The 56,573-nt window shown below is 63.8% G+C and carries 54 protein-coding genes and 1 tRNA gene (1 of these 55 running past the window's edge); 16 read left to right on the top strand and 39 right to left on the bottom strand.

The genetic code is table 11. The features are described 5' to 3' along the window. Positions 1-529 precede the first annotated feature (529 nt). The 4 genes from AWB83_RS00005 (at position 530) to AWB83_RS00020 (ending at position 4,199) form a co-directional block, all read left to right on the top strand. Complete coding sequence (locus AWB83_RS00005) at positions 530-1,744, top strand: DUF2863 family protein (RefSeq protein ID WP_087042216.1); 1,215 nt, start codon at positions 530-532, stop codon at positions 1,742-1,744. Between the two features lie 193 nt (positions 1,745-1,937). Next, positions 1,938-2,747, top strand: coding sequence for a helix-turn-helix transcriptional regulator (locus AWB83_RS00010; protein WP_087042217.1), 810 nt, complete (start codon positions 1,938-1,940; stop codon positions 2,745-2,747). Between the two features lie 68 nt (positions 2,748-2,815). Continuing rightward, positions 2,816-3,490, top strand: coding sequence for an energy-coupling factor ABC transporter permease (locus AWB83_RS00015; protein WP_087042547.1), 675 nt, complete (start codon positions 2,816-2,818; stop codon positions 3,488-3,490). A 145-nt stretch (positions 3,491-3,635) separates the two neighbouring features. Continuing rightward, positions 3,636-4,199, top strand: coding sequence for a BspC domain-containing protein (locus tag AWB83_RS00020; protein ID WP_087042218.1), 564 nt, complete (start codon positions 3,636-3,638; stop codon positions 4,197-4,199). Positions 4,200-4,304: 105 nt separating this feature from the next. On the opposite strand, the gene AWB83_RS00025 is transcribed toward AWB83_RS00020, so the two are convergent. Next, a complete protein-coding gene (locus tag AWB83_RS00025) occupies positions 4,305-5,465 on the bottom strand; it encodes a M14 family metallopeptidase (RefSeq protein WP_087042219.1) in 1,161 nt (386 codons plus the stop codon). A gap of 36 nt (positions 5,466-5,501) precedes the next feature. Beyond that, entirely contained in the window at positions 5,502-6,281 is a 780-nt protein-coding gene (gene yaaA, locus AWB83_RS00030) for a peroxide stress protein YaaA (protein WP_087042220.1), read from the bottom strand. A 56-nt stretch (positions 6,282-6,337) separates the two neighbouring features. On the opposite strand from yaaA, the gene AWB83_RS00035 reads away from it, so the two are divergent. The 7 genes from AWB83_RS00035 (at position 6,338) to AWB83_RS00065 (ending at position 13,574) form a co-directional block, all read left to right on the top strand. Continuing rightward, positions 6,338-6,817 carry a putative toxin-antitoxin system toxin component, PIN family gene (locus AWB83_RS00035; protein WP_087042221.1) on the top strand — a complete coding sequence of 160 codons (480 nt, stop codon included), beginning with the start codon at positions 6,338-6,340 and terminating at the stop codon, positions 6,815-6,817. A gap of 58 nt (positions 6,818-6,875) precedes the next feature. Beyond that, positions 6,876-8,057 (top strand): pyridoxal phosphate-dependent aminotransferase, encoded by a 1,182-nt coding sequence (locus AWB83_RS00040; protein WP_087042548.1) that lies wholly within the window; start codon positions 6,876-6,878, stop codon positions 8,055-8,057. An 87-nt stretch (positions 8,058-8,144) separates the two neighbouring features. Next, positions 8,145-9,686: a 3-hydroxyacyl-CoA dehydrogenase gene (locus AWB83_RS00045; RefSeq protein ID WP_087042222.1), complete on the top strand. Its 1,542-nt coding sequence runs from the start codon at positions 8,145-8,147 to the stop codon at positions 9,684-9,686. Next, on the top strand, positions 9,683-10,471 hold the full coding sequence (locus AWB83_RS00050; protein ID WP_087042223.1) for an oxepin-CoA hydrolase, alternative type: 789 nt from the start codon (positions 9,683-9,685) through the stop codon (positions 10,469-10,471). The genes AWB83_RS00045 and AWB83_RS00050 overlap by 4 nt, the downstream gene beginning before the upstream one ends. Positions 10,472-10,474: 3 nt before the next feature. Next, entirely contained in the window at positions 10,475-11,200 is a 726-nt protein-coding gene (locus tag AWB83_RS00055) for a histidine phosphatase family protein (protein WP_087042224.1), read from the top strand. A gap of 27 nt (positions 11,201-11,227) precedes the next feature. Further along, on the top strand, positions 11,228-12,325 hold the full coding sequence (locus AWB83_RS00060) for a phosphotransferase (RefSeq protein ID WP_087042225.1): 1,098 nt from the start codon (positions 11,228-11,230) through the stop codon (positions 12,323-12,325). Positions 12,326-12,338: 13 nt separating this feature from the next. Next, positions 12,339-13,574, top strand: coding sequence for an acyl-CoA dehydrogenase family protein (locus AWB83_RS00065; RefSeq protein WP_087042226.1), 1,236 nt, complete (start codon positions 12,339-12,341; stop codon positions 13,572-13,574). 1 nt (position 13,575) lies between these two features. Here the strand turns inward: AWB83_RS00065 and AWB83_RS00070 are convergent, their stop codons facing one another. The 28 genes from AWB83_RS00070 to AWB83_RS00205 form a co-directional block, all read right to left on the bottom strand. Next, positions 13,576-14,037: a MaoC family dehydratase gene (locus AWB83_RS00070; RefSeq protein WP_087042227.1), complete on the bottom strand. Its 462-nt coding sequence runs from the start codon at positions 14,035-14,037 to the stop codon at positions 13,576-13,578. Further along, positions 14,034-14,492 (bottom strand): MaoC family dehydratase, encoded by a 459-nt coding sequence (locus tag AWB83_RS00075; protein ID WP_087042549.1) that lies wholly within the window; start codon positions 14,490-14,492, stop codon positions 14,034-14,036. The genes AWB83_RS00070 and AWB83_RS00075 overlap by 4 nt, the downstream gene beginning before the upstream one ends. A 20-nt stretch (positions 14,493-14,512) precedes the next feature. After that, positions 14,513-15,643 carry an acyl-CoA dehydrogenase family protein gene (locus AWB83_RS00080; RefSeq protein WP_087042228.1) on the bottom strand — a complete coding sequence of 377 codons (1,131 nt, stop codon included), beginning with the start codon at positions 15,641-15,643 and terminating at the stop codon, positions 14,513-14,515. 10 nt (positions 15,644-15,653) lie between these two features. Next, a complete protein-coding gene (locus AWB83_RS00085; protein ID WP_087042229.1) occupies positions 15,654-16,850 on the bottom strand; it encodes an acyl-CoA dehydrogenase family protein in 1,197 nt (398 codons plus the stop codon). Positions 16,851-16,906: 56 nt separating this feature from the next. Beyond that, positions 16,907-17,356, bottom strand: coding sequence for a DUF1178 family protein (locus tag AWB83_RS00090; RefSeq protein WP_087042230.1), 450 nt, complete (start codon positions 17,354-17,356; stop codon positions 16,907-16,909). A gap of 203 nt (positions 17,357-17,559) precedes the next feature. Continuing rightward, positions 17,560-18,171 carry an NUDIX domain-containing protein gene (locus tag AWB83_RS00095; protein ID WP_087042231.1) on the bottom strand — a complete coding sequence of 204 codons (612 nt, stop codon included), beginning with the start codon at positions 18,169-18,171 and terminating at the stop codon, positions 17,560-17,562. 50 nt (positions 18,172-18,221) lie between these two features. Then, positions 18,222-18,542 carry a DUF2818 family protein gene (locus AWB83_RS00100; protein WP_087042232.1) on the bottom strand — a complete coding sequence of 107 codons (321 nt, stop codon included), beginning with the start codon at positions 18,540-18,542 and terminating at the stop codon, positions 18,222-18,224. Continuing rightward, the gene (gene nuoN, locus AWB83_RS00105; protein ID WP_087042233.1) at positions 18,542-20,014 is read right to left on the bottom strand and encodes an NADH-quinone oxidoreductase subunit NuoN; all 1,473 of its coding nucleotides are present in this window, start codon (positions 20,012-20,014) and stop codon (positions 18,542-18,544) included. The genes AWB83_RS00100 and nuoN overlap by 1 nt, the downstream gene beginning before the upstream one ends. A 25-nt stretch (positions 20,015-20,039) precedes the next feature. Next, complete coding sequence (locus tag AWB83_RS00110) at positions 20,040-21,539, bottom strand: NADH-quinone oxidoreductase subunit M (RefSeq protein WP_087042234.1); 1,500 nt, start codon at positions 21,537-21,539, stop codon at positions 20,040-20,042. A 13-nt stretch (positions 21,540-21,552) separates the two neighbouring features. Further along, a complete protein-coding gene (gene nuoL, locus AWB83_RS00115) occupies positions 21,553-23,619 on the bottom strand; it encodes an NADH-quinone oxidoreductase subunit L (protein WP_087042235.1) in 2,067 nt (688 codons plus the stop codon). A 17-nt stretch (positions 23,620-23,636) separates the two neighbouring features. After that, positions 23,637-23,942, bottom strand: a complete 306-nt coding sequence (nuoK, locus tag AWB83_RS00120) for an NADH-quinone oxidoreductase subunit NuoK (protein ID WP_007588140.1) — start codon at positions 23,940-23,942, stop codon at positions 23,637-23,639. Positions 23,943-23,962: 20 nt separating this feature from the next. Continuing rightward, positions 23,963-24,652 (bottom strand): NADH-quinone oxidoreductase subunit J, encoded by a 690-nt coding sequence (locus tag AWB83_RS00125; RefSeq protein WP_087042236.1) that lies wholly within the window; start codon positions 24,650-24,652, stop codon positions 23,963-23,965. Between the two features lie 174 nt (positions 24,653-24,826). Further along, positions 24,827-25,315 (bottom strand): NADH-quinone oxidoreductase subunit NuoI, encoded by a 489-nt coding sequence (gene nuoI, locus AWB83_RS00130; protein WP_050327022.1) that lies wholly within the window; start codon positions 25,313-25,315, stop codon positions 24,827-24,829. A gap of 24 nt (positions 25,316-25,339) precedes the next feature. Further along, the gene (nuoH, locus tag AWB83_RS00135) at positions 25,340-26,404 is read right to left on the bottom strand and encodes an NADH-quinone oxidoreductase subunit NuoH (RefSeq protein WP_087042237.1); all 1,065 of its coding nucleotides are present in this window, start codon (positions 26,402-26,404) and stop codon (positions 25,340-25,342) included. A gap of 2 nt (positions 26,405-26,406) precedes the next feature. Continuing rightward, positions 26,407-28,746: an NADH-quinone oxidoreductase subunit NuoG gene (gene nuoG / locus AWB83_RS00140; RefSeq protein WP_087042238.1), complete on the bottom strand. Its 2,340-nt coding sequence runs from the start codon at positions 28,744-28,746 to the stop codon at positions 26,407-26,409. Between the two features lie 52 nt (positions 28,747-28,798). Beyond that, entirely contained in the window at positions 28,799-30,121 is a 1,323-nt protein-coding gene (nuoF, locus tag AWB83_RS00145; RefSeq protein WP_087042239.1) for an NADH-quinone oxidoreductase subunit NuoF, read from the bottom strand. Next, positions 30,118-30,603: an NADH-quinone oxidoreductase subunit NuoE gene (nuoE, locus tag AWB83_RS00150; protein ID WP_087042240.1), complete on the bottom strand. Its 486-nt coding sequence runs from the start codon at positions 30,601-30,603 to the stop codon at positions 30,118-30,120. The genes nuoF and nuoE overlap by 4 nt, the downstream gene beginning before the upstream one ends. Positions 30,604-30,763: 160 nt before the next feature. Then, positions 30,764-32,017, bottom strand: coding sequence for an NADH-quinone oxidoreductase subunit D (locus AWB83_RS00155; protein ID WP_087042241.1), 1,254 nt, complete (start codon positions 32,015-32,017; stop codon positions 30,764-30,766). A gap of 9 nt (positions 32,018-32,026) precedes the next feature. After that, the gene (locus AWB83_RS00160; protein WP_087042242.1) at positions 32,027-32,629 is read right to left on the bottom strand and encodes an NADH-quinone oxidoreductase subunit C; all 603 of its coding nucleotides are present in this window, start codon (positions 32,627-32,629) and stop codon (positions 32,027-32,029) included. Between the two features lie 20 nt (positions 32,630-32,649). Then, the gene (locus AWB83_RS00165; RefSeq protein WP_006052903.1) at positions 32,650-33,129 is read right to left on the bottom strand and encodes a NuoB/complex I 20 kDa subunit family protein; all 480 of its coding nucleotides are present in this window, start codon (positions 33,127-33,129) and stop codon (positions 32,650-32,652) included. 61 nt (positions 33,130-33,190) lie between these two features. Beyond that, positions 33,191-33,550 carry an NADH-quinone oxidoreductase subunit A gene (locus AWB83_RS00170; protein ID WP_041730499.1) on the bottom strand — a complete coding sequence of 120 codons (360 nt, stop codon included), beginning with the start codon at positions 33,548-33,550 and terminating at the stop codon, positions 33,191-33,193. Positions 33,551-33,764: 214 nt separating this feature from the next. Then, a tRNA-Leu gene (locus tag AWB83_RS00175) sits at positions 33,765-33,849 on the bottom strand. 127 nt (positions 33,850-33,976) lie between these two features. Next, the gene (gene secG, locus AWB83_RS00180) at positions 33,977-34,351 is read right to left on the bottom strand and encodes a preprotein translocase subunit SecG (RefSeq protein ID WP_087042243.1); all 375 of its coding nucleotides are present in this window, start codon (positions 34,349-34,351) and stop codon (positions 33,977-33,979) included. Between the two features lie 83 nt (positions 34,352-34,434). Further along, positions 34,435-35,208 carry a triose-phosphate isomerase gene (gene tpiA / locus AWB83_RS00185; RefSeq protein ID WP_087042244.1) on the bottom strand — a complete coding sequence of 258 codons (774 nt, stop codon included), beginning with the start codon at positions 35,206-35,208 and terminating at the stop codon, positions 34,435-34,437. 181 nt (positions 35,209-35,389) lie between these two features. Then, positions 35,390-36,406, bottom strand: coding sequence for an NAD(P)H-quinone oxidoreductase (locus AWB83_RS00190; RefSeq protein ID WP_087042245.1), 1,017 nt, complete (start codon positions 36,404-36,406; stop codon positions 35,390-35,392). A gap of 205 nt (positions 36,407-36,611) precedes the next feature. Next, a complete protein-coding gene (gene pnp, locus AWB83_RS00195) occupies positions 36,612-38,750 on the bottom strand; it encodes a polyribonucleotide nucleotidyltransferase (protein WP_087042246.1) in 2,139 nt (712 codons plus the stop codon). A gap of 336 nt (positions 38,751-39,086) precedes the next feature. Next, on the bottom strand, positions 39,087-39,356 hold the full coding sequence (gene rpsO, locus AWB83_RS00200; RefSeq protein WP_087042247.1) for a 30S ribosomal protein S15: 270 nt from the start codon (positions 39,354-39,356) through the stop codon (positions 39,087-39,089). Between the two features lie 194 nt (positions 39,357-39,550). Continuing rightward, positions 39,551-40,768: a branched-chain amino acid ABC transporter substrate-binding protein gene (locus tag AWB83_RS00205; protein WP_374729038.1), complete on the bottom strand. Its 1,218-nt coding sequence runs from the start codon at positions 40,766-40,768 to the stop codon at positions 39,551-39,553. Between the two features lie 282 nt (positions 40,769-41,050). On the opposite strand from AWB83_RS00205, the gene AWB83_RS00210 reads away from it, so the two are divergent. Beyond that, positions 41,051-41,566 carry a hypothetical protein gene (locus AWB83_RS00210; RefSeq protein WP_087042249.1) on the top strand — a complete coding sequence of 172 codons (516 nt, stop codon included), beginning with the start codon at positions 41,051-41,053 and terminating at the stop codon, positions 41,564-41,566. A gap of 69 nt (positions 41,567-41,635) precedes the next feature. On the opposite strand, the gene AWB83_RS00215 is transcribed toward AWB83_RS00210, so the two are convergent. The 6 genes from AWB83_RS00215 to AWB83_RS00240 form a co-directional block, all read right to left on the bottom strand. Continuing rightward, positions 41,636-43,180 (bottom strand): 2-isopropylmalate synthase, encoded by a 1,545-nt coding sequence (locus AWB83_RS00215; RefSeq protein WP_087042250.1) that lies wholly within the window; start codon positions 43,178-43,180, stop codon positions 41,636-41,638. Positions 43,181-43,541: 361 nt separating this feature from the next. Beyond that, on the bottom strand, positions 43,542-44,201 hold the full coding sequence (locus tag AWB83_RS00220) for a C40 family peptidase (protein ID WP_087042251.1): 660 nt from the start codon (positions 44,199-44,201) through the stop codon (positions 43,542-43,544). Between the two features lie 147 nt (positions 44,202-44,348). Further along, positions 44,349-45,947: an ABC transporter ATP-binding protein gene (locus AWB83_RS00225; protein WP_087042252.1), complete on the bottom strand. Its 1,599-nt coding sequence runs from the start codon at positions 45,945-45,947 to the stop codon at positions 44,349-44,351. Beyond that, positions 45,944-47,002 carry an ABC transporter permease gene (locus AWB83_RS00230; protein ID WP_208636688.1) on the bottom strand — a complete coding sequence of 353 codons (1,059 nt, stop codon included), beginning with the start codon at positions 47,000-47,002 and terminating at the stop codon, positions 45,944-45,946. The genes AWB83_RS00225 and AWB83_RS00230 overlap by 4 nt, the downstream gene beginning before the upstream one ends. A gap of 64 nt (positions 47,003-47,066) precedes the next feature. Next, the gene (locus tag AWB83_RS00235) at positions 47,067-48,110 is read right to left on the bottom strand and encodes a microcin C ABC transporter permease YejB (RefSeq protein ID WP_087042254.1); all 1,044 of its coding nucleotides are present in this window, start codon (positions 48,108-48,110) and stop codon (positions 47,067-47,069) included. A 13-nt stretch (positions 48,111-48,123) separates the two neighbouring features. After that, positions 48,124-50,010 carry an extracellular solute-binding protein gene (locus tag AWB83_RS00240; protein WP_087042255.1) on the bottom strand — a complete coding sequence of 629 codons (1,887 nt, stop codon included), beginning with the start codon at positions 50,008-50,010 and terminating at the stop codon, positions 48,124-48,126. Positions 50,011-50,259: 249 nt separating this feature from the next. Here AWB83_RS00240 and fabI point away from each other — a divergent pair, with 249 nt between their 5' ends. Further along, positions 50,260-51,057: an enoyl-ACP reductase FabI gene (gene fabI / locus AWB83_RS00245; RefSeq protein ID WP_087042550.1), complete on the top strand. Its 798-nt coding sequence runs from the start codon at positions 50,260-50,262 to the stop codon at positions 51,055-51,057. A gap of 101 nt (positions 51,058-51,158) precedes the next feature. On the opposite strand, the gene AWB83_RS00250 is transcribed toward fabI, so the two are convergent. From AWB83_RS00250 to AWB83_RS00260, 3 genes are all read right to left on the bottom strand, one after another. Continuing rightward, positions 51,159-51,521: a hypothetical protein gene (locus tag AWB83_RS00250; RefSeq protein WP_087042256.1), complete on the bottom strand. Its 363-nt coding sequence runs from the start codon at positions 51,519-51,521 to the stop codon at positions 51,159-51,161. Positions 51,522-51,788: 267 nt separating this feature from the next. Further along, positions 51,789-52,151, bottom strand: coding sequence for a hypothetical protein (locus AWB83_RS00255; RefSeq protein ID WP_087042257.1), 363 nt, complete (start codon positions 52,149-52,151; stop codon positions 51,789-51,791). 189 nt (positions 52,152-52,340) lie between these two features. Next, positions 52,341-53,654: an MFS transporter gene (locus AWB83_RS00260; protein ID WP_087042551.1), complete on the bottom strand. Its 1,314-nt coding sequence runs from the start codon at positions 53,652-53,654 to the stop codon at positions 52,341-52,343. 146 nt (positions 53,655-53,800) lie between these two features. Here AWB83_RS00260 and AWB83_RS00265 point away from each other — a divergent pair, with 146 nt between their 5' ends. The 3 genes in view from AWB83_RS00265 to AWB83_RS00275 are tightly spaced (at most 5 nt apart) and all read left to right on the top strand, a layout consistent with a single transcriptional unit that may run on beyond the window. Further along, complete coding sequence (locus AWB83_RS00265) at positions 53,801-54,598, top strand: GntR family transcriptional regulator (protein ID WP_087042258.1); 798 nt, start codon at positions 53,801-53,803, stop codon at positions 54,596-54,598. Beyond that, positions 54,595-56,271, top strand: a complete 1,677-nt coding sequence (gene mdcA / locus AWB83_RS00270) for a malonate decarboxylase subunit alpha (protein ID WP_087042259.1) — start codon at positions 54,595-54,597, stop codon at positions 56,269-56,271. The genes AWB83_RS00265 and mdcA overlap by 4 nt, the downstream gene beginning before the upstream one ends. Before the next feature lie 5 nt (positions 56,272-56,276). Continuing rightward, positions 56,277-56,573, top strand: partial view of a triphosphoribosyl-dephospho-CoA synthase gene (locus tag AWB83_RS00275; protein WP_087042552.1) — the 5' portion only. 573 nt of this gene lie beyond the right edge of the window; only the first 297 of its 870 coding nucleotides appear in the window; the start codon lies at positions 56,277-56,279; its stop codon lies off the right edge, out of view.

Consider the following 56,573-nt stretch of genomic DNA (forward strand, 5'->3'; position numbering starts at 1 on the left):
TCCGTCTTTCGACAGATAAACCTTCCTCTGATACTTCGTGTGAGACTCTTGATTACTTTTGCCATTGCCTCAGCCCCAAAAGACTGAAACCGCACTCGCCATCAAGCGCCCACACTTATCGGCTGTTAGTTTTTAAAGAGCACATCGCAAGACCGCTACCACCTTACCACCGTCTTGCGTCGCTGCATCAGCAGCAGAGAAACGAGATTATGAAGAACGTTTCGGCTCGTGTCAACAAGAATTTCGAACTTTCTTTCTCGCTGACCGCGCTCAGAGCCCTCAATCATCCGCTCCAAGCGCCCTGCCCAAAACCCACCTTCTCCCGCTTCCTTCGCGTTCGTCGAATCGCGAAGGAACGGAATTCTAGTGATCGAAACCCAACTCCGCAAGGGTGTCAGCGAAAAAATTTGGCTGCCCCAGAACAAGGATCGTCTTCGGTAACGCACGGTACTGCAACGCGCAGCGGTAAAAGCTCGGTCGGAACGACTACAATTAATGGTTCACCGCATCAATTCACTCTAATAACCCTATGCGCTCGCGAATCGCAAAACGTACCCCCCCGGACGCCGACAAGCTTGTCAGCCTCTCCCTCGCGCTCTTCGCGTCCGGCAGCCGCGTCGAGGACCGCTTCTGGGAAGCCCGTCTCGACACGCTCATCGCCAAGCTCGTGCGCAACGGCAACCAGACGACGCTCGATGCCGCCCTCGATCATCTTCAGCAGAATCACGCCGACGCCTACGGCGCGCTCGCCGACATGGCCGAGACGCACAGCGAATCGTTCACCATCGACGTCGATGGCGTACCCCACGAGGCGCTTCTGATCGCCGCGCCCGTGCTCGCCTGGACGCGCTATGCGATCCCGTCGGGCACGCTGAAAAGCGATGCCGTCGATGCGCTGCGCACGCAGATGCAGGCCCATATTCTCGCGGCGGGCGCGCGCGTGGCCGTCGCGCCCTATCTCTACAGCATCGACCAGTTGCCGCGGCATCATGTCGACACGGCGCGCCTCGCGCAGCAACTGCTGCAAACCGTCCTGGGAGGCGCGGCGGCACGCCTGAATCTGTCGGATCTTCCGGAAACCTCGCCGATTCTCGCAGATCCCCGTTTCCTGCTGGCTCTGGTCGTCGTGCCGGAGGGCGCTGCGTTCTTCCGCTGGCAGGAGGACGAGAACGGCAGCCGCGTCGAACGGGGACAATGCCTCGAGCAGTGGGCCGCTCAAGGCGGTCCGAGCTTCGCGGCCATCCTTCCGGGATGCGAATTCGAATGTTTGCTGCCTGACGCCTACTATTCAGCCTGTCGAGATGCCGACGAGCAAGTTCGCCCGCACACCGTGCGCACCGCCGTGCGTTATCTGTTCGACACCCTCGGCACCGCGCCGCAGGATCTGCGCGCGGTCATCGCGGGGTTTGGCGAGAGGCGCATCGACGAATACCGCATCGGCTTCACGCGCCGCGGCAGCAACGACGTGATCTACGGCGTCGTCTGGCCGCTCTACGGCAGGGAAAACGGCGAGCTCGGCATGGACGAAGACGCGGCCGACCTCGAAGGCGCGAATGGCCCGGTCGAGGAAATCGTCGAATTGCTGAAGAAGGCGGGCGTGTCGGACGTGCGTCGTCACGCAGGCCGCTTCGAGCCCGAGTTTTGCGACGATTGCGGCGTGCCGCTCTATGCGGACCCGCTCGGCGAGATCGTGCACGCGGAAATGCCCGAGGACGCGGAGCCGGCGCAGCCTCACTTTCATTGAAAACGGGCGCAAAGCCTCGTCCACGCTGAACAAACCCCGCCTCGTGCGGGGTTTTGTGTATTTGTGCCTATTCCATTCGGATAGGGGGCGCAATCACCTCAAATTTGTCAATATTGCCGTGACGCCGGCGAGTTCGGCGGCAACGAGTCCCGGTGCGGAAGGCCCGCCCGGGTGTTCTGACAAGAGGTCAAGCATGAAAATCAATATCGTTGGTTCCGACGCGGAGCGCCGCGCGGGCCTGAAAACATTGCTGCGCCGTATCGCGCGTCAGGCGCAGTTCACTGAGGCGAAGGACTGGAGACATGCTCGTTCCGCCTCGAAGCGCTCGATCCCCGACATGATCGTGATCGACTGGGCGCCCGACCTGCGCACCGGCGACTTACAGAACCTGCTGGATGATGTCCCTCGCGTCCCGGCCGCCGTCATGGTCGATCGCTGCGGCGCCGCCCTGGTATACGCGCTGATGAACGCCGGCGCGATGGGCGTCGTGCCGCGCGCGCTCGATCCCATCCTGATTCTTCGCGCGCTCGAAATGGTGCTCGTCGGCGGACACTACATTCCGGCCGACATCGTCGACCCCGAACTCACGCGCGAGCTCACCGCCCGCCGCACCCAGGACGGCGCGAAGCTGCGCCTCAAGGTACGCCATCATCCCACGCTGTCGCCGCGGCAGCAGCAGATCATGCGTTGCGTGCATATGGGAAGCACCAACAAGATGATCGCGAAAACGCTCGGCATCAGCGAAGGCACGGTGAAAATCCACCTTGCAAGTATCTTCCAGCAACTGGGCGCGACGAATCGCGCCGCCGCGGTGGCGATATACAACGGCGTGCAAAACTCGCATCTCGAGATTCTGCGCAGCGGCGAAGAGCCGCCGGCGCGCGTCGTATCGGGCCAGCCGGGCATCATTCCGCTGAGACGATCGCGCAAGCGCTACCCGTCGCTTCTCGACAACGACACGGCATCCTTGCCGATCGCAGCCGAGCCGGAATCATCTTTCTAGCAACAAACCGGGCGAACGGGTCCGACCTTTGCGCACACGTTTTACGTGCAACGAGTAATATGCAAGGCATGGGGTTCTTCTACACACCGCTTCCGCTTTGGCTTACCGTCGGCAGCTGGATCGCCGTCGCGGGACTGCTCGCGCTCGTGCTGCTGCAGCGCCCCTTCGCGCGGCTGCAAGACGCCACGCTGCAGCACGTGTGGCTCGGCATCGTCGTCGCGGTCACGGTGCTGTGGGCGTGCAATGCATGGTTTGACGACGGGCCCGTGATCCATCTGCTGGGCGCGACGCTCATGGTTACGCTCTTCGACTGGCGGCTCGCGCTCATCGGCACGGCAGCGACCACCGGCCTCGCCGCCGTCGTGCTCGATGCTTCATGGCTCTCGGTGGCAACCACGTATCTATTGTTCGGCGCGCTGCCCGTCGCGGTTTCGACGCTGCTGCAACGTCTGAGCAACGCCTGGCTGCCGCGCAATCTCTTCACGTTCATTGCGGGACACGGGTTCATCGCTTCCGCCGCCGCGGTCGCCGCGGCCTGCGGCGCGACCGTGCTGCTCGAGATGGCGCTCGCCAGCGGCCCGATCGTCGTGCCTGCGGCGTTCACGCGAAGCTCCCTGCTGCTCGGCGCCGGCGAGGCGCTCTTCACCGGTCTGCTCACCATCCTGATCACGGTGTACAAGCCCGCCTGGATCACCACATATGACGTGCGCCGCTATCGCCTGGATCGCGGTCCGCGCGTCTGAATCACGACAAGCATCAGTCGCGTGCAGCCTCGCCGCCGGATATCGGATTGCGGGCGATGGAAACGCGCGCAAGGTGCGATAAGATTGAACTCCTTCCCCACACGGCGCATCTTACTTTGCCCGTGTCTTCTTAGCGCCAGACTTGATGGATAGTAACTACGCACCGCGCCGGCTCATGCGGCTCGTCGGCCGGTTGGCGGTATGCGCGTCGTTGACATGCGCGGTGTCCGCTTTTGCCGATTCGCTCGACGAGCGCAACGAACTGATTCACCACTTCGTCACCGACTTCAACGCCAATCCGCTGGTGGCGGACTGCGCCGCGCATGGCAACTTCATCGCCAGCACCTCGACGGCCTTCGATCACGTCGAGTTCCCGCCGGCATCCTTCGACCCCACTCATTCCACGATCGAGCCGTGGAACGATTCGTTCGACGAGAAGAAGCAACGCATCAAAGTGGACAATGTCGTGACCGTCGAAGGGCAAGGCATGCCGAAGAGCAGCGAGCGCGATCCCACTCCGCTCAAGTTCCGCTGCGGCTATGTCGGCAGCCAGTTGCTCGCGTTCGGCTGGAACGATCCGGTGCCGCCCTTGCGCGCCCAATCGCACTCCACGCGCAGCACGAAAACCAAGCACGGCGCGAAAACCAAGTCGTCGGGCAAATCCGGCAGCGGGTCCAAGTCGACGAAGAAGACGAGCAAGAAGCACTGAGCCGAATAATGAGAAAAGGGCGTGGCCACCTTGGGTGGCCACGCCCTTTTTTGCGTCCGCGGCGCGCGAAAGCGACGCGCGCTCAATCCTCCCGCAGCCAGACCCTCATGCGGCGAATGTCTGCAAGTGCCACAGGATCGCCTGGAGCATCGACGCACCGAGCGCCGCACTGCGCGCGCCGTTCCAGCCGACACTCTCGTCGGGCAGATTGGCGTTGTCCTTGAACGGCATCTCCAGTGTGAGCGACAGGCACTTGTACTCGTTGCCGATGTATTTCGACGCGAGCTTGAGCGCATCCGTCTGATACTTGCTCGCCTCGTAGCCGTGCACGTCCTGGAAGTCCGGACTCGCCTGCTTGAAGAAATCGACGAACGCCTTCTGCTCCTTCGCCTGCTGTTCCGTGAAGCCCGGCAGCATCTCCGAGCCCGCGACGAACACGTATGGAATCGCCTCGTCGCCGTGGATATCGAAGAACAGATCGCAGCCGATCTCCGCAATCGCCTCGCGCACGACGAGCACTTCGGGGCTGCGCTCCGCGCTCGGCTCCATCCACTCGCGATTCAGGTTCGCGCCCGCCGCGTTGGTGCGCAGGTTGCCGAGCGCGCTGCCGTCCGGATTCATGTTCGGCACGATATGGAACACGGCCCGCTCGAACAGCGACCGCGCGACCGGGTCGCCGGCCCAGTCGCCGAAGCCCGCGAGGCGCTTCACGAGCCCTTCGACAAACCATTCCGCCATCGTCTCGCCCGGATGCTGGCGCGCGATGATCCAGACGTTCTTCTTCGGTTCTGCGTCCCCGAAGTCCGGAAGCCCGAGCGTGAGCAGCGACATCGGCCGGCCCTGCACCGTGCTGCCGAGCTCGGTCAGCGTCGCGTGCGGCAATTGCTGCATCGCGCCGAGAAATTCCGAATGGCGCTCCTCGCTGTACGGCTCGAAATACGCGTAATAGATGCGGTCGAAATCGGGCGTGTGATCGATCTTCATCACCTGCCCGTCGTATTCCGTCGACACGCGGAACCAGTTCACGCGGTCGTAGCTCGCGACCGCTTCATAGTCGCGCCAGCCTTCCGCAAATGCGCACTGCGCCGCGTTCTCGAAGGTCATCACGAGGCGCTCGCCGCGCGCGCCGGACACGCAGAAGTAGAACCATTGCGCGAAGTCCGCCTGCGTATCGGGACGAATACGCAGGCGAATATCGGCGGGATCGTCGGTGTTGAGGACTTCGATCGCGCCCGCGTCGAAATTGCTTGAAATGGAGAGAGTCATCGTCGTTTCCTTGCTTGCTTTCGTACTCGCGCGTCTTCAGTCCGCGATCCGGCGGCGAAATACGTATGTCGTATCGTTCGACGCCTTCGCATCGAATTTGTAGCCTTCACTGTCGAAGCCCTTGAGCGCTTCCGGCTCGCCGATGCGGTTCTCGACCGCATAGCGCGCCATCAGGCCGCGCGCGCGCTTCGCGTGAAAGCTGATGATCTTGTAGCGTCCGCCCTTCCAGTCCTCGAACACGGGCGAGACGACCGGAGCCGCGAGCAGCTTCGGCTTCACCGACTTGAAATACTCCTCCGACGCGCAATTCACCAGCACGCGCGCGCCGCGCTGCTTCTTCAGCTGCTCGTTGAGCGCCGCGGTGATGCGCTCGCCCCAGAACGCATAGAGATCCTTGCCGCGCGCGTTGGGAAACTTCGTGCCCATCTCCAGCCGATACGGCTGCAGCAGATCGAGCGGCCGCAACAGGCCGTAGAGTCCGGACAGCACGCGCACGTGGTTCTGCGCGAAATCGAGATCGCTCGCCGAAAGCGTTTTCGCCGAGAAGCCTTCGTACACGTCGCCGTTGAAGGCGAGCACCGCCTGCTTGGAATTGTGCTGGTCGAAAGTCTTTGACCACTCCGCATAGCGTTGAAAATTCAGCGTCGCGAGCTGATCGGAAATACCCATCATGCCGCCGATCTGCTGCGGCGAGAGTTCGCGCAAACCGTCGATCAGTTCGGCGGCTTCATCGACGAACTGAGGCAGCGTGTGCTTCCTGACGTGGGCGGGCGTCTCGTAGTCGAGCGATTTGGCGGGCGAGAGAACGATTATCATGGAGGCTCGCCGGCACCGTGCCGGCGATCATTGGCATAAACCCCCGATTGTATCGAATGGACAATTCCGCCGCGCCACTGCGCGTTGTGCTCGATTCGAATGTCTGGATCGACCTCCTCGTCTTCGACGATCCCGCCACGCGCCCGATTCACGCGGCCCTCGAAGCGCGCACGCTCGAAGCGCTGATCGACTCGCGCTGCCTCAGGGAGCTCACGCGCGTGCTCGACTATCCGCAGTTCGTGCGGATGGAGGTCGACAAGACGGCGGCGCTCGCAACCGTCGAACGGCTTTCGACGCTCGTCGCCGTGACGCTGCCCGAGGACGAGCGCCCGCTGCCCAAATGCCGCGATCGCGATGATCAGAAGTTTCTCGAACTCGCGCACGCGTCGGGCGCCGACTGGCTCGTCTCGAAAGATCGCGCGGTGCTCAAGCTCGCGCGCCGCGTCGCGCGCGATTTCGCGTTTCGCATCGCGGAGCCGAAATCTTTCGTGACCGAGCTCGAAGCGCATGCGGCGGCGCTCGTGGCCGCCGGCTGACCCTGCCTTAAAATAGCATGCTGAACGCACCGTCGGCACAATCCACGCCCACATGACCATGAACGCCACGCACGAACTGCTTCCGACACCGCCCGAGTTCGCCTTCCCCTCGCGTCTGCCCAACGTGGGCACGACCATCTTCACCGTGATGAGCGCCCTCGCCGCGCAGAAGGGCGCCGTGAATCTCGGTCAGGGTTTCCCCGACTTCGATTGCGACGCGCGCATCGTCGATGCCGTCGCCGACGCGATGCGCGAAGGCCACAATCAATATCCGCCGATGGCGGGCGCCGCGCCGTTGCGTCAGGCGATCGCGCGCAAGATCGAGGCGCTCTACGGCCGCGCCTACGACGCCGATCGCGAGATCACCGTGACCGCCGGCGCCACCCAAGCCCTGCTCACGGCCGTGCTGTGCTGCGTGCACCCGGGCGACGAAGTCATCGTCATCGAGCCGATGTACGACAGCTACGTGCCGTCGATCGAGCTCGCGGGCGGCACGCCGGTGTTCGTGTCGCTGGAAGCGCCCGACTACGCGCTGCCCTTCGACAGGATCGCCGCCGCGATCACGCCGAAGACGCGCCTTTTGATGATCAACACGCCGCACAATCCGACCGGCCGCGTGTGGCGCGCGGAGGATATGAAGAAGCTCGAGGAGATCGTGCGCGACACCAACGTTCTGATCGTCTCGGACGAAGTCTACGAGCACATGGTCTACGACGGCGCGCCGCACGAAAGCGTCTCGCGCTATCCGGAGCTGGCCAAGCGCAGCTTCGTCGTGTCGAGCTTCGGCAAGACCTTTCACGTGACGGGCTGGAAAGTCGGCTACGTGGCCGCGCCCGCCGCGCTGACCGCCGAATTCCGCAAGGTGCATCAGTTCAACGTATTCACGGTGAACACGCCGATGCAGATTGGCCTCGCGCACTATCTCGAAGATCCGAAGCCGTATCTGGAACTGCCTGCGTTCTATCAGAAGAAGCGCGACTTCTTCCGCGCCGCGCTCGCAAACACGCGCTTCTCGCTCCTGCCTTGCGACGGCACGTACTTCCAGTGCGTCGATTACTCGGCGATCAGCGACATGCCCGAAGCCGAGTTCTCGCAGTGGCTCACGGGCGAAATCGGCGTGGCCGCGATTCCGGTGTCCGCGTTCTATCACGAGAGTCATGAATCGGGGGTCGTGCGCTTTTGCTTCGCGAAGAAGGAAGAGACGCTCGCGCTCGCGCTCGAACGACTCGCCAAACTCTGAGCGACGGCGCGCCTCGCCGGGCCGGTTCACCGTCGGGACCGCGCGAACACCGCGCGCGTTCCAATCCTTCAGGAGCAGAACCGCATCATGAGCCAGCACGAATACAGGATCGAGACGCTCGGCATCGTCGGCAGCGGCGCGATGGGACGCGGCATCGCGCAGATCGCGGCGCTCGGCGGCCTGACGGTGCGCCTCTACGACACGAACCCAAAGGCGCTCGCGGCCGCGCGCGACTATCTGGCGGACACGCTTGCGAAGCTCACCGCGAAGGGCAAGCTGAAGGAAGCCGATGCGCACGCGGCGCTCGCGCGCATCCGCGATGCGGGCGACACGACCGAGCTGTCCGATTGCGACGCCATCGTCGAGGCGATCGTCGAGCATCTCGACATCAAGCGCGAGTTGTTTCGCGAACTCGAAGCCGTGGTCGGCGAGCACTGCATTCTGGCATCGAACACTTCTTCGCTGTCCATCACCGCGATCGCCGCAGGTTGCGCGCATCCGGAGCGCGTGGCCGGCTTTCACTTCTTCAATCCCGTGCCGCTGATGCGCGTGGTCGAGGTCATCGACGGCTTGCGCGGCGATTCGCGCGCCGGCGACGCATTGATGGACCTCGCGCGGCGCATGGGCCACACGCCGGTGCGCGCGAAGGACATGCCGGGCTTCATCGTCAATCACGCCGGGCGCGGCATGAACACCGAAGGCCTGCGCGTGGCGAGCGAAGGCGTCGCGAGCTTCGCGGACATCGACCGCATCATGCGCGAGCAGGCGGGCTTCCGTCTCGGGCCGTTCGAGCTGCTCGATCTCACCGCGCTCGACGTCTCACATCCGGTCATGGAATCGATCTATCACCAGTTCTATGAAGAGCCGCGTTTCAAGCCGTCGCCGATTACCGGAACGCGGCTCGCGGGCGGGCTCATCGGGCGCAAGGCGGGCGAAGGGTTTTATCGCTACGTCGACGGCAAGCAGCAGGTTCCCGACGAACCCGCCGCGCCCACGCAATTGCCGACGCGCGTCTGGATCAGCCGCGCGTCGCACGCCGGACGCGAGGACGTGCTGAAGCTGATCGCCAAATGCGACTGCAGCGTGCACATCGACCCGGGCCACACGCCCGAGCCCGACTCGCTCATCATCGTCACGCCGCTCGGCTTCGATGCGACCACGACCGCCGTCGCCGAGCATCTCGACGCCACGCGTGTGATCGCCGTCGATACGCTCTTCCCGCTCGATACCGTCGCGCGCCGCACGATCATGACGACGCCCGCGACCACGCCCGCGATGCGCGACGCCGCGCACGCCCTCTTCGCCTACGACGGCGTGCCCGTCACCGTGATCCGCGATTCGACCGGCTTCGTCGCGCAGCGCGTCGTGGCGACGATCGTGAACATCGGCTGCGATATCGCGCAGCAAGGCATCGCGACGCCGGGGGACATCGATCTCGCCGTGACGCTCGGTCTCGGTTATCCGCGCGGCCCGCTCGCGCTCGGCGATGCGCTCGGCGCGACGACCATCCTCACGATCCTGCGCAACATCCACAACGTGCTCGGCGATCCGCGCTACCGGCCATCGCCCTGGCTCGCGCGACGCGCGCAGCTCGGACTTTCGCTTACCCACATCGAGGAGCTCAGATGAGCGCCGAACTACTGACAGACCGTCCCGCAGGCAGCGACACCACGCTCGTGCTGAAGCTCTCCAATCCCGGCGCGCGCAATGCCCTGCATCCGGACATGTACGCCGCCGGCATCGAAGCGTTGAACACGGCCGAGCGCGACAACACCGTGCGCGCGATCGTGCTGACCGGCGCGGACAATTTCTTCTGCGCGGGCGGCAATCTGAACCGCCTGCTGGAGAACCGCGCGAAGGACCCGTCGGTGCAGGCGCAGAGCATCGACCTGCTTGGCGAGTGGATCAGCGCGCTGCGCGCATCGACCAAGCCCGTCATCGCGGCGGTCGAAGGCGCGGCCGCCGGCGCGGGCTTTTCGCTCGCGCTCGCGTGCGATCTGATCGTCGCCGCCGACGACGCGAAGTTCGTCATGTCGTACGCGCGCGTCGGCCTCACGCCCGACGGCGGCGCTTCGTGGTTTCTCGCTCGCGCGCTGCCGCGCACGCTCGCGAGCGAAGTACTGCTCGAAGCCAAGCCGATCGGCGCCGCGCGGCTGCACGAAGTGGGCGTCATCAACCGGCTGACCAAGAAGGGCATCGCGCTCGATGCCGCCATCGCTTGGGCCGACGATCTCGGCAGCGTGTCGCCGAAAGCGATGGCGCGCATCAAGTCGCTCATCAACGCGGCCGATATGCAGCCGCTCGACGCGCATCTCGACATGGAGCGTGACGGCTTCCTCGATGCGCTCCATCACGGCGATGCGCTCGAAGGCATCACGGCCTTCCTCGAGAAGCGTCAGCCCAACTATCGCTGAGCCATGCCGACCTACGAATTGCCGAAGCGGCGCCGCATCTTCCTGATGCGCCACGGCGACGTCACCTATTTCGACGACAGCGGCCGCGCGATCGATCCGGAAAGCGTGCCGCTCAATGAACGCGGACGCGACGAAGCGAGCGCGGCGGGCCGCGAGTTCGCCGCGCAGAAAATACGTTTCGATCGCGTGATCGTGAGCGGCCTGCCGCGCACGGTAGAGACCGCGCGGCGCGTGCTCGACGCGACGGGCCAGCGCATCGACATCGAAACGTGGCCCGAATGGCAGGAGATTCGCGGCGGGCGGCTCGCCAATCTGTCGACGGCCGATATCGAGCGCGCGTTTCTCTCGGTGTTCGATGGCGTCGTGCCGGAAGACACGCAGTTTCTCGGCGGCGAGACCATCGGTCAGTTGCTCGACCGCGCGCTGCCCGCCGTCGCGCGCTTGCGTGAAGATCGCTCGTGGGACACGGTGCTGCTCGTGCTGCACGGCGGCGTGAATCGCGCGCTGCTCTCGCACGCGATCACCGCCGGCGGGCGCGCGTTCTTCGGGCACCTGTCGCAGGCGACGGGCTGCATCAACGCGCTCGATGTCGGCGACAAACCGGGCGACTGGGTGGTGCACGCGATCAATCATTCGCCGCCCTCGCCGCTGCACTCCGACGTGCGCAACACGACCATGGAACTGCTCTACGCCCAATTCGTACGCTACAAGGCCGGCGACATGAACTGAAGACGCCGGGCAAAAACGGAGGAGACGATGCAGGACAAAGAACAGAACGAGCAGTCCGATTTCTCCGCGTTCGAAGGAACGCGCCCCGTGCAGGACCGCCAGCGTTTCGATGCCGATGCGCTCGCGTCGTGGCTGACCGCGCACGTCGATGGCTTCAGCGGCCCGTTGAACGTCGAGCAATTCGCGGGCGGACAGTCGAATCCCACATTCAAGCTCGTCACGCCCACGCGCAGCTACGTGATGCGCGCAAAACCGGGACCCGCGGCCAAGCTTCTGCCCTCCGCGCATGCAATCGAACGCGAGTTTCGCGTGATGGACGCGCTCGCCGCCACCGACGTGCCCGTCGCCCGCATGCTCGCGCTGTGCGAGGACGAAAGCGTGATCGGCCGCGCCTTCTACTTGATGGAGTTCGTTCAGGGCCGTGTGCTGTGGGACCCGTCGCTGCCCGGCATGACGAGCACCGAGCGCGCCGCGATCTACGACGAAATGAACCGCGTGATCGCCGCGCTCCATACGGTCGATGTCGAGGCCGCCGGTCTTTCGAGCTACGGCAAGCCGGGCAATTACTTCGAGCGTCAGATCGGGCGCTGGAGCAAGCAGTACGTCGCCTCGCAAACCGAGCAGATCGAGGCAATGGATCGCCTGATCGAATGGCTGCCGCAACACATTCCGCAGGCGCGGCAAGCGAAGGTCAGCGTCGTGCACGGCGATTATCGGCTCGACAACCTGATCTTTCATCCGGACGAGCCGCGTGTGCTCGCCGTGCTCGATTGGGAGCTCTCGACGCTCGGCGACCCGCTTGCCGATTTCGCGTATCACTGCATGGCGTGGCATGTCGATCCGTCGCAGTTTCGCGGCATCGCCGGACTCGACTGGGCCGCGCTCGGCATCCCGGACGAAGCCGCCTACGTCGCGCGTTACTGCGCGCGCACGGGCTTTTCGATCGAAGGCGACTGGAACTTCTATCTCGCCTACAACATGTTCCGCATCGCCGCGATCCTGCAGGGCATCATGAAGCGCGTCGTCGATGGCACGGCGGCGAGCGCGCAAGCCGTCGATGCGGGACGGCGCGCACGTCCGATGGCCGAGCTCGCCTGGCAGTACGCGCAGAAAGTAGGGAAATGAGAGGAGACAAAGAATGAACTTCGACTACACGCCCAAGGTGCAAGCGCTGCGCGAGAAGCTGCTCGCCTTCTTCGACGCGCACATCTATCCGAACGAACGCGCTTTCGGGGAAGAGGTCGCGACGAATCGCGCGGCGGGCAACGCGTGGATTCCGACGCGCCTCATCGAAGGCCTGAAGGAGCAAGCGCGCGCCGAAAAACTCTGGAATCTCTTCCTGCCGGCCTCCGAACGCGGCGCGGGCCTGACGAATCTCGAATACGCGCCGCTCTGCGAAATCATGGGCCGCGTGCCGTGGGCGCCGGAAGTGTTCAACTGCAGCGCGCCCGATACCGGCAACATGGAGACCATCGAGCGCTATGGCACCGATGCGCAGAAGGCCCAGTGGCTCGAACCGCTTCTGCGCGGCGAAATCCGCTCGGCGTTCCTGATGACGGAGCCGGAAGTCGCGTCGTCGGATGCGACCAACATCCGTTGCAGCATCGTGCGCGATGGCGACAGCTACGTCATCGACGGCCACAAGTGGTGGTCGTCGGGCGCGGGCGATCCGCGCTGCAAGGTGTATATCGTGATGGGCAAGACCGATCCCGACGCGCCGAAGCACGCTCAACAGTCGATGATTCTCGTGCCCGCCGACGCGAGCGGCATCACCGTGCACCGGCCTCTGAACGTGTTCGGCTACGACGACGCGCCGCACGGCCACATGGAGATCACGCTCGATCACGTCCGTGTGCCGGCGACGAACATGCTCCTGGGCGAAGGACGCGGCTTCGAGATCGCGCAGGGCCGCCTCGGACCGGGGCGCATTCATCACTGCATGCGCCTGATCGGGCTCGCTGAACGCGCGCTCGAACTCATGACCAAGCGCACGCTCGAACGCGTGGCGTTCGGCAAGCCCATCGCGCAGCATGGCGTGACGCAGGAGCGCATCGCGGAAGCGCGCATCATGATCGAGCAGGCGCGGCTTCTGACGCTCAAGGCCGCATACATGATGGACACCGTCGGCAACAAGGGCGCGCGCGGCGAGATCGCGATGATCAAGGTGGTCGCGCCGAACGTCGCGTGTCAGGTCATCGACTGGGCGATTCAGGCGCACGGCGCGGGCGGCGTCTGCGACGACTTTCCGCTGGCCTGTGCATATGCGTCGGCGCGCACGCTGCGTCTCGCGGATGGCCCCGACGAAGTGCATCGCAACGCCATCGCGAAGCTCGAGCTCGGCAAGTACATCGCAGCGAGAGAACAGTCGGAATAGCTCAGAAAGCGTGCCGCGTGATGAATTCCGCGGCGCAAGCGGGCTTGTCGCCGCCTTCGCTCTCGACCGTCACGAGCCACGTCACCTGCACGCTGCCCGCTTCGACCTCGCTCGCCCCATCGATCGTGAACACGGCGCGCAAGCGCGAGCCGACGCGCACGGGCGACATGAAACGCACGCGATTCATGCCGTAGTTCACGCTGATGCGCGCGGTGAGCGGCACGCATTGCGCAAGCCACGTCGGCACGAGCGAGAGCGTCAGGAAACCGTGCGCGATGGTCCCGCCGAATGGCGAATCGCGCCGCGCCCGTTCGACGTCGACGTGTATCCATTGATGATCGTCGGTCGCATCGGCGAAGCGGTTCACGCGCGCCTGATCGATCGTCGTCCAGTCGCTCACGTAACGCGCAACGCCCGCCGCCGCGAAGACATCGGCGGCGCTCTTCAACGACGCGACGCTCATGCCTGCGCGCCCGGATTGCGCAGGCCGAACAGCGCGGCTGAATCCACCGTCAGCACGAGCTCGCCGTGCTGGTTGTGCGCTTCCCAGCGCGTCGACACGATACCGCGATCCGGCTTGCTCTTCGACACGCGCTTGTCGAGCACGCGCACGGTGAGCCGCACCGTGTCACCGACGCGCACCGGCTTGAGCCAGCGGATATTGTCGAGGCCGGGCGAGCCCATCGAGGTCGAATCGCCGACCATGTCGCGCACGAGAATGCCCATCATCGCGGAGCAGGTGTTCCAGCCGCTCGCGACGAGGCCGCCGAAATGCGATGCCTCGCCCGCCGCCTCCGACAAGTGAAAAGCTTGCGGATCGTAGCGCTCGGCGAAGCCGACGATCTCTTCCCTCGTGAACGTGTGCGCGCTCAGTTGAACCGCGCTGCCGACTTCGAAATCCTCATAGGCGTATTTCATGCAGAGCTCCTCGATGAGCATCAGACTTCGGTGATGGAGAAAGCGGGAAGCGAGGCGAAGCGCGCGAGATGATGATCGACATCGCCGAGCGTCGTCTCGATGACCGACAGGCGCTTGAACCAGTGCGCAACGGGTAGTTCGTCGGTCATGCCCATGCCGCCGTGCAGCTGCACGGCCTGCTGACCGACGAAGCGCGCAGCCTGACCGACGCGCGCCTTCGCGGCGGAAATGGCCCGCGCACGCGTCGCGGCGTCGTCGCTCGCATGACGCGCGGCCGCCAGATATGTGATCGAGCGCGCCTGCTCGGTGTGGATCAGCATATCGACCATGCGATGCTGAAGCACCTGAAAGCGCGCGATCGGCATGCCGAACTGCTGCCGTTCCTTCGTGTATTCGACGGTCGCGCGATTGAGCGCATCGAGCGCGCCGAGCGCTTCCGCGCACAGCAGGAAGGTCGCGTAATCGGCGACCCGCTCCAGGGTCGCGGCGCCCGTGCCGCGGCCGTCGAGGCGCGTCGCGGGCGTCTTGTCGAAGACGAGCGTCGCGGCGCGTTGCCCGTCGATCGTGCGGTATTCGGTGATGCGCACGTTCGCCGCGTCTTTCCCGACGATGAACAGCGCCACTTCGCCGTCGAGGCGCGCGGGCACGATCCAATGGTCTGCTTGCGCGCCGTGCTGAACCATCGACTTCGTTCCTTCGAGGGTGAAGTGGTCGCCATCGCTGCTCGCGCTCGTGCGCAGATCGAAAAGATCGTAGCGGGCATGCGGCTCGTTGAACGCGACGGCCAGACGAATCTCGCCGCGCCCCGCGTGTTCGAGCAAATCGCCGGCGAATGCGCTGCCCCTCTCCGCGCCGAGCCGCAACGCTTCGATGCCCACCGCCGTCGCCCAATACGGCTCGACGACGAGTGCGCGCCCGAGCTCCTGCATCACGACGAGCATGTCGACCGGGCCGCCGTCGAAGCCGCCCTGCGCCTCCGGAACCGGTAGCGCCAGCAAACCGAGCTCGGCGAAGGCGCGCCAGTGCTTCCCGTCGACGCCCGCCTCCGATTTGACGATCTTCTGCCGCGCGTCGAACGCATATTCCTTGTCGAGATAGCGGCGCAGCGCATCGCGGAACTGCTGCTGTTCATCGCTGAAGGTGAAGTCCATGCGCCGCTCCTCAAAGTCCCAGAATCATCTGCGCGATGATGTTCTTTTGAATCTCGTTCGAGCCGCCGTAGATCGACGTCTTGCGGAAGTTGAAGTAGTACGCGGCGAGCGGCGCGGCATCGTCGTCGCCCGTCACGCTATGCGCGCGCTCGCCTTCGAGGAACGCGGGATCGAAGGCGGCGGCTTGCGGGCCGATCGCTTCGACCATCAGCTCGGTCAGCGCCTGCTGCACTTCGGTGCCCTTGATCTTCAGCATCGATGCTTCCGGGCCCGGGCCCTTGCCACCCGCTTCGCTCGCCACCACGCGCTGCACCGTCACTTCGAGCGCCATCAGTTCGATCTCGAGCGCGGCGACCTTCGCGGCGAAGAGCGGATCGTGCAGGAGCGGCTTGCCGCCCTTGCTGCGATCGAGCGCGAGGCGCTTCAGGAACAGCAACTCGCGCTTCGACTGCCCCACCCGCGCGATTCCGGTGCGCTCGTGCCCGAGCAGATACTTCGCATAGGTCCAGCCGCGATTCTCCTCGCCGACGAGATTCGCGACCGGTACTTCCACGTCCTCGAAGAAGACCTCGTTGACCTCGTGATCCTCATCGAGCGTGATGATCGGCCGCACGGTGATGCCAGGCGATTTCATGTCGATCAGAAGGAAGGAGATGCCCTCCTGCTTCTTGGCTTCGGGATCGGTGCGTACGAGGCAGAACATCATGTCGGCGTGCTGGCCGAGCGTGGTCCAGGTCTTCTGCCCGTTGACGATGTAGTGATCGCCGCGCCGTTCCGCGCGCGTGCGCAGCGACGCCAGATCGGAGCCTGAGCCCGGCTCCGAATAGCCCTGGCACCACCAGTCGGTGCCGTCGAGAATGCGCGGGAGATAGCGGGATTTTTGCCCGGCGCTGCCGTATTTCATCAGCACGGGCGCGACCATCGATACGCCGAAGGGCAGCACCATCGGCGCGCCGGCGCGCGCGCATTCCTCATCCCAGATATGGCGCTGCGTAGCGCTCCAGCCCGGGCCGCCATATTCCTTCGGCCACGCGACGGCCGACCAGCCGCGCGCGCCGAGCAGCCTGTGCCAGCTCGTGTAGTCGTCGCGCGTCAGGCGCTTGTGATCGAGGACTTTGTCGCGCAGCGCGCGCGGGAGATTGGCTTCGAGCCAAGTGCGGATGTCGGCGCGAAAAGCGTCGTCGGCGGGGGAATAGCTGAGGTCCATGCGCGGAGTCTCCTTTCATGGCTCATCCCGGAGCCAGGAGAGACGCCGCGCGAGAATTACTGCAGCGGCTCCTTCAATGCGTCCGGAAAAGGCAGCGGCATTACGTCGATCCCTTCTTCGAGCAAGGCGTGCGCGTCTTCGGGCGTCGTGACGCCGCGAATGCTGCGCGCCGGCGCTTCGTCATAGTGAATGCGCCTCGCTTCCTCGGCAAAACGCTCGCCCACATTCTCGGTCTTCTCGATCAGCTCGCGCATGAACTGCAGCGCGCGCGCCTGCAGCGCCGCCATCTCGGACGATGCCTTCGGCTGCGCGGCTTGCGGCGCCCCTTCGCCACGCGCGGATGACAGATTCAGGCGCGGTGCGGAGGGCATGCGGCTCACTTCCGTCGTGGAGCAGACCGGACATGCGACCAGCTTGCGCGACAACTGCGACTCGAACTCTTCGGTCGAGGCGAACCAGCCTTCGAACCGGTGTTCGTGCGAGCACTTTAAATCGAGGACCTTCATGCTGATGAGCTTCGTTGAAGTTTATCTCAAATTCCCGTTTTGTGAACGGTCGTTCGTAAAATCGGACGAGTAAGAATGATCTGCTGGACTAGCGAATCTATCATTCTAGCCGTTCGGCCGGCGCGACGCTTTTCGTGACCCTGAAACGACGAAGGCGGCCATCGAGGCCGCCTTCGCTGCGCATCCATTCGCCGTGACGCTGCTCAGAACCTCGTCGGTTCGCCGAGCTTCCATTCGCCTGAGCGAATCTTCTCCAGCCAGAACACGCCGATGATCGTCTTCACGTCGCTGATGCTGCCGTCCTTCACCCAGTCCATCAGTTGCGCCTGATCTGCAATGAAGGTTTCGAGGAACTCGCCTTCGTCGAGCTGCGCGTCGCCCGCGGTCAGGCCACGCGCGAGGTAAAGATCGATGAACTCCGTCGAATACGAAATCACCGGATGGATGCGCGTCAGAAAAGTCCATTCGCGCGCCGTATAGCCGGTCTCTTCCTGCAACTCGCGCCTGGCGCACGTCAGTTCGTCTTCGTTGGGATCGAGCTTGCCCGCGGGAAATTCGAGCAGCACGCGGCCCACCGGATAACGGAACTGGCGCTCGAGCAGCACGCGGCCGTCATCGAAGACGGGCAGGATCATCACCGCGCCGGGATGCTCGACGAACTCGCGCGTCGCGTGCTTGCCATCGGGCAATTCGACGGTATCCCGCTTGAGCGTGAGGAACTTGCCCTCGTGAAGCGTGACGCTTTCGACCTTCTTTTCGATGAGGCCGTCGTCGTTGCCGGGAATGCTGCGGGAACTGGAACGTTGATCTGCCATCTTGAGCCCTTTGCCTTGTGAGCAAACGAGCCGCTAACGGCGCGGAGCCGTCAGCGGCGTTTGACGAGATACTGATACGTGAAGCCCGGAAACGCGAACACCACGAAGAGACTGAAGGTGACGGCATAGAACTGCCATCCCTGATCGAAGCGGTTGCCCGCGCGCGCTTCGAGCATGAAGCCGAGCGCGCCGACCACGAAGTAGAGAACGATGAGCTCGCCGATCCGGATCCACGCGCTCTTCTTCGCCGCCCTGCGCCCCGCCGGCTCGGCGAGGCGCAGCGGCACGACCGCGAAGAGGCGCTGATTCAGGAACGGCACGTTGGCGCTGACGAGCGCCAACAGCACGATGAACCAGCCTGCCGCCGACATTACAGCGGCAGCGTATGCGAGATCGCTTGCAGGCATGCCGACATCAGCGGACCCGGCACCAGGCCGAGCACCAGCACGGCGAGGCCGTTGAACGCCAGCAGCGAGCGGTTCAGACCGCCGGCGACGATCGGCGATGCGTCCTGCGGCGCATCGAAGTACATCAGCTTCACGACGCGCAGGTAGTAGAACGCGCCCACGAGCGAGGTCATGACGGCGAGCACGGCGAGCCATGTGAGGCCGGCGTTCATCGTCGCTTCGAGCACGGCGAGCTTCGCATAGAAACCGACCGTCGGCGGGATGCCGGCGAGCGAGAACATCATGACCATCATGACGAACGCGAACACCGGGCTACGCTGGTTCAGGCCCTTGAAGTCCTCGAGCATTTCGGCTTCGAAGTCGCGGCGCGCGAGCAGCATCACCACGCCGAAGGTGCCGAGCGTCGTCACGAGATAGATGATGCTGTAGAACATCGCCGAGCTGTAGGCGCCCGCCGCGCCCGTCACCTTGCCGTCGACCACGCCCGCGAGCAGGCCGAGCAGCACGAAGCCCATGTTGGAGATGGCCGAGTAAGCCAGCATCCGCTTGATGTTCTTCTGCACGATACCGGTGATGTTGCCGACGATGAGCGAGAGCGCCGCGAGAATCACCAGCATCTCCTGCCAGTCCACCGCGAACGGCAGCAGGCCCATCACCAGGAAGCGCAGACCCCACGCGAACGCCGCGACCTTCGGGCCGCCGCCGGTGAGCAGCGTCATCGCGGTCGGTGCGCCTTGGTAGACGTCCGGCACCCACATGTGGAACGGCACCGCGCCCATCTTGAACGCCACGCCCGCGACGACGAAAATCACGCCAAAGAGCACCACCGCGTCGTTGATGCGGCCCGAAGCCACCGCCTTCAGCACTTCGTTCAGTTCGAGCGAGCCGGTCGCGCCGTAGAGCATCGAGATGCCGTAGAGCAGGAAGCCGGACGCGAGCGCGCCGAGCACGTAGTACTTCATCGCCGATTCGTTCGCCTGCGGCGCGTCCTTGCGCAGCGCGATGACCGCGTACAGCGACAGCGACATCAGCTCGAGGCCAAGGTACAGCGTGAGGAAGTTGTTGCCCGAGATCATCACGCACTGGCCGAGCAGCGAGAACAGGCCAAGCAGGAAGAAGTCACCGCGGAACAGGTCGCGGTCTTCCAGATACTTCTTCGAGTAGATGATCGACACCGCGTAGCCGAGGCACACCACCGCCTTCATCGCGCTCGCGAACGGATCGACGATATACATGCGCGTGAAGAAGTAATGCGGCGTCGGATCGAGCGCCGTGAAGGCGAACCACACGCCGACGACGACCGTCGAGACGAGCGCGATCAGATACGTCGTGCGACGGCTCGACGGGCCGAAAATCGTGTCGTTCAGCCAGGCCACGACGACCGCGGCCATCAGGATCGCGTCGGGCCACAGGATACTCATAGGGGCGTTTTGCATGGTCTTTTAATTCCTCCGCACGACGTTACTGAGCCAGCGGCAGCTTGGACTGCGCGACGTGGGAGAGCAGGTTTGCCACGGATGCGTGCATCACGTCGGTGAAGGGCTTCGGATACAGACCCATGTACAGCGTGAACAGCGCGAGGATGGCGAGCATCAGGAATTCGCGCTTGTTGATGTCCGCGAGCTTCGCGACGTGATCGTTCGCGACCGCGCCGAAGTATACGCGCTTGTACATCCACAGCGTATAGGCCGCGCCGAGGATCAGCGTGAACGTGGCGAGGAAGGCAATCCAGAAGTTGTACTTCACCGCCGCCAGAATCACCATGAATTCGCCGACGAAACCCGAGGTGCCCGGCAAGCCGCAGTTGGCCATCGCGAAGAGCATCGCGAACGCGGCGAACTTCGGCATGGTGTTCACGACACCGCCGTAATCCGCGATCTGACGCGAGTGGACGCGGTCATACAGCACGCCGATGGAAAGGAACATCGCGCCCGAGATGAAACCGTGCGAGATCATCTGGATGATCGCGCCTTCCATGCCGAGCTGGCTCGACGGCCCGAACATGAAGAAACCGAGCGTGACGAAGCCCATGTGCGCGATCGACGAATACGCGACGAGCTTCTTCATGTCGGCCTGCACCATCGCGACCAGACCGATGTAGATCACCGCGATCAGCGACAGCGTGATGACCACGGGCGCGAGGAAATGGCTCGCGTCCGGCGCGATCGGCAGCGAGAAGCGCAGGAAACCGTATGCGCCCAGCTTCAGCATGATCGCCGCCAGCACGACCGAGCCGCCCGTCGGCGCTTCCACGTGCGCATCGGGCAACCACGTGTGCACCGGCCACATCGGCACCTTCACGGCGAACGCGAGGAAGAACGCGATGAAGAGCAGCACCTGCGGCGTCATGTCGAGCTTTGCGGCCTGCCACGTCGCGAGGTCGAAGGTGTGCGTCTGCGTGTAGAGGTAGAGCAGCGCGACCAGCATCAGCAGCGAGCCGGCCAGCGTGTACAGGAAGAACTTGAACGCCGCGTACACGCGATTCGGGCCGCCCCACACGCCGATGATGATGTACATCGGAATGAGCGTGGCCTCGAAGAACACGTAGAACAGCAGGCCGTCCGCCGTCGAGAAGACGCCGATCATGATGCCCGAGAGGATCAGGAACGCGGCCATGTACTGCGACACGCGCTCGGTGATCACTTCCCAGCCGGCGATCACGACGATCACCGTGATGAGCGCGGTCAGCACGACGAACCACATCGAGATGCCGTCGATGCCGAGGTGATACGTGATGTTGAAGCGCTCGATCCAGTTCGACTGCTCGACGAACTGCAGCGCGGCCGTCGACGTATCGAAGCCGGTGATGAGCGGAATCGTGACGATCAGCCCGAGTACCGAGCCGATCAGCGCGATCCAGCGCGCGGGCGCCGGGTTTTGGTCATTACCTACAGCCAGGACCAGGAGACCGAAGATGATCGGCAGCCAGATCGCGACACTGAGAATCGGAAAAGAGTGCATAGGATCCCTCGCCTTATTTGCCGCCGAGCGTCACAAACAGGGTCAAGAGCCCCAACATGCCGATAATCATGGCGAACGCGTAGTGATAGATATAACCGGATTGAAGGAAGCGGATCACGCCGGCGAACCAGCCCATGAACCGCGCACTGCCGTTGACGATGCCGTCGATGACGACCACATCGCCCTCTTTCCAGAGGCCTCGGCCGATGGCGACCGCGCCCTTCGCGAAAACGACCTCGTTGATCTTGTCGCAGTAGTACTTGTTGTCGAGCAGCACGTAGATCGGGCGGAACGTCCGCGCGACGACCGCCGGCAGATCCGGGCGCTTCATGTAGAAGAACCATGCGACGATCACGCCGAGCGCCGCGAGCCACACCGGCCCCGGCGTGATGATGCCGTGCACCGCCATCGCGACCCAGCCGTGGAACTCCTCGGCCATTTCCTTCAGGCCTTCGTGGTTCTCGCCGATGAAGATCACCTTGTCGAACGCCACGCCGTGCGCGAAGAAGTCGCCGTAGATCATCGGGCCAATCATGATCGCACCGATGATGACCGACGGAATCGCGAGCAGCACGAGCGGCAGCGTCACCACCCACGGGCTTTCATGCGGAATGTGCGGGCCATGACCGTGGTCATCGTGATGGCCGTGCGTGTCATGACCGTGGCCGTGCGCTTCGGCCTGGCCCATCGGCGAGTCGGGATGCTTCGGATCGCGGAAGCGCTCCTTGCCGTGGAACACCATGAAATACATGCGGAACGAGTACAGCGCCGTGACGAATACGCTCGCCACCACCGCGAAATACGCGAAACCCGAGCCCGCCAGGTGCGAGTACTTGACCGCCTCGATGATCGAATCCTTCGAGTAGAAACCCGAGAAGAACGGCGTGCCGATCAGCGCGAGCGAGCCGATCAGCGACGTGATCCACGTGACCGGCATGTACTTCGCGAGACCGCCCATGTTGCGCATGTCCTGGTCGTGGTGCATGCCGATGATGACCGAGCCCGCGCCGAGGAACAGCAGCGCCTTGAAGAACGCGTGCGTGCCGAGGTGGAACACCGCGACCGGATACGCCGATACGCCGAGCGCGACCGTCATGTAGCCGAGCTGCGAGAGCGTCGAGTACGCGACCACGCGCTTGATATCGTTCTGCACGACGCCGAGGAAGCCCATGAAGAGCGCCGTGATCGCGCCGATGACGGTCACGAACGAGAGCGCCGCATCCGAGTGCTCGAAGAGCGGCGACATGCGCGTCACCATGAAGATGCCGGCCGTCACCATGGTCGCCGCGTGAATCAGCGCGGAGATCGGCGTCGGGCCTTCCATCGAGTCAGGCAGCCAGACGTGCAGCGGGAACTGCGCCGACTTGCCCATCGCGCCGATGAACAGGCAAATGCAGGCGACCGTCAGCAGGCCCCATTGCGTGCCCGGGAAGGTCATCGTCGCGAGTTTGTCGCCCTGCGCGAACACGTCGCCATAGTTCAGCGAGCCTGCGAACGCGAGCAGCAGACCGATGCCGAGCAGGAAGCCGAAGTCGCCCACGCGGTTCACGATGAACGCCTTCAGGTTCGCGTAGATCGCGCTTTCACGCGTGAAGTAGAAGCCGATCAGCAGATACGACACGAGACCCACCGCTTCCCAGCCGAAGAACAGCTGCAGGAAGTTGTTGCTCATGACGAGCATCAGCATCGAGAACGTGAACAGCGAGATGTACGAGAAGAAGCGCTCGTAACCGACTTCCTCGTCCGCCATGTAGCCGATCGTGTAGATGTGCACCATCAGCGAGACGAAGGTCACGATGACCATCATCATCGCCGTGAGCGAGTCGACCAGGAAGCCGACTTCCATCTTGAGCGAGCCGACGTTCATCCATTCGTAGACGGTCGCGTTGAAGCTCGCGCCGTGCAGCACGTCGTTGAAGACGATCGCCGAAAGGATGAACGAGATGAAGACGCCGAGGATCGTCACGCGATGCGAGCCCTTGCGTCCTACCGCCTTCCCGAAGAGCCCCGCGATCAGCGAGCCCGCAAGCGGCGCCAGCGGAACCGCGAGCAGGAGGTTTTCATTGAGTGTCGTGGACATAACAGCCTAGCCTGAAATTAACCTTTGAGCTGATCGAGGTCCTCGACGTTGATCGTGTCGAGGCTACGGAACAGGGTCACGAGAATCGCGAGACCGATCGCTGCCTCGGCGGCGGCCACGGTCAGCACGAAGAACACGAAGATCTGGCCGTGCACGTCGCCCAGATAGTGCGAGAACGCGACGAAATTGGTGTTCACCGCGAGCAGCATCAATTCGATGGCCATCAGGATGATGATGACGTTGCGGCGGTTCAGGAAGATGCCGACGATGCTGATCGCAAAGAGGATCGCGCCGAGCACGAGGTAATGGGCAAGACTCAACATATTCGTTTTCTCCTTCGCGCTCAGCCCTTGTTGTCGACCGTGCCCGCGCCGATGTTGCCGGTCACCGCGGGTTCCGTGGAGGCGTCGGGCGCTTCTTTCTCCGCCTGCATCTTCACGAGGCGCACACGGTCCGAGGCCCGCACCTTGACTTGCTGACTGACGGTTTGCGTCTTCTTGTCCTTCTTGTCGCGGATCGTGAGCGAGATCGCCGCGATGATGGCGACGAGCAGCACGAGGCCGGCGATTTCGAACGCGAAGATGTAGTCCGTGTAGATGACCTTGCCGATCAGTTGCGTATTCGGCATCAGCGCCGCGCCGGAGACGCCCGCGCCGGCCGACGCATCGCGCAGCGGCGTGGTCGTGGCGCCATAGCCGTGCCACAGGATCAGCGCGGTCTCGATCACGATGATCGCGCCGACGATGCTCGCGAGCGGCACGAAGCGCTTGAAATCCCGGCGCAGGACATCAATGTTGATGTCGAGCATCATCACGACGAAGAGGAACAGCACCATCACGGCGCCGACATACACGAGAACCAGCAGGATCGCGAGGAATTCGGCTTGCAGCAGCATCCAGATCGCGGCCGCGTTGAAGAACGAGAGCACGAGAAACAGCGCGGATGACACCGGGTTGCGCGAGGTGATCACCTTCAGCGCCGACACGGTCAGCAACAGCGCGAAGATATAGAACAGTACGGTTGTGAATTCCATGATTACCGGTTCATCGTTAGGCCATCATCAGGCATGGTGTGTCGGCGCTCGTGGCTTGCTCTTCCGTTGAACGGACAGAACACGACCCCGGCGCGCGCCGCAGTGTGCCAAACAGCAACATCAAATTCGCTCGAGCTCGATGCCGGAACGCATGGTTCAGGCATCGAGCTCATATCAACGATACGGGGCGTCCGCCGCCTTCGACGCGGCGATTTCCTTCTCGTAACGGTCGCCCACCGCAAGCAGCATGTCCTTGGTGAAATACAGGTCGCCGCGCTTTTCGCCGTGATATTCGAGGATGTGCGTTTCGACGATCGAATCGACCGGGCAGCTCTCCTCGCAGAAACCGCAGAAGATGCACTTGGTCAGGTCGATGTCGTAGCGCGTCGTGCGACGGGTGTTGTCCGCGCGCGTTTCCGATTCGATCGTGATCGCCATCGCCGGGCACACCGCTTCGCACAGCTTGCAGGCGATGCAGCGCTCTTCGCCATTCTCGTAACGGCGCAGCGCGTGCAGGCCGCGGAAGCGCGGGGAGATCGGGGTCTTTTCTTCCGGGAACTGCACCGTGATCTTGCGCTGGAACGTGTAACGCCCCGTCAGCGCCAGACCCTTCAGCAGCTCGGTCAGGAAGAAGGTCTTAAAGAAGTTCTGAATTGCGTTCATGATGGTTTCGTCCGCTCGTTCCCGTTACTTCCAGATGTTGAGCGGCGACATGATCCAGAAGCCGACAACGACCACCCACACCACCGACACCGGCAGGAACACCTTCCAGCCGAGACGCATGATCTGGTCATAGCGGTAACGCGGGAAGGTCGCGCGCGCCCAGATGAAGACCGACAGCAGCAGGAAAACCTTGAAGACGAACCAGAATACGCCGGGAATGAACGACAGGAAGCCGAACGGCGCATCCCAGCCGCCGAGGAACAGCGTCGCCGCGATCGCGGAGATCACGATCATGTTGATGTACTCGGCGAGGAAGAACAGCGCGAACGCCATGCCGGAGTAGTCGATCATGTGGCCCGCGACGATTTCCGATTCCCCTTCCACCACGTCGAACGGGTGACGGTTCGTTTCGGCGATGCCCGAGATGAAGTACACGACGAACATCGGCAGGAGCGGCAGCCAGTTCCACGACAGGAAGTTGATGCCCCAGCCCGCGAACATGCCGCGCTGCTGCGAGTGCACGATGTCCGACATGTTGAGCGTGCCGGCGACCATCAGCACCACGACGAGCGCGAAGCCCATCGAGATTTCGTAGGACACCATCTGCGCCGCCGCGCGCATCGCGCCGAGGAACGCGTACTTCGAGTTCGACGCCCATCCGGCGAGAATCACACCGTACACGCCGATCGACGAGATCGCCATGATGTAGAGCAGACCCGCGTTGATGTTGCCGAGCACCGCCTGCGCCTGGAACGGAATGACGGCCCACACGGCGAACGCCGGCACCACCGTCATGATCGGCGCGATCACGTAGATCCACTTGCTCGCCTGCGTCGGCTGAATGACTTCCTTCAGCAGGAGCTTCAGGACGTCCGCGATCGGCTGCAACAGACCAGCCGGGCCGACGCGGTTCGGGCCGAGACGCACGTGCATCCAGCCAATGAGCTTGCGTTCCCAGAGAATCAGGTACGCCACGCACAGCAGGATGACCACCGAAACCACCAGGATGCGGACCAGCGCCCACACCGTCGGCCACGCGACGCCCAGAAGCTGCGTGCCGCCCGCGTTGATCGTATCGAACAAGCCCATTTTTACGCCTTCTCCACTACCAGTTCACCGAACAGGCCGCCGAGCGCGGCGCCAGCCGTCGTGCCCGCCGATACGCGGACCACCGATTCCGCGAGATTCGCATCGCGGACCGCGGGCAGCGTCACCGACAGATTGCCTTGCTTGATACGCACCGCTTCGCCGTCCTTCAGGCCGAGCTTGTCGAAGAGCGCGGTCGGCAGACCGGCCACGTTCGCGTCGCGGGCAGCCGCCGTCAGATGCAGCGACGGCGCGCGGCGCACGAGCGCATCGGCGTGATAGATCGGCACATCGGCGAGACGTTGCAGGCCGCTGCCGTTCAGCACGACGTTCGATGCGGCGCGCGTGGCTTGCACCGTCGTCTGGTTCGACAGACGCGGGCTCAGATCGCCGGTGCCGAGCGCCGCGACGCGCACTTCTTCCGTCGCGTCGTACTCGAAGCCCGGCAAGCCGAGGATCGTGCCCAGCACGCGCAGCACCTTCCAGCCCGGACGCGTGTCGCCCAGCGCGCGCACGACGCCGTTGAACGCCTGCGCCGTGCCTTCCGCGTTGACGAACGTGCCCGACGTTTCCGTGAACGGCGCGATCGGCAGCAGGACGTCGGCGTAGTCCATGCCGTGCCTGAACGGCGACATCACGACGACCATTTCCGCTGCCTTGAGCGCGGCGATGGCTTGCGTCGGGTTGGCCGTATCGAATTCCGGTTCTACGTTCAGCAGCAGGTAACCCTTGCGCGGCTGCTCGAACACTTCGCGTGCGTTGAGACCGCCCTCGCCCGGCAATGCGCCGACGAGATACGCGCCGACCGAGTTCGCGCCTTCCGTGAGGAAGCCGAGCGTGGCGCCGGTGGTGTCGGCGATCCATTGGGCCGCCGCCTGAATCTGCGCGAAATCCGGATGCTGAACCGCGACGTTGCCGAGCAGCACGACGCGCTTCTCGCCCGCCGACAGCGATGCCGCGACGTCCTTCGCCGCAGCCGACACTTCGCGCCCCGCGAATGCGTCCGGCAGCGCGATGCCGCGCGCTTCCGAAACCGCCGCCGCGATGCCCGCAAGCTGGTCGAGCCACGCGGAAGGCGCGGCGACCAGACGATGCGCGGTCGGGATCAGCGAGTCGTCGTTGCTGGCGTTGAGGAACGTGATCTTCGCGCCGTTCTTCGCCGCCTGACGCAGACGCGCCGCAAACAGCGGATGATCGCGGCGCAGGAACGAGCCGATCACGAAGGCCGTGTCGACGGTCGACAGATCGGCGATCTTCGTGCCGAGCCACGGCGCGCCGACGCCCACCGGCGCCGAGAAATCGCTCTGGCGCAGACGGAAATCGACGTTCGGCGTGCCGACGCCTTCCGCCAGTTGCTTGAGCAGATACAGTTCCTCGACCGTGCTATGCGGCGTGGCCAGTGCGGCGATGGCATTCGCGCCATGATCCGCCTTGATGCCCTTCAGACCCTTCGCGACGTATTCGAGCGCGGTCTGCCAGTCGGTCTCGATCCACTTGCCGCCCTGCTTGAGCATCGGCTTGGCGAGACGCTCGTCGCTGTTCAGGCCTTCGTAGGAGAAGCGGTCCTTGTCCGAGATCCAGCATTCGTTGATGGCTTCGTTCTCCATCGGCAGAACGCGCATCACGCGATTGTTCTTCACTTGCACGACGAGATTCGCGCCGACGGAATCGTGCGGGCTCACCGACTTGCGGCGCGACAGTTCCCACGTCCGCGCGCTGTAGCGGAACGGCTTGCTCGTCAACGCGCCGACCGGACACAGGTCGATCATGTTGCCCGACAGTTCCGAGTCGACGGTCTTGCCGACGAACGACGTGATCTCCGAATGCTCGCCGCGGCCCAGCATGCCGAGCTCCATCACGCCGGCGATTTCCTGGCCGAAGCGCACGCAGCGCGTGCAATGGATGCAGCGCGACATCTCTTCCATCGAGATGAGCGGACCCACGTTCTTGTGGAACACCACGCGCTTTTCTTCGCTATAGCGCGACTGCGACTTGCCGTAGCCGACGGCCAGATCCTGCAGCTGGCACTCGCCGCCCTGATCGCAGATCGGGCAATCGAGCGGGTGGTTGATCAGCAGGAATTCCATCACCGACTGCTGGGCCTTCACGGCCTTGTCGGAGGTGGTGCGCACGATCATGCCCGCGGACACGGGCGTGGCGCAGGCGGGGACGGCCTTCGGCATCTTCTCGACTTCGACGAGGCACATCCGGCAGTTCGCCGCGATCGACAGCTTCTTGTGATAGCAGAAGTGAGGAATGTACGTATCGACCTTATGCGCAGCCTGGATCACCATGCTGCCTTCGGGCACCTCGACCGTCTTGCCGTCAATTTCTAGTTCAACCATGATGGGGAATGGTCCTCAACCTCTTATCTCGCGCATCTGACTGCGCGCCTGATTACGCGGTAAGCGCTTCGGACGGCGCGTGATGCGCATGCCCGCCGACGAGACAATGCTTGTGCTCGACGTGATATTCGAATTCGTCCCAGAAGTGCTTGAGCATGCCGCGCACGGGCATCGCCGCCGCATCGCCCAAGGCGCAGATCGTGCGGCCCATGATGTTCTCGGCGACCGAATTCAGGAGATCCAGATCTTCCTTGCGGCCGAGACCATGCTCGATGCGATGCACCACGCGATACAGCCAGCCCGTGCCCTCGCGGCATGGCGTGCACTGACCGCACGACTCTTCATAGTAGAAGTACGACAGGCGCAGCAGCGAGCGCACCATGCAGCGCGTCTCGTTCATCACGATGACCGCGCCCGAACCGAGCATCGAGCCCTGCTTGGCGATCGAATCATAGTCCATGTCGGTTGCGAGCATCGCTTCGCCCGGCACGACCGGCGCCGACGAGCCGCCAGGAATCACCGCCTTGACCGACTTGCCGCGCACGCCGCCTGCCAGCTCCATCAGCGTCGAGAAGGGTGTGCCGAGCGGAATCTCGTAGTTACCCGGGCGATTGACGTCGCCCGACACCGAGAAGATCTTCGTGCCGCCGTTGTTCGGCTTGCCGAGCTCGAGATAATTCTGCGGACCGATTTCCAGCAGGAACGGCACGGCCGCGAAGGTCTCGGTGTTGTTGATGGTGGTCGGCTTGCCGTACACGCCGAAGCTCGCCGGGAATGGCGGCTTGAAGCGCGGCTGACCCTTCTTGCCTTCCAGCGATTCGAGCAGCGCCGTCTCTTCGCCGCAGATATACGCGCCGTAACCGTGGTGCGCATAGAGCTCGAATGAGAAGCCGGAGCCGAGAATGTTCGCGCCGAGATAGCCGGCCGCGCGCGCTTCTTCGAGCGCCGCTTCGAACACTTTGTAGACTTCGAAAATCTCGCCGTGGATGTAGTTGTAGCCGACGGTGATGCCCATCGCGTATGCGCCGATGGCCATGCCTTCGATCAGCGCGTGCGGGTTCCAGCGCAGGATGTCGCGATCCTTGAACGTGCCCGGCTCGCCCTCGTCCGAGTTGCAGACGAGATACTTCTGGCCCGGGAACTGACGCGGCATGAAGCTCCACTTCAGGCCGGTCGGAAAGCCCGCGCCGCCACGGCCGCGCAGACCCGACGCCTTCACGTCGGCGATCACCTGCTCGGCCGGAATCTTTTCTTCCAGGATGCGGCGCAGTTGCTTATAGCCGCCGCGCGCGACGTAATCTTCGAGATGCCAGTTCTCGCCGTTCAGCCCGGCAAGGATCAGCGGCTTGATGTGACGATCGTGGAGTGACGTCATTTCGAAAGTTCCTCGATCAACTGGTCGATCTTCTCGCGGCTCATGAAGCTGCACATGCGATGGTTGTTCACGAGCAGAACGGGCGCGTCGCCGCACGCGCCGAAGCACTCGCCTTCCTTCAGCGTGAACTTGCCATCCGCCGTGGTCTCGCCGAAATCGATTCCAAGCTTCTGCTTGAGATATTCGGCGGCGCTGTCCGAACCGCCGTCCGGACCGAGCTGGCAAGGCAGGTTCGTGCAGAGCGTGATCTTGTGCTTACCGACCGGCTTCAGGTTATACATCGTGTAGAACGTCGCGACTTCCTGCACGGCGACCGGCGGCATGCTCAGATAGTCGGCCACGAACTGCATGAGTTCGGGCGAGAGCCATCCATGCTCTTCCTGAGCGACAGCCAGCGCGGCCATCACCGCCGACTGCTTTTGCTCGGCCGGATACTTCGCGACCGCACGATCGATTTCTTTCAGGCCTTCAGCTGAGATCATTTTGAGACACGACTCTTTCAATTCCTACCGAACGAAAACCTGCCGCACTTTTCGTTGCGGCAGACCTGGCGTCCTGCGGTTTCCTGTTGTTGCTTCCGCGCTTCCTGCACGACGGCCATGATGAACACGACGCGCAGGCGGCCCAACCGGGATCAGGGGATCAGCGATCGATCTCGCCGAACACGATGTCTTGCGTACCGATGATCGTCACGGCGTCGGCGATCATGTGGCCTCGCGCCATTTCGTCGAGCGCCGCGAGGTGCGCATAGCCCGGCGCGCGAATCTTCAGGCGATACGGCTTGTTCGCGCCGTCCGAGATCAGATAGATGCCGAACTCGCCCTTCGGATGCTCCACTGCCGCGTACGTTTCGCCTTCCGGCACGTGGAAGCCTTCGGTGAAGAGCTTGAAATGGTGAATCAGCTCTTCCATGTTGCTCTTCATGCCGACGCGCGACGGCGGCGCAACCTTGTGATTATCGATCATCACAGGGCCGGGATTCTTGCGCAGCCACGCAATGCACTGTTTGGCGATGCGGGTCGACTGGCGCATTTCCTCGACGCGCACCAGATAGCGGTCGTAGCAGTCGCCGTTCACGCCGACCGGGATATCGAAGTCGAGCTGATCGTAGACTTCGTACGGCTGCTTCTTGCGCAAATCCCACTCGATGCCCGAGCCGCGCAGCATCGCGCCGGAGAGACCCATCTGCAACGCGCGCTCCGGGCTCACCACGCCGATGCCCACGAGACGCTGCTTCCAGATGCGGTTGTCGGTGAGCAGCGTTTCGTACTCGTCGACATGACCCGGGAAGCGGTTGAAGAAGTCCTCGATGAAGTCCAGCAACGAGCCCTGGCGGTTCTCGTTCATCCTGTCGAGCGCCTTCGCGTTGCGGATCTTGGATGCCTTGTATTGCGGCATCGCGTCCGGCAGATCGCGATAGACGCCGCCCGGACGATAGTACGCCGCGTGCATGCGCGCACCGGACACCGCCTCGTAGACGTCCATCAGGTCTTCGCGCTCGCGGAACGCGTAGAGGAACACCGCCATCGCGCCGACGTCGAGCGCGTGCGAGCCGATCCACATCAGGTGATTCAGGACGCGCGTGATTTCGTCGAACAGCACGCGGATGTACTTCGCGCGGATCGGCACATCGATGCCGAGCAGCTTTTCGATGGCCATCACATAGCCGTGTTCGTTGACCATCATCGACACATAGTCGAGACGGTCCATGTACGGCACCGACTGAATGAAGGTCTTGGTTTCGGCCAGCTTCTCGGTCGCGCGATGCAGCAGTCCGATGTGCGGGTCGGCGCGCTGGATCACTTCGCCGTCGAGCTCGAGCACGAGGCGCAGCACGCCGTGCGCTGCCGGGTGCTGCGGGCCGAAGTTCAGCGTGTAGTTCTTGATCTCTGCCATGGCGTTCTCTTAATGTTTCAGACCGCCATAGCGATCTTCGCGAATCACGCGCGGCGTGATTTCGCGCGGTTCGATCGTCACAGGCTGATACACGACGCGCTTCTCTTCCGGGTCGTAGCGCATTTCCACGTAGCCGGAAACCGGGAAGTCCTTGCGGAACGGATGGCCGATGAAGCCATAGTCCGTGAGAATACGGCGCAGGTCGGGATGGCCTTCGAACACGATGCCGTAGAGGTCGAACGCTTCGCGCTCGTACCAGTTCGCCGACGTCCAGATGTCGACCACCGACGGGACGATGGGCACTTCGTCGTCCGGCGCGAACACGCGCACGCGCACGCGCCAGTTGTTCGAGATCGAAAGAAGGTGACTGACGGCCGCGAAACGCGGGCCGTCGTAGACGCCGTCGCCGTAGGTCGAATAATCGACGCCGGCCAGGTCCATGAGCTGCTCGAAGCGCAGCGACGGGTCGTCGCGCAACTGCTTGCAGACTTCCAGATAATTCGCCGCCTTGACGACGACCGTCACTTGCCCAAGCGACTCCGTAACGCTCTGAAGACGGTCGCCAAACGCCGTCTCGAGGTTCGCTTTGAGGGTCTCGAGTTTGCTTGCCATAGTTGGGGAGACTCAGGCCCTTACTGACGGGCGATGGTGTTGGTGCGGCGAATCTTCGCCTGCAACTGGATCACGCCGTAGACCAGGGCTTCGGCGGTCGGGGGACAACCGGGGACATAGACGTCGACCGGCACGATCCGGTCGCAACCACGCACGACGGAATACGAATAGTGGTAGTAGCCGCCGCCGTTGGCGCACGAGCCCATCGAGATGACCCAGCGCGGCTCGGCCATCTGGTCGTACACCTTACGAAGCGCGGGCGCCATCTTGTTGCACAGCGTGCCGGCGACGATCATCACATCGGACTGACGCGGGCTCGGGCGGAACACCACGCCGAAACGGTCCAGGTCGTAGCGGGCGGCGCCCGCATGCATCATCTCGACCGCGCAGCACGCGAGACCGAACGTCATCGGCCACAGGGAACCGGTACGCGTCCAGTTGATCAGCTTGTCAGCCGTGGTGGTGACAAAGCCTTCCTTCAAGACCCCTTCGATACTCATTTGTTTTCCACTCCAGATGAGCAGCCAGCCAAAGCCGCCCATGAATCCGGTGATCTAACTGTCATTCCCAGTCGAGCCCGCCCTTTCTCCAGATGTAGGCGAAACCGAGCAAAAATTCGAGCAGAAAAATCATCATTGCGATGAAGCCCGGCCAGCCGATATCGCGCAGGGAAACACCCCACGGGAACAGGAACGCCGTCTCAAGATCGAAAATGATGAAAAGAATCGCGACGAGATAGTAACGCACATCGAACTTCATACGCGCGTCTTCGAAGGCCTCGAAGCCGCACTCGTACGGCGCGTTCTTTTCGGTGTCGGGCTTGTTGGGACCGAGGATCTTGCCGATACTGACCAACGCTATACCTAAACCAAGGCCCACCACAAGAAACAAGAAGACGGGGTAATAGGGTGCGAGGTTCAAGGCTATCCTCAGATCGGTAGATGTGGTCTGTTATTGATTGGAGCGCTTCAGCCAGGACGGACCACCCGGCGGGAGATTCACTTGGGACCGCTCACGATATCAGCGCACTGTGACAACCACTACGGCGCTGTCGATGCTGCTTTGAAAACGTAAGGGTACTCCAGAAGTGACAATGCCAGCCGAAGCGATGCATGCGGCTGGCATTGGATAACTTTGGTGCCGACGGCGAGACTCGAACTCGCACAGCTTTCGCCACTACCCCCTCAAGATAGCGTGTCTACCAATTTCACCACGTCGGCACTGTACTGCAATCCGGGAAAACTACTTCTTAATTGCCGCGAATCGCTTCAAGACTTGAATTATAACTGGGCCCTACGAATTGTTCAACGCACAAAATGCAAATTTTGCGAAAAATTTGTTCCGGCGTTATTTGGGCACGTCGGCGCCCGGCGCGGACGAAACGACCGGCGCGGAAGCAGGCGCCGCAGCCGCGGATGCGGCCGCGGCCGGCGCGGATGCCGGCACCGGCGCGTTACCCAGAACGCCCGCCGAAGCCTGCGGCCTGTAGCTTCCGAGGTAGGTCAGGGCCAGCGTCGTGATGAAGAAGATCGCGGCGAGAACTGCAGTCGTGCGCGACAGAAAGTTGGCCGAGCCGGTTGCGCCGAAGAGGCTGCCCGATGCGCCGCTGCCGAACGCCGCGCCCATGTCCGCGCCCTTGCCATGCTGCAGGAGCACGAGCCCGATGACGCCCAGCGCCGACAACAACTGAACGACGATAATCAAAGTCTTCAAATACAGCATTTCAACTCACCTGGTTCCTGATATTTCCGCGACACCTTCGTGTCGCGATGTGCTCTTCCCGTCCTGCCCTGCCCGCTCGCCGCTCAATGCAACACGGTTTGCGCAGCCTGACAGATCGCCAGAAAATCCTTCGACTTCAGCGACGCGCCGCCGATCAGCCCGCCGTCGATGTCGCGTTGTGCGAACAATTCCTGCGCGTTGTCCGGCTTCACGCTGCCGCCGTACAGCAGCGGCACGTTTGCCACCGTCGCACCCTTTTCCAGAAGCTTGCGGCGCAGGAATGCATGGACGTCCTGCGCCTGCCCGGGACGCGCGGTCTTGCCGGTGCCGATCGCCCAGACCGGCTCGTATGCGACCACGATGCCCGCCGCCTGCTCTTCCGTCAGCATGAGCAATACGGCGTCGAGTTGCGTGCCGATGATCTGCTCGGTCGCGCCGGACTCGCGCTCCTCGAGCGTCTCGCCGACGCAGACGATCGGCGTGAGTCCCGCTTCGATCGCGCGCCGCGCTTTCGCCGCGACGAGTTCCGGGCTTTCGCGATGATACGCGCGCCGCTCCGAGTGCCCGACGATCGCGTAGGTCACGCCGAAATCGGCCGCCATTTCCGCCGCGACTTCGCCGGTGTACGCGCCGCCCAAATGCGCCGACACGTCCTGAATGCCCCACCGCACGACCGAGCCGCTCAACAGCGCCTGCGATTGCGCGAGGTACGGACACGGCACGCACACGCCCACGCGCACGTCCTTCTGCAAAGCCGATGCCCCCGCGGCGACTTCGGTCAGCAAGGCCGCGTTCTCGTTGATGCGACCGTGCATCTTCCAGTTGCCCACCACCAGTTTCGCTCGTTCTCTGGACATATGTCTCGTCAGTCGGCGGGGGCTTGTCTCGTCATGAGCCAGCCGCCCTGTAATTGGAATGAATCCGTCACGAACTGCAGACCGCTTGCAAAACAGGCGATTTTACTGTGTTCGGACGAAACCGGTCAAACCGCCAAAAGCGGGTCGCAACGCCGAAACGCTGCAAGCCCGCCAAGGCCACTCATGCATGCTCGCGCCAGTCGAGCACGATCTTGCCGACATGCGTGCTGCTTTCCATGAGCGCATGCGCGGCCGCCGCCTCGTGCGCCGGGAAAACCTGGTGAATCACCGGCTTGATGCGGCCCGCCTCGATTTCCGGCCAGACGCGCTCCTTCAGCTTGGCCGCGAGCTTCGCCTTGAACGCGACCGGACGCGGCCGCAACGTCGAGCCGGTGATCACGAGCCGGCGCCGCAACACGTCGTTCAGGTTGATCTCCGCCTTCGCCCCGCCGAGCAGCGCGATCACGCAGATACGTCCGCCGTCGGCCAGCGCCTTCAGCTCGCGCTGCAGGTAGTCGCCCGCGACCATGTCGAGAATCACGTCGACGCCGCGATCGTTCGTCAGCGACTTCACCACTTCGACGAAATCCTCGGTCTTGTAGTTGATCGCCCGCTCCGCGCCGAGCGCCTCGCACGCGCGGCACTTTTCGTCGGTTCCGGCCGTCGCGAACACGCGAAAGCCGAGCGCGCGCGCGATCTGGATCGCCGTCACGCCGATGCCGCTCGAACCACCCTGCACGAGCAGTGTCTCTTCCTCGCCGTTCTCGCCCGCGCCCAGCTGTCCGCGCTCGAAGACATTGCTCCACACGGTGAAGAACGTCTCGGGCAACGAAGCCGCTTCGATATCCGACAGGCCCTTGGGCACCGGCAGGCACTGCTCGAGCGGCGCCACCGCGTACTCGGCATATCCGCCGCCCGCGAGCAGCGCACACACGCGATCGCCTTTTTTCAGGCCGAACGGGTTGTGCTTCGGATCGAAATCGCCGTCGACGATCTCGCCCGCGACCTCCAGCCCCGGCAGGTCCGAGGCGCCCGGCGGCGGCGCATAGGCGCCCTTGCGCTGAAACACGTCCGGGCGGTTCACGCCCGAAGCCGCCACCTTGATGAGCACTTCGTTCTTGCCCGGCGTGGGCTGCGGGCGCTCGCCGAGCTTCAACACTTCGGGCGCGCCAAACTCGGTGATTTCGATGGCCTTCATATCCTCTCCCCAGAATTCGCTTACCGCGCTCGGATGGGTTCGAACCGGATGACACTGTGCGCGCCGAAGCAATCCGTGCTCCACGATGCGCACACACACACTGGCATCGAGTCCGACGACGCGTCCGACAATGCCTAGCCGAACGAGCGTCATACAAGAAAACGGCCGGCTCGCATAAGCGGCCGGCCGTCCATACATTACCGCATTACTGCTGCGGATGCGTGGGCTCCGCCTGCTGCGCGCCTTCGTTCAGGAGCGCCTTCGCCGACAGACGCACGCGGCCCTTCTCGTCCGTCTGGATGACCTTGACCTTCACGATCTGGCCTTCCTTCAGGTAGTCGTTGATGTCCTTCACGCGCTCGTTGACGATTTCCGAGATGTGCAGGAGACCGTCCTTGCCCGGCAGGATGTTCACGATCGCGCCGAAGTCGAGCAGCTTGAGCACCGGGCCTTCGTAGACCTGGCCCACTTCCACTTCCGCCGTGATGTTCTCGATGCGCTTCTTCGCCTCGGCCATGCCTTCCGCGCTCGTGCTCGCGATCGTCACGACGCCGTCGTCCGAAATGTCGATGGTCGTGCCGGTTTCTTCCGTCAGCGCGCGGATCACCGAACCGCCCTTGCCGATCACGTCGCGGATCTTCTCCGGATTGATCTTGATGGTGATCATGCGCGGCGCGTAGTCGGACAGCTCCGTGTTCGTGTGCGGCACCGCGGCGGTCATCTTGCCGAGGATGTGCATGCGGCCTTCCTTCGCCTGCGCGAGCGCGACCTGCATGATTTCCTTCGTGATGCCCTGGATCTTGATGTCCATCTGCAGCGCCGTGACGCCTTGCGCCGTGCCGGCCACCTTGAAGTCCATGTCGCCCAGGTGATCTTCGTCGCCGAGGATGTCGGTCAGAACCGCGAACTTGTTGCCTTCGAGGATCAGGCCCATTGCGATGCCCGCGACGTGCGCCTTCATCGGCACGCCGGCGTCCATCAGCGCAAGGCAGCCGCCGCAGACCGAAGCCATCGACGACGAACCGTTCGATTCCGTGATTTCCGACACGACGCGGATCGAGTAGCCGAACTCGTCGGCGCTCGGCAGGCACGCGACCAGCGCCCGCTTCGCCAGACGGCCGTGGCCGATTTCGCGGCGCTTCGGCGAGCCGACGCGGCCCGTTTCGCCCGTCGCGAACGGCGGCATGTTGTAGTGGAGCATGAAGCGCTCGCGGTATTCGCCTTCGAGCGCGTCGATGTTTTGCTCATCGCCCTTGGTGCCGAGCGTCGCGACGACGAGCGCCTGCGTTTCGCCGCGCGTGAACAGCGCCGAGCCGTGCGTGCGCGGCAACACGCCCGTGCGGATTTCGATCGGGCGCACCGTGCGGGTGTCGCGGCCGTCGATGCGCGGCTCGCCGTTCAGGATCTGCGAGCGGACGATCTTCGCCTCGATGTCGAACAGCACGTTGCCGATGGTCGCGTTGTCCGGCGCCGTCGTGCCGGAGGCGGCGGCGTCTTCCTGGAGCTTCGCCGAGGTCGCCGCGTACACTTCCTTCAGCTTGGTCGAACGTGCCTGCTTGTTGCGCAGCTGGTAAGCCGCTTCGAGTTCCGGCTTGGCGATTTCCGTCACGCGCGCGATCAGCGCTTCGTTCTTCGGCGCCGGCTGCCAGTCCCACTCGGGCTTGCCGCCGTCGCGAACGAGCTCATGGATCGCGTCGATGGCGGTCTGCATCTGCTCGTGGCCGAACACGACCGCGCCGAGCATCGTTTCTTCCGAAAGCTGCTGCGCTTCGGATTCGACCATCAGCACCGCGCGCTCCGTGCCCGCGACCACGAGGTCGAGCGCCGATTCCTTCATCTGCGCGCGCGTCGGGTTGAGCACGTACTCGTTGTTGATGTAGGCGACGCGCGCCGCGCCGACCGGACCGTTGAACGGCAGGCCCGACACCGCGAGCGCGGCGGATGCGCCGATGAGCGCGGGAATGTCGGCCGGAATGTCCGGATTCAGCGACAGGACGTGGATCACGACCTGCACTTCGTTATAGAAGCCTTCCGGGAAGAGCGGACGGAGCGGTCGGTCGATCAGGCGCGAGATGAGCGTTTCGCCTTCCGACGGACGGCCTTCGCGACGGAAGAAGCCGCCCGGGATCTTGCCGGCGGCGTAGGTCTTTTCGAGGTAGTCGACCGTCAGCGGGAAAAAATCCTGGCCCGGCTTGGCGGTCTTCGCGCCGACGACGGTCGCGAGCACGACGGTGTCTTCGACGTCGACGATCACCGCGCCGCTAGCCTGACGCGCCATCTCACCCGTTTCCAGGCGGACGTTGTGCTGTCCCCACTTAAATTCTTTGACGATTTTATTGAACATTACGACTCCTTCTACGTTGCGCCGCGCCGCTCGGTCTGGCGCTGGCGGGGCGGTCCGGAGCCACGCGTAAGAGGTGTGTTATGCCATTCCAGCGCGACGCACGCGCCTGCGCCGCGCTGGAATGACACAAAGCTCTGCCGCGAGGCTGGACCGAGTGTGGAACCGGACGATTGCATCCGGGTAAAGCAACGAACTGCCGAAACTGCCGACTACGACGTGCCGACCGCCGGAAACACGATCGGGCACCACTTCACGGCCGAAGCGTACAAAAACAAAGTGCCTGTATCAGCGGACTGACACAGGCACTTCGTTGGAACGCTGGCCGCTTGGCGCCAATTACTTGCGCAGACCCAGCTTCTCGATCAGCGAGCGATAACGATCCGCATCCTTGCCCTTCAGGTAGTCGAGCAGCTTGCGACGGCGGCTCACCATGCGCAGCAGACCGCGGCGGCTGTGGTGATCCTTCGAGTGCGACTTGAAGTGGATGGTCAGCTCGTTGATGCGGCTCGTCAGCAGTGCGACTTGCACTTCGGGGGAGCCGGTGTCGTTGGCGCCGCGCGCGTATTCTGCGACGATGTCGGACTTCTTGATTTCTGCTACGGACATTTGCTTTTCCTTTAAAACGAACAGGCGGTCACGGAAGAAAGGCCGTGCCGTGGGTTACGCATTTGAGTTGCACATCAGATTTCGTTTTCGGCAGCGCCGGAAAGCCGCAAGATTCGGATTTCACGGATTACGCCAAAAGCGAAGCGGAGAGTATAGCACAGTCCCATGTCCCGTCGAACGTCGGCCGCGGCGTGCTAGCGCGGCGGCCGCGTCATCTTGCAGGTCGTCGGCTGGACGGTCTTGTCCGCGGGAACGGCAAGCAGCGTCCGGAATCCGTAGCCCGAGCCCTCGTTGTCGAACTTCACGCCCGGCGTGCCCGCCTTGTCCATCTCCATCACATAAAGGGGCTGGATCAGCTGATGATCGTCGGCGCGCATCGTCGACGGATGGAAGCCCTCGCCGTCGAACTTCATGCCTTCCAGCGCGCGCGCCACCGCGAGCGGGTCCGCACTGCCCGCGCGCGTCATCGCGGCGGCGAGCATTTCGACCATCAGCGGCATGCGCGCCACCAGATAGTCGTCTGCCGGGGCGGGATAGCGGGCGCGGAACGCGCGGTAATACGCGTCGGAGGCCGCGCCGCCGGCGTTCGGATGCCAGTCCGCCACCGCGATCACGCGCTTCACGCCGGCATCGCCGAGCGCCGCGGGCGCGCCCAGGCTGTTGCCGTAAAACGTGTAGAACTTCGTGTCGAGGCCCTGCTCGCGCGCCGCCTTCACGAGCAGCGTGAGATCGTTGCCCCAGTTGCCGGTGATGACGGCGTCAGCCCCGCTCGCGCGGATCTTCGCGATGTAAGGCGCGAAATCCTTCACGCGACCAATCGGATGAAACTCGTCTCCGGCAATCCCGATGTCCGGCCGCCGCTCTCTCAGCGCGCGCAGCGCCTCGCGGCTCACGTCGTGACCGAAGCTGTAGTCCTGATTCAGCAGATAGACCTTCCTCACCGCGCGATCGTCCTTGAGCGCGTCGGCCAGCGCATCCATGCGCACGCCGGCGTGGGCATCGAAGCGGAAGTGCCAGAAGCTGCACGCGTCGTTGGTGAGCGCGGGATCGTCGGCGGAATAGTTGAGGAACAGCACGCGGCGATCGGGCTCCCGCGCGTTCTGCCGGTCGATCGCGGCGACGAGCGCCGCCGCCACCGCCGAGCTGTTGCCCTGCATGACGAAGCCGATCTTCTCGTCGATCGCCGCGCGCAGCTGGACGAGACTCGCCTCGCTGCTGCCCTTGCCGTCGAGCACGACGAGCTGCAGCGGATGCGCGCCGTCCGCGAGCTGCACGCCGCCCTTCGCATTCACGCGCTCGACGCCGAAACGCAGATTGCGCTCGACCATCGCGCCCGCGTTCGCGAACGGGCCGGACATGCCTTCGATCATCGCCAGCCTGATGGGCGGCGGGTCGGCCGCATTCGCCGTCATCGACCACGCGAGCAGCGCCGATGCCGCCAGACACAGCCATCGCGCCGCGCGCACGCCGGCTCCCTGGTTCGATTCGCTCGCCATACGTCCCCGCCGATCCGCTGAAAGCGCGGATCATAGGCCGCGCGGCGCCCGCCACGCAAGTCCGGCATTGCCGACACTTACGCCGCAATGCCGCGACGTCGTGGAGAATGTTTTGCCTCGCGCGCGTGTCAAAATCACAGGAAACATCGAACGAATGCGCCTCGCCGCCGCGAGGACATCCATACGTGGAGGCCTTCAATGCCGCACAAACCCAATCGCATGCGCGCCGCGCTGGCGTGCGCGGGCGTCGCGCTTCTTCTGTCTGCCTGCGCGCAGCCGTGGCAGAACTATCAGGCCGGCGCGGACGCCTCGACGGTCACCGCGCGTCTCGGCCCGCCGCGCGAAGTCTACGATCTGCCCAACGGCGGCAAGCGCCTCATGTGGCCGACGCAGCCACTGGGCGAAACCACCACCGCCGCCGACATCGACGCGTCCGGCAAGATCGTGAGCGTCAGACAGGTGCTCGACGAAAACGAGTTCTACAAGGCGCAGATCGGCACCTGGACGAAGAAGGACGTGCTCGTGAACTTCGGCAGACCGGTGGAAACGTCGTATTTTCCGCTGATGAAGCGCGAAGTCTGGACCTATCGCTACATGGAAGCGAACATCTGGTACCTGATGTACAACTTCTATTTCGACGATCAGGGCATCCTGCGCCTGACGCAGAAGACGCCCGATCCGCTGCACGATCCCGACCGGCGCAATATGTTCTGATCGCTTCGCGCCAAGGAAAAAGCCCTCTCACGAGGGCTTTTTCGCTTCAGACGAGACGGCGCTCGACTGTCAAAGCTGCGGGTTGAGCTTCTCGACCTTCGAGTGCAGCTTGTTCAATGCGGCGATATACGCCTTGGCCGAAGCCGCGACGATATCCGGGTCGGTGCCCACGCCGTTCACGATGCGCCCGCTCTTGGACAGACGCACCGTTACCTCACCCTGCGCCTGCGTGCCGGTGGTGATCGCGTTGACCGAGTACAGCACGAGCTCCGCGCCGCTCTCGACCTTCGATTCGATCGCATGCAGCGTCGCGTCCACCGGACCGTTGCCGCGCGCTTCGCCCGTCACTTCGGCGCCTTCGACCGCGAACACGACCTGCGCCTGCGGCTGCTCGCCGGTCTCCGAATGCTGCTTCATCGATACGAAGCGGAAGTGCTCCTTCGCCTGTGCCTCGGCCGACTCCTCGGAGACGATCTGCATGATGTCTTCATCGAAGATTTCGGCCTTGCGATCGGCGAGATCCTTGAAGCGCGCGAACGCGGCATTCACTTCGGCTTCGGATTCGAGCTGCACGCCCAGTTCTTCGAGACGCTGCTTGAACGCATTACGGCCGGACAGCTTGCCGAGCACGATCTTGTTCGCGCTCCAGCCCACGTCTTCCGCGCGCATGATCTCGTAGGTGTCGCGCGCCTTCAGCACGCCGTCCTGGTGGATGCCCGACGCGTGCGCGAACGCGTTCGCGCCGACCACGGCCTTGTTCGGTTGCACGACGAACCCGGTGATCTGCGAGACGAGCTTGGAGGTCGGCACGATCTGCGTCGTGTCGATGCCGAGATCGAGTCCGAAATAATCCTTGCGCGTCTTCACCGACATCACGATCTCTTCGAGCGACGTATTGCCCGCGCGCTCGCCCAGACCGTTGATCGTGCACTCGACCTGACGCGCGCCGCCGATCTTCACGCCGGCGAGCGAATTGGCCACCGCCATGCCGAGGTCGTCGTGACAGTGGACGGACCAGATCGCCTTGTCCGAATTGGGCACGCGATCGCGCAGCGTCTTGACGAGATTGCCGTAGAGCTCGGGCACGCCGTAGCCCACCGTATCCGCGATGTTGATGGTGCGTGCGCCTTCGTCGATCACTGCCTCGATCACGCGGCAGAGGAAGTCGATGTCCGAGCGGCTGCCGTCTTCCGGCGAGAACTCGACGTCATCGGTGAACTTGCGCGCGAAGCGCACGGCGAGACGCGCCTGCTCGTACACCTGCTCCGGCGTCATGCGCAGCTTCTTCTCCATGTGCAGCGCCGAGGTGGCGATGAACGTGTGGATGCGGAACTGGCTGGCGGGCTTGAGCGCATCGGCGGCGCGCTGGATGTCCTTGTCGTTCGCGCGGGCCAGCGAGCAGACCGTGCTGTCCTTGACCAGCGAGGCAATGGTGTTGATCGCGTCGAAATCGCCGTTCGAGCTCGCGGCGAAGCCCGCTTCGATCACGTCGACCTTCATGCGCTCCAACTGCTTCGCGATGCGGATCTTCTCTTCCTTCGTCATCGATGCGCCGGGGGACTGCTCGCCGTCGCGCAAGGTCGTGTCGAAGATGATCAACTTGTCTGCTGCCATGTCGGGCTCCTGTGGGGAGATTTATCGATTGTTGGAAATATCGAGAGGAAACGCAAAAGGGAATCCGGGTGTCCGCGCCACCGCTGGCGTCGAAAACCTGAATGGACGAGCAGACGGGAGGCGAGACGAATCAGCGCGGTAGGCGCGCCAGTAGCGATAGTGCGCGTAGCGACGCACCGGCCGGGAACAGCGAGAAGGGGAACGAGAAAAAGTTCATTCAAAAACTATAACGGCTTTTGCAGGCGCGTGCAATGAGGCTTTCCGATGGCGCTGATTGACCTTGCACGCATGATCGGAGCGCCAAAAGCAAAAAAGCCTGCGTCCGAAGGAGGCAGGCTTTTCGCGACGGTGAACCGATCGATCAGTAACCGCCGATCGTGGCGCTCACGCGCTGGCGCAGTTCGGCGCCATCGTTGAACTGCGCGTTCTCGATGCGGCGCGCGCCCTGGAAGCGCTTTTCCCAGTAGCCGTCTTCCATGTCGTCGACGCGGATCGTGCTCCCGGTGGACGGCGAATGGACGAACTTGTTGTCGCCGATATAGATGCCGACGTGCGAGAACGAGCGGCGCATCGTGTTGAAGAACACGAGATCGCCCGGCTTCAGATCCGACACGCGGACCTTCTCGCCGACACGGCTCATTTCCTCGGCGCGGCGCGGCAAGGTCATGCCGAGCGTGTCCTGAAACACGTAGCGCACGAAGCCGCTGCAATCGAGGCCCGAGTCGGGTGAGTTGCCGCCCCAGCGATAGCGCACGCCGATCATGTTGAGCGCGCCGACGACGACGTCGCCCGCCTTGCTCGCCACGCCCGACAGAAACGACTTCGCGCCGCCCGGCGTGCTGGCGACGTCTGCGCTGACTGCGTCATTGGATTTGCTGGAGGAAAAAATGCCGTTGTTGGCATTCTGGCTGCTACTGCTGACTTCGTCGGCGAACGCGCCGGAAGTTGTTGTCATCAGGAGGCCGATTAACATGCTCGCGGCGGCGCGCGCGCATGTCTGAGTCAACGATAGTGGCTGCATCGGTCGGTAGGTTTTACAATTAAAGACTGATAAATCAGGGAGATACGTGAAAGTTTGGAGGGATACTAGCCATAAAGTATTTAACTGTCAAAAGAAATAGAAAAATACAATCGAGATGGGCACCCAATTGGTGAAAAAGAAAGATTTTTAGGAATCCAAGGCTGCTTTCAGAAGCTTTCGTGTGTATCCGTCCGAGGGGCTCGCAAAAATCTTCTCTACTTCGCCGGACTCGACGACAAAACCATTCCGCATCACCGCGACGCGGTGCGCCATCGCGCCGATCACCTGCAGGTCGTGGCTAATGAAAACGTAACCGAGGTTGTGCTTCTTCTGGATATCGGCCAATAGCGCAAGTACTTGAGTTTGAATGGAAACATCGAGTGCGCTCGTCGGCTCGTCGAGGATCAGGATGCTCGGCTCCAGCACCAGCGCGCGCGCAATCGCGATGCGCTGCCGCTGTCCGCCCGAAAACTCGTGCGGATAACGCGTGAGCGCGGCCCGGTCCATGCCGACTTCCCGCAGCACGGCGATCACCTTGTCGCGTCGCGCGGCCGTGTTCAGCTCCGGGCGATGCAGCGCGAGCCCTTCACCGACGATCCGCTCCACCGTCTGCCGCGGCGACAGCGAGCTGAACGGATCCTGAAAGACGACCTGCAGATTCGAGCGCAGCACGGTTTTTTCGCGTCCGCGAAAATCGCCGAGCGCCCGGCCCTGAAACTGCACCGCGCCGTTTGAGATACGCTGCAAGCCGAGCAGCGCCATCGCGAGCGTGGATTTCCCCGAGCCCGATTCCCCGACGATGCCGAGCGTTTCCCCCTGCCGGACCGTCAGCGTGACGTCGTCGACCGCCTTGAAGCGGCCGCGCCGGAACCAGCCGGCGAAACCGGGCAGACGCGTCGGGTAATCGACCGACACGTTCTTCGCGTCGAGCAGCACGGGCGCGATCGGCAGCACCGGCAGCACGCTGCGCTTCGGCTTGCTTTGCAGGAGACGCTGCGTGTACGGATGCTGCGGCGACGTGAAAATGTCCTCGACCGTGCCGCTTTCGACCAGCACGCCCTTCTCCATCACCGCGACCCGCTCGGCGAAGCGCCTGACGAGATTCAGGTCGTGCGTGATGAGCAGCACGGCCATGCCGCGCTTTTCCGCTTCGTCGCGCTGCAGCTCCAGCAGCAATTCGACGATCTGCGCGCGGATCGTCACGTCGAGCGCGGTGGTCGGCTCGTCGGCGAGCAGAAGACGCGGCCGGCACGCGAGCGCCATCGCGATCATCACGCGCTGGCGCTGCCCGCCCGAAAGCTGATGCGGATAGCTGTTCACGCGCCTTTCCGGCTCGCCGATGCCCGTGCGCGCGAGCAGCGCGATCGCCCGCTGCCTCGCCTCGCGCGGGCTCGCGCCGTCGTGCAGCTGGATCGTCTCGCCGATCTGGTCGCCAACCGTGTAGAGCGGATTGAGGGCCGTCATCGGCTCCTGGAAGATCATTGCGATGTCGGAGCCGCGCAGGCCGCGCATCGCGTGCTCGCTTTTCGCGAGCAGCTCCTCGCCGGCGAAGCGGATCGAGCCGCTCAGCTCGGCGTCGCGCAACAGGCGCAGGATCGAGAGCGCCGTCACGCTCTTGCCCGAGCCCGATTCGCCGACGAGCGCCACGCGCTCGCCCGCGCGGATGTCGAGGTTCGCGCCGTCGACGGCGAGCGTGTCGCCGAAGCGCACGCGCAGGTCCTGAATCGAAAGCAGCGGCGCGCTCACTGCCCGCCCCCCGCTTTTACCGCGTCGGCGATGCGCGTATCCAGCGCGTTGCGCAAGGCATCGCCCATGAAGGTCAGCAGCAGCAAGGTTGCGACGAGCACGCCGAAGGTCGAGAGCGAAATCCACCACGCATCGAGATTGGCCTTGCCCTGCGCGAGCAGCTCGCCGAGCGACGGCGTCGGCGACGGCACGCCCAGGCCCAGAAAATCGAGGCTCGTCAGCGCGAGGATCGCCCCGCTCATGCGAAACGGCAGGAACGTGATCACGGGCGTCAGGCTGTTGGGCAAGACGTGCCGCCAGATGATCTGCCAGTTCGAGAGGCCCATCGCGCGCGCCGCGCGCACGTAGTCCTGCGTGCGGTTGCGCAGGAACTCCGCGCGCACGTAGTCCGACAGGCCGATCCAGCCGAACAGCGACAGGAGAACGATCAGCAGGATCAGGCTCGGCTCGAAAATCGACGCGAAGATGATGAGCAGATAGAGTTCCGGCAACGCGCTCCATATTTCGATCAGGCGCTGCCCGATGATGTCGATCCTGCCGCCGAAGTAACCCTGCACCGCGCCCGCCAGGACGCCGACGATCGTGCCGATCGCGGTGAGCACGAGCGCGAACAGCACCGACACGCGAAAGCCATACACGAGCCGCGCGAACACGTCGCGGCCGCGGTCGTCGGTGCCGAGCCAGTTTTCGCGCGACGGCGGCGCCGGATTCGAGCCCTTCGAGAAATAATTGAGCGTGTCGTAGTAGTAGTGATTCGGCGGATAGATCGCGAAGTTGCCCGGTGCGCTGAAGCGGTCGCGCACGAACGGGTCGAGATAGTCGGCGGGCGTCGGGAAGTCGCCGCCGAAGGTCGTCTCCGCATAGGTCTTCACGAGCGGAAAGTAGAACTGCCCCTGATAGCGCACGACGAGCGGCTTGTCGTTCGACCACAGCGGTCCCGCGAGGCTGATGACGAACGCCGCGACAAACACGATGAGGCTCCAGTACCCGAGCCGATGCTGCCTGAAGCGCAGCCATACGCGCCGCCCGGGCGGCACCGATGCCTCGCCGCGCAGCGGTTGCGCGTCGCTGCCGTTGGCGGCGCGCCGTGACGATCGTGATGAAGCGGCTCGATTCAAATCAGCGCTCCAGTTGTTCGAATTGAATGCGCGGATCGACCCAGACGTAACAGAGGTCCGAGACGAGCTTCGTCGCGAGGCCGATCAGCGTGAAGAGATAGAGCGTGCCGAGCACGACCGGATAGTCGCGCCGCACGACGGATTCGTACGAGAGCAGGCCGAGCCCGTCGAGCGAGAACAGCGTCTCGATGAGCAGGCTGCCCGTGAAGAATGCGCCGATGAACGCCGCCGGAAAGCCGACGATCAGCGGCAGCAGCGCATTGCGGAACACATGCTTCCAGAGCACGCGCCGCTCGCTCAAGCCTTTCGCGCGCGCGGTCAGCACGTATTGCTTGCGGATCTCGTCGAGGAAGGCGTTTTTCGTGAGCATCGTGACGATGGCGAAGCTGCCCACCACCGACGCCACCACCGGCAGCGTGATGTGCCACAGATAGTCGAGAATCTTGCCGCCGAGCGAGAGCGTCGCCCAGTTGTCGGAGGTGAGATTGCGCAGCGGGAACAGCTGCCAGAACGATCCGCCGCCGAAGAGCACCAGCAGCAGCACGCCCAGCACGAAGCCCGGAATCGCGAAGCCGACGAGCACGATGAGGCTCGTCGCGACATCGAACTTCGAGCCGTTCTGGACCGCCTTCGCGATGCCGAGCGGCACCGATATCAGATACGTGATGAAGAAGGTCCACAAGCCGATGCTGATCGACACCGGCAGCTTCGACACGATCAGCGACCACACGCTCTGATGCCTGAAGTAGCTGTCACCGAGATCGAAGCGCGCGAACTTGCCGAGCATCAGGAAGTAGCGTTGCAGCGGCGGTTTGTCGAAACCATAGAGCTTCTTGAGCTGCTCGACCTGCTGCGCGTCGACGCCCGTATGCGTACGCAGTCCGAAGCCGCCGCCACCGCCTTCCGACTGACCGCGCCGCAGATCGTGCACCGCCTGCTCGACCGGACCGCCCGGCACGAACTGGATCACGACGAAGGTGAGCGTGAGCACGCCGATGAGCGTCGGGATCATCAAGAGAATGCGTTTAAGGATGTAGCTCCACATGGCGCACCGTCCTCTATTTCGCCGCGGCGGCAGCCGCGGGCTTCGCCCACCACGTCGATATGACCCAGTCCTCGGCGCCGTAGTACAGCGGCAACGTCGCCGGATACGCGAGTGTGTTGCGATACGCGACACGATGCGTCGCCGAGTACCAGTGCGGCACCACATAGTAGCCGTTCATCAGGACGCGATCGAGCGCATGTGTCGCGTCGACCAGTTGCTCGCGCGTCTGCGCCGAGATCACCTTCTGGAGAATCGCATCGACCGCCGGCGACTTCACGCCCGCGAGATTGTCCGAGCCCTGCTCGTCGGCGGACTTGCTGCCGAAGCGCGAGACCTGCTCGGTGCCCGGCACCTGCACGTCGGGCATGCGCACGCTCGTCATGTCGAAATCGAACGCGTCGAGACGCTTCTGGATCAGCGCGTAATCCACGGTGCGAAAGTTCATCGTGATGCCGAGCTTCTGCAGATTGCGCCCGAACGCGGCCGCGACCGGCTCCATCGACGCGCCGCCGCCCGTGTCGTCCAGAATCTCGAAGACGAAGGGCACGCCCTTCGCGTTGCGCAGCGCGCCGTCGCGATAGGTCCAGCCCGCCTGCGCGAGCAGCACGCGCGCCTTGATCAGATTCGCGCGCAGCGAGCCGGGCGGATCGGTGTCCGGCTGGCGCGGCATCTCGCCGAACACGGACGGATCGAGATCCTGCTTCAACGGATTCAGGATCGCCAGTTCGCCTTCGTCCGGCTTGCCCTTCGCCTGCAGATCGGTATTGACGAAGAAGCTGTCGATGCGCTTGTACTGATTGAAGAACAGCTGCCGGTTGAGCCATTCGAAATCGAGCGCGAGATCGAGCGCCTGGCGCACGCGCACGTCCTTGAAGAGCGGCCGCCGCGTGTTGATGAAGAAGCCCTGCATGCCCGTGCCGTTGTGCTGCGGGAACTCGCGCTTGATCAGCTCGCCGCTGTCGAAGCGCTTGCCGATATCGCGCCGCACCCAGCTACGCGCGACGTACTCGACGAGCACGTCGTACTCGCCCGCCTTGAACGCTTCGAGCCGCGCGGTGGCATCCGAATACAGCTTGTAGTCGATATGCGCGAAATTGAACGTGCCGACGCGCACCGGCAGCGAAGCGCCCCAGTAATCGGGATTGCGCCGGTACGAAATGGTGCGGCCGCTGTCGTACCGATCGATCAGATACGGCCCGCTGCCGATGGGCTTCTGGAACGCCATCTGATCGAACGGAATGCGCGTGCCGTCCGGCTTCATGCCCCACTTGCGCGAGAACACGGGTATGCCGCCCGCGAGCAGCGGCATCTCGCGCGTCGCGGTCTTGAACTCGAAGCGGATCGTGAGCGGATCGATCACCACCGCGCGCGCGATCTGCCCGAAGTACACGGAAAACTGCGGCGCGGCCTGCGGACTCTTCAGCGTCTCGAACGAGAACTTCACGTCCTCGGCCGTGACCGGATCGCCGTTCGAGAAGCGCGCTTTCGGATTGATGTGGAAAGTGGTCGACATGCCGTCCGGCGCGACCGAGATGTCGTCGGCGAGCAAACCGTAAGCGCTCGAGACTTCGTCGAGACTGCCCGTCGTCAGGCTCTCGAACATCAGCGAAAGGCCCGGCGCGGGATTGCCGCGCAGCGTGAACGGATTGAATTTGTCGAAGCTCGTCAGGCGGTTCGGATTGGCGAGCACGAGCGTGCCGTCGCGCGGCGCGTCGGGGTTGACGTAGTCGAAGTGCCTGAAACCCGCCGGATATTTGGGCTCGCCGTATTGCGCGATCGCGTGGACCGCATAGGCCGGGCTCGCGAACCATGCGATCGATCCGCTGAGCGCCAGGGCGATGAAGTTGCCGATCAGGTTGCGTGAGGCGCGGAACGAGCGGATCGTCGTGCGAGTCGTCATGTGCCTCTTGGCGCGATGTGCATGCGTGACGCGGTTGAATGACCCGGGCAAAGGCCCGAAGCGAACGCGCGAGAATCCTCGGCGGGGCATTGCGATGTGAGAGAATTCTACCCAAAATCACGCGCCGCCCGGCTTGCGGCCCAAGGGCTCGCATGCAGGCCGATCACGCGACGCACGATGCGCGCGGCACTCACGTCCGCACCTGCCCCGCCGCCCGCGCGCGACATTGACATCAAAGAAGGAGCATTCATGGGCTTTCTCGCTGGAAAACGAATTCTGCTGACGGGCTTGCTGTCGAACCGCTCGATCGCTTACGGCATCGCCGAAGCCTGCAAGCGCGAAGGCGCGGAGCTCGCGTTCACGTATGTCGGCGAGCGCTTCAAGGAGCGCATCACCGAATTCGCGACCGAGTTCGGCAGCGACATGGTCTACCCCTGCGACGTCGCCGACGATGCGCAGATCGAAGCGCTCTTCGCATCGCTCAAGGAACGCTGGGATACGCTCGACGGCCTCGTGCACTCGATCGGCTTCGCGCCGCGCGAGGCGATCGCGGGCGACTTCCTCGACGGCATGACGCGCGAGAACTTCCGCATCGCGCACGACATCTCCGCGTACAGCTTCCCCGCGCTCGCCAAGGCGGCGCTGCCGATGCTGAAAGACGGCTCCTCGCTGCTCACGCTGAGCTATCTCGGCGCGGAGCGCGCGCTGCCGAACTACAACACGATGGGTCTCGCGAAGGCGTCGCTCGAGGCGAGCGTTCGTTACATGGCGGCTTCGCCCTCGCTCGGCGGCAAGGGCGTGCGCGTCAACGCCATTTCGGCCGGCCCGATCAAGACGCTCGCGGCGAGCGGCATCAAGGGCTTCGGCAAGATTCTGAACTTTGTCGAAGAAAACGCACCGCTCAAGCGCAACGTGACAATCGAGCAGGTGGGCAATGTCGCGGCGTTCCTGCTGTCGGATCTGTCGGCCGGCGTGAGCGCGGAAGTCGTCCATGTCGATGCCGGGTTCCACGCGGTCGTCGGCGGAATGGGCGGCGAGGCGGAATAACCCCGCGTTTCACCGCTTCCGAAAAAAAGCGCCGCTCGTTTCATGCGAGCGGCGCTTTTCTGTTTGCTGCGGCCGCTTGACGGCCGTTTCGGGCCTGGCGCTCAGTGGCGTCCGTGCGGACCGCCGTGCCCGTGCCCGTGTCCGTGCCCCGGCGGCGGACCGTAATGCGGCCCGCGCCCATACCCGTGATGGTGATTCCAGTCGCTGCGGCTCCAGTAGCGGCGGCCGTCCCAATAGCGGTTGCCGTGCCAGCCGATCACCACCGGCGGCGCGTACACCGGCCCGGGCTGATAGATCACGGGTGGCGGAGGCGGCGCATACACCGGCGTCGGCGCGACATACACCGGCGCCGGAATGCCGACGTTCACGCCCACGTGCACATCGGCGCGCGCGGCGCTCGTCACGCCCCACGCCGCGACAGCCAGCACGCCAGCCAGAATTCGTCCCGGGATATTCATCTTCATATGCAAACCGACCTCGCTCTTCTACTTGTTCGCTTGCGACGAAATATAACGGAAAGCTTTCAGCGCAATATTTCAGCTTTGTAAGTTTTTGCGGCTCTCGGCGTAATGTCAGGAGAAAGCTTACCTTTTGTTACATTGCATCCGGGTGCAAATGCCTTTCGTGCCCTCCGAGTGTGGCGAATCCGCCTCATTCCGTGTCGGCGAAAATGAAAAAGCCACCAGCGGCGGCGGGTGGCTTTTCCGAATGCGAAATCGCGGAGCAGGCGATCAGTGCCAGCCGTGGCGGCCGTCGTCGTGTCCGTATCCGTGACCGTTGTCGTGTCCGTATCCGTGACCGTTGCCGTGATGGCGATACCAGTCGTCGCGATCCCAATAGCGGCGGCCGTCCCAGTAGCGGTCGCCGTGCCAGCCGATCACGATGGCCGGCTGCGCGTACATCGGCGGCGGAGGCGGCGCATACACGACGGGCGGCGGAGGCGGCGCGTAGACCGGCGCCGGCGCAACGTACACAGGCGCGGGCACCCCGATGTTCACGCCCACGGACACTCCCGCCATGGCCGCGCCGGACAACGTCACACCGCCGATCAGGACGGCGCCAGCCAGCACGGAAGCCTTCGAAACCTTGTTCATGTGAAGCCCCACCTCGATGGGTCGTTTGTTGTGTTGACCGGACTATATCGGACGAACGCAAGATCGAGTGTGCGACTTGGTAACCTCCCATTACCGTGGAAATTCTTACGAAAAGTAAGCGTCGCGCACATAAAAAAACGGCGGCCTTCGAATCTCGCAGGCCGCCGTCCGCAGGAAGCCTGGCGCGACTCAGCTCGGCAGTTCCTGCCCCTTCGTTTCGGGCGCGAGCGGAATCACCGCGAGACCGATCAGGAACGCAATCGCCGTAAGCGCGATCGGCACGCCAAGCGTCTTCATGTTGAGCACCATCGCGCCGATGCCGAAGTTCACGATCGCGCCGAAGAAGCGGCCCACCGAAGTGCAGAACGCGAACGCCGTCGCCCGCACGCGGGTTTCGAATTGCTCGGGAAGCCACAGTGAAAAGAGCGCGAAATTGCCGCCGAAGAAGCCCAGCACGACGAGCAGCGCGATGAACGGCACGAGCCCGTTCGGCAGATAGAACGCCCAGCCGAACGCGAGCGCGATCGACGCGGCCATGCCGATGAAGTACACCGCGAGCGTCTTGCGGCGGCCGATTTTCTCGGCCATCGGCGGCAGCGCGAGACAGCCGACGATCGTGCCGATCGACAGAAGCCCCGTGGCGATCGACGCCATGCGCGCGGCTTCCGCCTTGCCCATGCCGGCCTTCGTCGCGAGCTGAATGACCGCCGACGGCTCGTACACCGCACCCGCCCACAAGCCGATGATCGCGACGGTCAGCAGCACGGCCGCGACGATCGTGCGCTTGCGATATTGCGCGTTGAAGATCGCTTTCAGTGAACTCTCATGCTTCACGTGCGGATGAATGGCTTCGGCGCGCTCCCACTTGTCGGTTTCCTTCACGCGCATGAGCACGAGAATCGACACGACGACCGGGAACAGGCCGACCAGGAACATCACACGCCAGCCGAACGCGGCGCCGATCGTGTAGTTCAGCGCAGCGGCCAGGAAGAAGCCCGCGTAATAGCCGGTCTGCAGATAGCCCGCACCCATCTTGCGGCGATCCTCCGGCCAGGCCTCCGCGACATACGTTCCCGCCAACGCCCACTCGCCGCCGATGCCCACGCCCGCGAAGAATCGATAGATGCCGAGCTCCCACACCGTATGCGCGGTCGCGGCGAGGCCGGTGAAGATCGCGAACGTGAAGATGGTCGCGGCGAGGACCTTGGTGCGCCCGAAGCGGTCGGCGAGCGGGCCCCAGATGAACGACAGTCCCCAACCCACCAGGAACAGCGCAAACAGGATCGAGCCCGCGAGCCCGACGTTCGCCGGCGTCGCGGCGTAGCCCGAGCGCGGCAGCAGTTCGGTGAGCGCCGGCGCGAGCACGAGCGCGTAGATGAACGAATCCATCCCGTCGAGTGTCCAGCCGGCCCACGCGCCCCAGAAACCCGTGATCTGCGACCGGTTTAGCGGCGTCTTCGTGGCGCGCGTCGCGCTTATCTGACGATCCAGCGTTGTCGGCATGGCCATGTTTCTCCTAAGGAAATTAACGACGCGCCGGTAAATACTGTTTGTTATGGCGTCTAGGGAAAGCACCGGGGGTTCCGTGTGCATTTTTATATATAATATTTGAACATCGACTGACGACAACTCCGCACTTTCACCTAGCCATGCCGACCGATCTCCCTGCTTCCGGATCACCGCATCCGGTTTCATTCCGCGACGCGCAGTTCGAGCCGCGCCAGAGCACGTCGCGCTTCATCGCGGATGCGTTGCGTACCGCGATCGTCGAAGGCTCGCTGCTGCCGGGCGAGCCGCTGCGCCAGGACGCGATCGCGCGGCAGTTCTCCGTCAGCGCGATTCCGGTGCGCGAGGCGTTCCGCCAGCTCGAAAGCGAGGGCTGGGTGACGATCGAGCCGAATCGCGGCGCGGCCGTCAGCCTGCAATCCGCCGACGAGGCGCGCGAGATCTACGAGATCCGCGCGTCGCTGGAGAGTCTCGCGATCGGCATCGCGATCGGACATCACACGCCCGAGACACTCGCCGATGCGAAGCGCCTGCTCGAAGCCGCGGAGAACGAGCCCGATCCGGCGCTCTACGTAGTGCGCAACGAGCAGTTCCATATGAGCCTGTACGCGCCCGCGGACCGGCCGCGCCTGATGGAGCTGATCGGCCAGATGCATCGCCGCGGCGAGCGCTATCTGCGGCTGAAGCTCGGGCTTCCGATTCACAAGGATTCGTCCGATGCCGAGCACCGCGCGATCTTCGAGGCGCTCGCCGCGCGCGACATCGAACGCGCGCAGACGCTGGTCGCGCGCCATCTGCTCTCGACGGGCGAACTGATCTACCGCTTTCTCGCCGATGCGCAGGCGCTCGCCCAGGCGAGCCACGCCAGGAAAAAACGCCGCCCGCGCGCTTCCGCATCTTCCCGAACGACCCCAACGACTTCCTCACAGGCAGACCGATGAACTCGTCCACCCCCGCTGACGCGCTCTCTGCAAACCGGAACTGGAACACGCGCGCGCAGGAAAAGGCGCGGCGACTGAAGCTGATCGAGCCGTGGCTAGACGGATCGGTGCTCGATCCCGCGCGCATCGTCGATGCGTTGAGTGCGCTGATCGCCACCGGCGATCGCGTCGCGCTCGAAGGCAACAACCAGAAGCAGGCCGACTTCCTCTCGCGCGCGTTTGCGAAGCTCGATCCCGCGCGCGTGCACGACGTGCATCTGCTCATCTCGAGCATCAGCCGGCCCGAGCATCTCGCGCTCTTCGAGCAAGGCATCGCGCGCAAGGTCGATTTCGCGTTCGCGGGGCCGCAGAGCCTGCGCGTCGCGCAGCTGCTCGAGGACGGCATGCTGGAGATCGGCGCGATCTATACGTATATCGAACTGTATGCGCGCATGTTCATCGATCTCACGCCGCAGGTTGCGCTGGTATGCGCGGTGCAGGCGGACCGTCACGGCAATCTCTATACCGGCGCGAACACCGAGGACACGCCGACCATCGTCGAGGCCACCGCGTTCCGGCACGGCATCGTGGTCGCGCAGGTCAACGAAATCGTCGATGAGCTGCCGCGCGTCGACATTCCCGGCTCGTGGATCGATGTCGTCGTGCAGGCGGACCGCCCGTTCGCCGTCGAACCGCTCTTCACGCGCGACCCGCGCCATATCGGCGAATTGCAGATCCTCATGGCGATGATGACCATACGCGGCATCTATGACCGCTATGGCGTCACCGCGCTCAATCACGGCATCGGCTTCGATACGGCCGCGATCGAACTGCTTCTGCCGACCTACGGCGAAGCGCTCGGGCTCAAGGGCAGGATCTGCACGCACTGGGCGCTCAATCCGCATCCGACGCTCATTCCCGCGATCGAATCCGGCTGGGTGCAGAGCGTGCATTGCTTCGGCAGCGAAGTCGGCATGGAGGACTACATCGCGGCGCGCCCCGACGTGTTCTTCACCGGACGCGACGGCAGCCTGCGCTCGAATCGCGTGTTCTGCCAGTTGGCGGGGCAATACGGCGTCGATCTGTTCATCGGCTCGACCCTGCAGATGGACGCCGACGCGAATTCATCGACCGTCACGCTCGGGCGGCTCGCCGGCTTCGGCGGCGCCCCGAACATGGGACACGATCCGCGCGGCCGCCGTCATTCGAGCGAGGCGTGGCTCAAGCTGCTGAAAGACGACGGCCCGAATCCGAAGATCGCGCGCGGCCACAAGCTCGTCGTGCAGACCGCCGAGACGTACAAGAAAGGCGGCGAGCCGACCATCGTCGATGCACTCGATGCGATCGCCGTCGGCGAGAAGAGCGGCATGCCGATCGCGCCCGTGATGATCTACGGCGACGACGTCACACACGTCGTGACCGAGGAAGGCATCGCGTATCTGCATGCGGCCGAAGGCGTCGATGAACGGCGCGCGGCGCTCGCGGCGGTCGCCGGCGTGACGCCCATCGGCATGCGCGCCGACCCGGCGAAGACGGCGGAACTGAGACGGCGCGGCATCGTCGCGTATCCGGAAGACCTCGGCGTGCGGCGCGGCGAAGCAAAGCGCTCATTGCTCGCGGCGCGCAGCATCGACGATCTCGTGGCGTGGTCGGGCGGACTCTATGCGCCGCCCGCGCGCTTCAGAAGCTGGTGATCGCGATGACGGCCGCCCTTTCACTTCTGCGCGAAGAAGTCCGCGAATACGCGACCGCGCCGCTCACGATCGCCGCTCATGCCGTCGATGCGCTGATCGACGAAGCACGTCTCACCCCCAAGCCCGCGCTCGTCGATCAACGCGGCAGCGGCGCGCATCGCGACCTCGATCTGGACACGATGCTGCGCTCCGCTCATGCGCTGCAACCGACCTTTCTCGCGCTCGCGCGCGCGGCATCGCATGCCGAACCGTCGCAAGCCTTGCGCGAGCAGCTCGCGCGCATCGGTCGCGAAGGCGAAGCG

The sequence above is a fragment of the Caballeronia ptereochthonis genome (assembly GCF_001545075.1).
Taxonomy (GTDB): Bacteria; Pseudomonadota; Gammaproteobacteria; order Burkholderiales; family Burkholderiaceae; genus Caballeronia; species Caballeronia ptereochthonis.

What these genes read in the sequence shown, in the direction of transcription:
- AWB83_RS00190 (WP_087042245.1), bottom strand. Translation starts at nt 36,406, where the DNA reads ATGAAGGCCATCGAAATCACCGAGTTTGGCGCGCCCGAAGTGTTGAAG.
- AWB83_RS00160 (WP_087042242.1), bottom strand. Translation starts at nt 32,629, where the DNA reads ATGGCAAGCAAACTCGAGACCCTCAAAGCGAACCTCGAGACGGCGTTT.
- AWB83_RS00125 (WP_087042236.1), bottom strand. Translation starts at nt 24,652, where the DNA reads ATGGAATTCACAACCGTACTGTTCTATATCTTCGCGCTGTTGCTGACC.
- rpsO (WP_087042247.1), bottom strand. Translation starts at nt 39,356, where the DNA reads ATGTCCGTAGCAGAAATCAAGAAGTCCGACATCGTCGCAGAATACGCG.
- AWB83_RS00035 (WP_087042221.1), top strand. Translation starts at nt 6,338, where the DNA reads ATGGACAATTCCGCCGCGCCACTGCGCGTTGTGCTCGATTCGAATGTC.
- AWB83_RS00075 (WP_087042549.1), bottom strand. Translation starts at nt 14,492, where the DNA reads ATGAAATACGCCTATGAGGATTTCGAAGTCGGCAGCGCGGTTCAACTG.
- AWB83_RS00090 (WP_087042230.1), bottom strand. Translation starts at nt 17,356, where the DNA reads ATGAAGGTCCTCGATTTAAAGTGCTCGCACGAACACCGGTTCGAAGGC.
- AWB83_RS00215 (WP_087042250.1), bottom strand. Translation starts at nt 43,180, where the DNA reads ATGGCAGCAGACAAGTTGATCATCTTCGACACGACCTTGCGCGACGGC.
- tpiA (WP_087042244.1), bottom strand. Translation starts at nt 35,208, where the DNA reads ATGTCCAGAGAACGAGCGAAACTGGTGGTGGGCAACTGGAAGATGCAC.
- AWB83_RS00040 (WP_087042548.1), top strand. Translation starts at nt 6,876, where the DNA reads ATGAACGCCACGCACGAACTGCTTCCGACACCGCCCGAGTTCGCCTTC.
- mdcA (WP_087042259.1), top strand. Translation starts at nt 54,595, where the DNA reads ATGAACTCGTCCACCCCCGCTGACGCGCTCTCTGCAAACCGGAACTGG.
- AWB83_RS00100 (WP_087042232.1), bottom strand. Translation starts at nt 18,542, where the DNA reads ATGTCGGCGGCAGGCTGGTTCATCGTGCTGTTGGCGCTCGTCAGCGCC.
- nuoL (WP_087042235.1), bottom strand. Translation starts at nt 23,619, where the DNA reads ATGTCCACGACACTCAATGAAAACCTCCTGCTCGCGGTTCCGCTGGCG.
- fabI (WP_087042550.1), top strand. Translation starts at nt 50,260, where the DNA reads ATGGGCTTTCTCGCTGGAAAACGAATTCTGCTGACGGGCTTGCTGTCG.
- AWB83_RS00045 (WP_087042222.1), top strand. Translation starts at nt 8,145, where the DNA reads ATGAGCCAGCACGAATACAGGATCGAGACGCTCGGCATCGTCGGCAGC.
- nuoN (WP_087042233.1), bottom strand. Translation starts at nt 20,014, where the DNA reads ATGCAAAACGCCCCTATGAGTATCCTGTGGCCCGACGCGATCCTGATG.
- AWB83_RS00085 (WP_087042229.1), bottom strand. Translation starts at nt 16,850, where the DNA reads ATGGACCTCAGCTATTCCCCCGCCGACGACGCTTTTCGCGCCGACATC.
- AWB83_RS00260 (WP_087042551.1), bottom strand. Translation starts at nt 53,654, where the DNA reads ATGCCGACAACGCTGGATCGTCAGATAAGCGCGACGCGCGCCACGAAG.
- AWB83_RS00165 (WP_006052903.1), bottom strand. Translation starts at nt 33,129, where the DNA reads ATGAGTATCGAAGGGGTCTTGAAGGAAGGCTTTGTCACCACCACGGCT.
- AWB83_RS00070 (WP_087042227.1), bottom strand. Translation starts at nt 14,037, where the DNA reads ATGAGCGTCGCGTCGTTGAAGAGCGCCGCCGATGTCTTCGCGGCGGCG.
- yaaA (WP_087042220.1), bottom strand. Translation starts at nt 6,281, where the DNA reads ATGATAATCGTTCTCTCGCCCGCCAAATCGCTCGACTACGAGACGCCC.
- nuoI (WP_050327022.1), bottom strand. Translation starts at nt 25,315, where the DNA reads ATGAACGCAATTCAGAACTTCTTTAAGACCTTCTTCCTGACCGAGCTG.
- AWB83_RS00255 (WP_087042257.1), bottom strand. Translation starts at nt 52,151, where the DNA reads ATGAACAAGGTTTCGAAGGCTTCCGTGCTGGCTGGCGCCGTCCTGATC.
- AWB83_RS00025 (WP_087042219.1), bottom strand. Translation starts at nt 5,465, where the DNA reads ATGACTCTCTCCATTTCAAGCAATTTCGACGCGGGCGCGATCGAAGTC.
- AWB83_RS00265 (WP_087042258.1), top strand. Translation starts at nt 53,801, where the DNA reads ATGCCGACCGATCTCCCTGCTTCCGGATCACCGCATCCGGTTTCATTC.
- AWB83_RS00095 (WP_087042231.1), bottom strand. Translation starts at nt 18,171, where the DNA reads ATGGCAGATCAACGTTCCAGTTCCCGCAGCATTCCCGGCAACGACGAC.
- AWB83_RS00110 (WP_087042234.1), bottom strand. Translation starts at nt 21,539, where the DNA reads ATGCACTCTTTTCCGATTCTCAGTGTCGCGATCTGGCTGCCGATCATC.
- AWB83_RS00210 (WP_087042249.1), top strand. Translation starts at nt 41,051, where the DNA reads ATGCCGCACAAACCCAATCGCATGCGCGCCGCGCTGGCGTGCGCGGGC.
- AWB83_RS00250 (WP_087042256.1), bottom strand. Translation starts at nt 51,521, where the DNA reads ATGAAGATGAATATCCCGGGACGAATTCTGGCTGGCGTGCTGGCTGTC.
- nuoG (WP_087042238.1), bottom strand. Translation starts at nt 28,746, where the DNA reads ATGGTTGAACTAGAAATTGACGGCAAGACGGTCGAGGTGCCCGAAGGC.
- secG (WP_087042243.1), bottom strand. Translation starts at nt 34,351, where the DNA reads ATGCTGTATTTGAAGACTTTGATTATCGTCGTTCAGTTGTTGTCGGCG.
- AWB83_RS00010 (WP_087042217.1), top strand. Translation starts at nt 1,938, where the DNA reads ATGAAAATCAATATCGTTGGTTCCGACGCGGAGCGCCGCGCGGGCCTG.
- AWB83_RS00155 (WP_087042241.1), bottom strand. Translation starts at nt 32,017, where the DNA reads ATGGCAGAGATCAAGAACTACACGCTGAACTTCGGCCCGCAGCACCCG.
- AWB83_RS00220 (WP_087042251.1), bottom strand. Translation starts at nt 44,201, where the DNA reads ATGCAGCCACTATCGTTGACTCAGACATGCGCGCGCGCCGCCGCGAGC.
- nuoF (WP_087042239.1), bottom strand. Translation starts at nt 30,121, where the DNA reads ATGACGTCACTCCACGATCGTCACATCAAGCCGCTGATCCTTGCCGGG.
- AWB83_RS00065 (WP_087042226.1), top strand. Translation starts at nt 12,339, where the DNA reads ATGAACTTCGACTACACGCCCAAGGTGCAAGCGCTGCGCGAGAAGCTG.
- nuoK (WP_007588140.1), bottom strand. Translation starts at nt 23,942, where the DNA reads ATGTTGAGTCTTGCCCATTACCTCGTGCTCGGCGCGATCCTCTTTGCG.
- nuoH (WP_087042237.1), bottom strand. Translation starts at nt 26,404, where the DNA reads ATGGGCTTGTTCGATACGATCAACGCGGGCGGCACGCAGCTTCTGGGC.
- pnp (WP_087042246.1), bottom strand. Translation starts at nt 38,750, where the DNA reads ATGTTCAATAAAATCGTCAAAGAATTTAAGTGGGGACAGCACAACGTC.
- nuoE (WP_087042240.1), bottom strand. Translation starts at nt 30,603, where the DNA reads ATGATCTCAGCTGAAGGCCTGAAAGAAATCGATCGTGCGGTCGCGAAG.
- AWB83_RS00050 (WP_087042223.1), top strand. Translation starts at nt 9,683, where the DNA reads ATGAGCGCCGAACTACTGACAGACCGTCCCGCAGGCAGCGACACCACG.
- AWB83_RS00005 (WP_087042216.1), top strand. Translation starts at nt 530, where the DNA reads ATGCGCTCGCGAATCGCAAAACGTACCCCCCCGGACGCCGACAAGCTT.
- AWB83_RS00020 (WP_087042218.1), top strand. Translation starts at nt 3,636, where the DNA reads ATGGATAGTAACTACGCACCGCGCCGGCTCATGCGGCTCGTCGGCCGG.
- AWB83_RS00240 (WP_087042255.1), bottom strand. Translation starts at nt 50,010, where the DNA reads ATGACGACTCGCACGACGATCCGCTCGTTCCGCGCCTCACGCAACCTG.
- AWB83_RS00015 (WP_087042547.1), top strand. Translation starts at nt 2,816, where the DNA reads ATGGGGTTCTTCTACACACCGCTTCCGCTTTGGCTTACCGTCGGCAGC.
- AWB83_RS00080 (WP_087042228.1), bottom strand. Translation starts at nt 15,643, where the DNA reads ATGGACTTCACCTTCAGCGATGAACAGCAGCAGTTCCGCGATGCGCTG.
- AWB83_RS00205 (WP_374729038.1), bottom strand. Translation starts at nt 40,768, where the DNA reads ATGACGGCGAATGCGGCCGACCCGCCGCCCATCAGGCTGGCGATGATC.
- AWB83_RS00055 (WP_087042224.1), top strand. Translation starts at nt 10,475, where the DNA reads ATGCCGACCTACGAATTGCCGAAGCGGCGCCGCATCTTCCTGATGCGC.
- AWB83_RS00060 (WP_087042225.1), top strand. Translation starts at nt 11,228, where the DNA reads ATGCAGGACAAAGAACAGAACGAGCAGTCCGATTTCTCCGCGTTCGAA.
- AWB83_RS00235 (WP_087042254.1), bottom strand. Translation starts at nt 48,110, where the DNA reads ATGTGGAGCTACATCCTTAAACGCATTCTCTTGATGATCCCGACGCTC.